Genomic DNA, 42,928 nt, shown 5'->3' with positions numbered 1-42,928 from the left:
ACAAGAGCATGAATTTTGGTTGTCAGCCCGCCGCGCGAGCGACCCATGCAACCGGATCGCTCGTCTTTTTTTGACCGTTGGCAGCATGTTGGTGAACGCGGATTGACGAGCTGTCGATCATCTGGATATCGCCATCGTAAGCTTCTGATATTGCGTCGAGAATACGCCCCCAATGCCCCGCATGACGCCACCGGTTAAAGCGGTTTACGCAGGTCGTATAGGGGCCATAGCGCGCTGGAATATCCGCCCACGGCGCACCAGTTCTCAGCCGCCAGAAAATCCCATTCAAGACGCGCCGGTCATCAACGCGGGCCTTACCCCGAACCTTGGTCGGCAGAAGAGGTTCGATCACAGACCATTCGAAATCCGTCAAATCAAAGCGCGCCATCACTGCCTCCAAGCCTCAGAGACAATGAATCACAAATTCTTCAAATCCAAAACTATTTTATGGGTATGTGACCTAGAGCAATTCCAGGAAAAGTGCATAGCAGTTTTCCGTCCGGAATTGCGCAAATACAAATGGATAGAGCGTTTTCGCGATTCGAAGAAAAGCGAGAAGGCTCTAGGCTCGCACGGCCATCGATCTGATTTTGAAGAAGCGGCGCGGAAAACGCGCCGCTTCTCCTGTTTTGCGGATAAGATCCCGGCAGTATTATTCCAACGCAGTGTGCAGGCAATGATCTGGTTCGACGCAGTTCTGGAACATCCGGCGGACGATGACCTGCTGAGAGGCCGCATCGCGGCGATGCTTGATCTGCGCACGCAGAGCGTGGACATCGTCCACGACATCGGCGAAATGCGCGATGCGCCCGTCACTTGCGTGGTCGGTGGCGCATCGGAAGACGCCTATTCGCAAATCGTGACCATCTATCTTTCGGGGGATCTTCAACAGCCCGATATCATTGAAAGTGGCGCACGCCTTGCACGACTGCTCGGCAGATCGTTGCTTCTTGCGGATGACGCCACCTCGGACCCCTACTCGTTCATTCTCGTGTCCGAGACCGGGGTTCGGTCGGTCGTATCGGTCGATCCCGGCGAGCTGGACATGCACGACCGTTACGTGATCCAGGCGCGACAGGAGCGTTAGGCGACTGGAGTCTATCGGCTCGGCGCCTCTACGTTTCGCGTCTGATTTTTCCGGCGGACCGACCTTTGCGGCGATCCTCTATTGCTGTTGTCGTCACGCCTGGCCGCCTTCTCCACCAGACGGTCGAGATGCTTCAAATCCTCCTCGTCCAGGTTCTCGATGCCGATGAAGCGATTCTCCGCGGCACTGGTCAGGATGAGTTCGTTGAGCTTGGCCTGGATGGCACGCGTATCGCGCGTCTGCGCGTTCTGCAACAAAAAGACCATCAGGAAGGTGATGATCGTCGTGCCTGTGTTTATGATGAGCTGCCAAGTCTCGGAAAAGCTGAAGATCGGCCCGGTCAAGCCCCAGACGACGACCGACAGCAGCGCCAGTATGAAAACAACCGGTTTTCCCGCCCCTTCTGAAACCACCGTGGCGAAACGAGCGAAGATATGTTTAAGCCTTGCCATGAACCTCATCCTCGGCTGAACCCACCTATCTCTCGAACTATTCCAGTTCGCGGGATAGACGCAGATCAACGCTGCAAGGTCACGCTGGTTCCCGCCTAGGAGACGGGAACCAATGACAAGCCGGCGCCTAGTGAGGCTCGGCTGGCACCACAAGCTTGCGATAGAGATGCCAGGTGGCATGCCCGAGTATGGGCATGATCACGGCCAGCCCCGCAAAGATCGGAATCGTGCCGATCACCAGCAGTGCCGCCACAATCAGGCCCCAGACCGCCACCGGTATCGGATTGATCAGCGTCGCCCGGATGCTGGCGTCGATCGCGGCCACGACGCCGACATCGCGGTCCAGCAGCAGCGGGAAGGTAACGACCGTGGTCGCCAGCACGACAAGCGCAAAGATGAAGCCGAGGAGATTGCCCCAGAACATCATCGCTATGCCTTCGGGCGTGGTCAGGATAGTCGACACGAAGGATGTGAGCTTCGGCGGCGCGCCATCACCGAAATAGAAGAAGTAGAGATTCTGCGCCACGAAGAGCCAGACGATGAAAAGGCCGAACAGCAAGAGGCCGGCAACGATGATCGACGGCAAGGCTGGTGAGAAACGGACCTCGAAAGCATGGCTCCATGACGTATCCAGCCCCTTCTCCCGCCGTCGGCTGATCTCGTAGAGGCCGATTGCCGCGATGGGACCCAGCAGGGCAAAGCCTGACATCAATGGAAACAGCAGTGGCAGCAGGTTCTGGTCCGTGCTCCAGATCGCAAGCGCAATGCCTGCAATCGGATACATCAGGCACAGGAACACATAGTGCGATGGCTTTTCGCTGAAGTCGTCCAGCCCCATTTTCAGGGCATCGACGAGGTCAGCAATGCCGATCTTGCGGATGGCCGGGCGGCTGAATGTATGGTCCGCTCCTGCCATGACGTGAAAGGCCGTCATGATGCTCTCCTCCTCAACCTCGATGTGCTCGGCTGGCGGCGCAAATGGCGGCAAAATTGGTTGCCGACATCCTCATTCGCTACCGGCAGCCGCGATATTAGCAAATTTTGCCGCAATTGTCGCCTTTCTCACTTGACAGTTGAGCTCCCCTTTTCCACATCGGCGCAATCATGAAAGCCTCCGACGCAAACATTCTCATCATTCCCGGTTATACGAATTCCGGCCCCGACCACTGGCAGACGCGCTGGGAGCAGAAGCTCTCGACCGCGCGGCGCGTGGACCAGGCGGAATGGTCGAAGCCGGTGCGCGATGACTGGGTCGCCCGCATTGCCGAGGAAGTGAACGCTTCGGATAAGCCCGTTGTCCTCGTCGCGCATTCGCTCGGCGTCCCCTCGGCGATCCATGCGATCCCGCATTTCCGCAACAAGATTGCCGGCGCCTTCTTCGTGGCACCGCCCGATGTCGCCAATCCGGATATCCGGCCGAAGCATCTGATGACCTTCGGTCCCTATCCGCGCGATCCGCTGCCGTTTCCCTCTGTTACCATTGCAAGCCGCAACGATCCTTTCGGCAGTTATGAGCATGCGGATGATGTTGCCAGCAGCTGGGGTTCGCTGCTGATCGATGCCGGTGAAGCCGGTCATATCAATACCGAATCCGGGCATGGTCCCTGGCCTGAAGGCACGATGGTCTTCGCCAAATTCCTCAGCCAGCTGAAGCCTTGATTGCGGTGGAACAACGGTGGGTAGAAGCACGCCTCGCCTCACTAGCCTGTGAAGTAGCAGGCACCTTCATTCCATCGTCAGATAAAAGCCTGTAAAACAGGCTAGCAAAGGATCCCGATTCCCAGCATTGGCACCCCGTCAAGGCCGGAATTCCGAGGAAGGAGGCGCAGGCGGATTGTGAATTCGCTTCTTATCCGTTATGGGGACGCCCACATATGATCCACTTGCGCTATACCGTAAGCGCCAAAGACAGAGAACAATACCAATGAACCGTCGCCGCCGTATTTACGAGGGCAAGGCCAAGATCCTTTATGAAGGGCCTGAGCCGGGCACGCTGATCCAGTTCTTCAAGGACGATGCCACCGCCTTCAACAAGAAGAAGCACGAAGTCATCGATGGCAAGGGTGTTCTGAACAATCGCATCTGCGAATATATTTTCAGCCATCTGAACAAGATCGGCATTCCCACGCACTTCATCCGCCGCCTCAACATGCGCGAGCAGCTGATCAAGGAAGTGGAGATGATTCCGCTCGAGATCGTCGTGCGCAATGTCGCCGCCGGCTCGCTCGCCAAGCGCCTCGGCATCGAGGAAGGCGTCGTGCTGCCGCGCTCGATCATCGAGTTCTACTACAAGTCCGACGCACTCGAAGATCCGATGGTCTCCGAGGAGCACATCACGGCTTTCGGCTGGGCCAATCCGGCCGAACTCGATGACATCATGGCACTCGCCATCCGCGTCAACGATTTCATGACCGGCCTTTTCCTCGGCGTCGGCATCCAGCTCGTCGATTTCAAGATCGAATGCGGCCGCCTCTTCGAAGGCGACATGATGCGCATCATTCTGGCAGACGAGATCTCACCGGACAGCTGCCGTCTCTGGGACATCGAAACCCGGGAGAAGATGGACAAGGATCGTTTCCGCCGCGACCTCGGCGGCCTGTTGGAAGCCTATTCCGAAGTGGCGCGCCGCCTCGGCATCATCAATGAAAACGAACCCGTGCGCGGCACGGGCCCGGTTCTCGTCAAGTAAGTTCAGAAAGGACAATCGTGATCAAGGCTCGTGTAACCGTCACGCTGAAGAACGGCGTTCTCGATCCGCAGGGCAAGGCAATCGAAGGTGCGCTCGGCGCACTCGGCTTTGACGGCGTCCATCAGGTCCGCCAGGGCAAGGTCTTCGACCTCGAGCTGGAAGGTGCCGACAAGGGCAAGGCCGAGGCGGACCTCAGGGCCATGTGCGAGAAGCTTCTCGCCAACACGGTGATCGAGAACTTCAGCATTTCGATCGACTGATTGTCCTCTTTCGCGAGCCGTGCTTCCTTTGCCTGAGGCAATGGGGTATGGCTCACGAAGACCATTCCAGCGATTACTCTTCGCCTATTGCGGGACCAGCATCATGAAATCAGCAGTCGTCCAACTCCCCGGCCTCAATCGCGATCGCGACATGATTGCGGCACTGACCAAGATTTCCGGTCATGCGCCGGTGACGGTCTGGCAGACCGAAACCGAAATCCCTGATGTCGACCTGATCGTCATTCCCGGCGGTTTCTCCTATGGCGATTATCTGCGCTGCGGAGCAATTGCCGCCCGCATGCCGATCATGCAGGCGATCAAGGACAAGGCCGACAAGGGCGTCAAGGTTTTGGGCGTCTGCAACGGTTTCCAGATCCTGCTTGAAGCCGGCATGCTGCCTGGCGCGCTGATGCGCAACGCCTCGCTGAAATTCGTCTGCCGCGAAGTGAAGCTGGAAGTCGTCAATGCCGAGACGGACTTCACCGCCGCCTACGCCAAGGGCCAGGTCATCCGCAGCCCGGTCGCGCATCACGACGGCAACTATTTCGCCGATGCCGAGACGCTGAAGGCGATCGAAGACAACGGCCAGGTGGTCTTCCGCTACGCCGAAGGCACGAACCCCAACGGCTCGGTCAACGACATCGCCGGCGTGATGAACGCCAAGGGCAACGTGCTTGGCATGATGCCGCATCCGGAAAACCTGATCGAGGCCGCCCATGGCGGCAGCGACGGCCGCGGATTGTTCGCCTCCGCGCTCGGTGTGGTCGCCGCCTGACACCAGGCCGATCCTATATCGAAACCACGAAATCGGCGCCTTCGCATAAAACGGCACGGCGCCGAACCATGATCCGGCAGACCTCGGCAGAACAGCCCTAACCGCCTCACTGGAAAGAGATTGATGCGCCCTCGCCTCCTGACAGGACTTTATTCCGCCGCCGCCATCGCGACGCTTGGGCTGCTGGTAACTTCGTGCGGCCCGCGGCCGCCGGCCATCACCGCGACGGATCACAGCGCCCTGTCGACGATGGAACGTATCATGCTCAATGCCAGCGCCTGCTGGTTCAAGTCGTCGGACCCGGCCTTCGCCGGTTATCAGCTCTCTCCGGAGCTCAACTCCTTTACCGGTCGCCCGCGCATTCTTGTGGTCGACAAGAAACACCCGACCGGCCGGCCGTCGCTCGTCGTGCAAGCGGAAGGCAATCCCGCACAATTGCAGGCCTTCGGTCCGATGATGTCGGGTGCCTCTGGCGGCCGCATCACCGGCGACGTCAATCGCTGGGCTGGTGGCTCCAAGGCTTGCAGCTAGGCCAAAGGCCCGAGGCTGTTTTCCGCCTGAGCCACAATTACACCGGCGCATGACGTCCCCTCACTCTCAGGGATCATGGTCATGGACAGGTTTGTCATTCTTTCCGGCTGCTCGGGAGGTGGAAAATCCACCCTATTGGAAGCGCTCAAGCGCCGCGGGCACCAGGCTATCGAAGAGCCGGGGCGACGCATCGTCGTCGAGGAGTTGGAAAGCGGCGGCTCCGCTTTGCCATGGGTCGATGCACCGGCATTCGCGCGCCGGGCAATCGCCATGTCGCTCGCAGATCGCGAGAAAGCAATAGCGTTTCCGGGGATTGTCTTCTTCGACAGAGGCTTGATCGACGCCGCATCGTCTCGAGCATTTGACGGGCGAGCCCGTGCTGGCTGCACTCGGTCAACTGCACCGCTACAACAGGCATGTCTTCCTGACCCCGCCATGGCCGGAAATCTATGTCGGCGATCGCGAAAGAAGGCACGATTTTACGGCGGCGGTTGCGGAATACGACCGATTGACCGCCGCCTATCCCGCGCTCGGCTATGAGGTGCATGTCCTGCCGAAGATCGGCATCGAGGAACGCGCTGACTTCATATATTCCGTTCTGGACCTCGAATAGGCGGCGGACAGGCAGGGCTGCCCAGGTTTATCCGCCCGTTCAATCCCAGAAGAACGACTTCTTGGCTTCCGTCGCCGCCTCGAGCCGCGTCAGGCCGATGTCGCGCAGCTGATCATCCGTCAGGTCTCGTAGGACCCAGCGGCTCTCGCGCTTTTCCAGCCAATGCAGATAAATATTCCAAAGCCGAAGCGCCGGATGCGGCCTTGGCTGCGCCGTCCGGACTTTTACGCCTACCGAGGACGCGTCTTGCGCCTTGGTCGCGCAGATTGCATCTATTGTACTCATCTTCATTCTCACATGATGGTGACAATTTTCGCGTATCGAGCCAAACGATACAAATTGACTCATACGCTTGACTCCATAACAGAGACAATCTAGGAAATTGTCATTATGACAAATTGGCTTCCTGACATTTCCAGCGGAACTGGCCCGGTCTATATCCGCGTCGCCGATGCCATCGAACACGCGATTACCCATGGCGTTTTGCCGCCCGGCACCAAGCTGCCGCCACAGCGCAATCTTGCCTATGACATCGGCGTCACCATCGGCACCATAAGCCGGGCCTATGCGCTCGTGCATGAACGCGGCCTCGTGGCCGGCGAAGTCGGCCGCGGCACTTATGTGCTGGAACGCTCGAACGGCAAGCAGATCGAGCTCGTCGATCCGATCACTCAGGCGCTTGCCGGCACGCGCGGCCTGAATACGCCGGAAGCGAAGATACGCTTCGACACGACCGCGGCGCCCGACATTGGCCAGGGCGAAATCATCGGCAGGCTCTTTGCCGACATCAGCAGCGAGCATCAGACGGAAATTTCCTCCTATTCCCGGAATTTCCCGGCAAGCTGGTTCCAGGCGGGACAAATCTGGCTCGCCCGCAACGGCTGGCAGCCGGCAATCGAGACGATCGTGCCGACGCTCGGCGCCCACGCCGCCGCCATCGCAGTCATTTCGGCCGTCACGTCGCCGGGCGACAAGATCGTCTTCGAGAACCTGACCTATACGCAGATCAGCCGCGCCGCGCGCCTGCTCGGGCGCCGCTCGATCCTGGTGGATTCAGACGAGCACGGCATGATCCCGGAGGATTTTGAGCGCCTTTGCCAGCAGCAGCATCCGCGCCTCGCCTTCGTGATGCCGACGGCACATAATCCCACGCTGGTGACAATGCCGGAATCCAGACGCCGGGCAATCGCCGCCATCGCACGCCGGCACAGCGTCTGGCTGATCGAGGACGACCTCTATGGCGGCATGACCGGCGACCCCAATCCGCTTATGGCCGCCATCGCGCCGGAACGGACTTTCGTGGTCAGCAGCCTGTCGAAGTCGGTCACGGCGGGGGTACGCGGCGGCTGGGTCGCCTGCCCGCCGCATTTTGCCCAGCGCATCAAGGTCACCCACAAGATGACGACCGGCGGCCTGCCCTTTATTCTGGCGGAGACCTGCGCCCGGCTCGTACTTGGCGGTCACGCGCTGGAACTGCGCCGCAAATCGGTCGAGGAGATCAGGGCGCGCGAATTGATCGCGCGCGAGGCGCTGGCCGGTTTCGAGTTCAACTCGCATCCGCATCTGCCGTTCCTATGGCTGAAGCTGCCCGAGCCCTGGCTTTCGGGCACATTCAAGAACGCCGCCCTCGCCGAGGGGGTGCTGATCGATGACGAAGACGAATTCAAGGCAGCACGAATCGAACGGGTTTTCCACAGGGTCCGCATCGCCTTCTCCTCACCACCGCAACGAGAAGATGTTGCAGACGGCTTCATAATATTGCGTAGGTTGTTGGAAAACGGTTCATCGACATACGATAGTCACATTTAAGCAAGTCTTATCAATTTATCGACGGACATCTTGCGGAAATACTATTGCATCATCTCGACTCTTAGGACGCTACCATTCTATCAATAAGTCAGGATTCGCCCGCCACACCAGGGGGAGTGCATGGCTATTGCAGGCTATTTAAGCAAGCGTTTAGTTACGAGTTTTCTGGTAATCAGTTCCGCATTCATAGCAGGTCAATCCATCGCAACCGCCGCAGACACGGTTGCGGTTGCCCCTCAAGCCAAGATCTTCGATGAATTGCGATTTGGCGCGAGCGGATCGGTTCAGAGCGGATATGATCACGAAAATGGCGTCTTTCCGGACGTCCAGGTGTTGTTCAATCCGTTTGGTTACAATCCGACCGCAGATTGGAAAGACCAGCTGACCCATCCGCGTATTCATCTGGGAACTTCGATCGGCACCGGAGGGTCGGCGACCCAGGTCTATGGTGGCCTTTCCTGGACACTCACGCATAGCAACGGCATCTTCACGGAAGTCGGCTTCGGCGGCACGGTGCACACCGGCAATCTCCACGATTGGCAGGATCATGGCCCGATGCTCGGCTGCCGCCTGCTGTTCCACGAATATGCCGGCCTCGGCTATAACTTCGACAGCCATTGGAACGTGATGGCGCAGATCGCGCATGCGTCGCATGCCAATCTCTGCGATGGTCCCAATGGCGGCATGACGCGCGCAGGCGTCATGGTTGGCTATAAATTCTGACGATCTCGCGCGACCTTCAATGGCCGCGCAACCGACTTCTCCAGCATCAATGCCGGCGTGTTGTGAACGCCGGTGATTTTCCTGTCGCACGACAGGGAGAGTTGCGCTAAAGAGACCCCGATCCCTGACCGGTCTTCAAATCCTTTACAGGCAAGGACACTCGAGCGCCCATGACCATTTCCAATTCGATCCAGATCACCCCCGAACTGATTGCCGCCCACGGCCTGAAGCCGGATGAATATCAGCGCATTCTGGATCTGATCGGCCGCGAGCCCTCCTTTACCGAGCTCGGCATCTTCTCCGCCATGTGGAACGAGCACTGCTCGTACAAATCCTCCAAGAAGTGGCTACGCACGCTGCCGACCAAGGGACCGCGCGTCATCCAGGGTCCGGGCGAGAATGCCGGCGTGGTCGACATCGATGACGGCGATTGCGTCGTCTTCAAGATGGAGAGCCACAACCACCCCTCCTACATCGAGCCGTATCAGGGCGCTGCGACCGGCGTCGGCGGCATTCTGCGCGACGTCTTCACCATGGGCGCTCGCCCGATCGCTGCCATGAACGCCCTGCGTTTCGGCGAGCCGGATCATCCGAAGACCCGCCATCTCGTCTCCGGCGTCGTCGCCGGTGTGGGCGGCTACGGCAATTCCTTCGGCGTTCCCACAGTCGGCGGCGAAGTCGAATTCGATGCGCGCTACAACGGCAATATTCTGGTCAACGCCTTTGCGGCCGGCCTTGCCAAGTCCAATGCGATCTTCCTGTCGGAAGCCAAGGGCGTTGGCCTCCCGGTCGTCTATCTCGGCGCCAAGACCGGCCGTGATGGCGTCGGCGGCGCCACCATGGCGTCCGCCGAATTCGACGAATCGATCGAGGAAAAGCGCCCGACCGTTCAGGTCGGCGACCCCTTCACCGAAAAATGCCTGCTGGAAGCCTGCCTGGAACTGATGCAGACGGGTGCCGTCATCGCCATTCAGGACATGGGTGCCGCCGGCCTCACCTGCTCCGCCGTCGAAATGGGCGCCAAGGGCGACCTCGGCATCGAGCTCGATCTCGACAAGGTGCCCGTGCGCGAAGAGCGGATGACGGCCTATGAAATGATGCTGTCGGAAAGCCAGGAGCGCATGCTCATGGTGCTGCAGCCGGAAAAGGAAACCGTCGCCAAGGCGATCTTCGTCAAGTGGGGTCTGGATTTCGCCATCGTCGGCAAGACGACGGATGATCTGCGCTTCCGCGTCATCCATCAGGGCGAAGAAGTCGCCAATCTGCCGATCAAGGATCTCGGAGATCAGGCACCGGAATATGACCGCCCGTGGCGCGAGTCAGACAAGCGCGCAGCCCTGCCGGCCGATCTCGTCGCAGCCCCGGAAGACTACGGTCAGGCTCTGCTGACGCTCGTTGGCTCCGCCAACCAGTCCAGCCGCCGCTGGGTCTATGAGCAATATGACACGCTTATCCAGGGCAATTCGCTGCAGCTTCCCGGCGGTGACGCCGGCGTCGTCCGCGTCGAAGGCCATGCGACTAAGGCTCTCGCCTTCTCCTCCGACGTGACGCCGCGCTATGTCGAAGCCGATCCGTTCGAAGGCGGCAAGCAGGCCGTGGCCGAATGCTGGCGCAACATCACGGCGACCGGCGCCGAGCCGCTGGCTGCGACCGACAATCTGAACTTCGGCAATCCGGAAAAACCCGAAATCATGGGCCAGTTCGTCGGCGCCGTTAAAGGCATCGGCGAAGCCTGCCGCGCGCTGGATTTCCCGATCGTTTCGGGCAATGTCTCGCTCTACAACGAGACCAATGGCGTCGCAATCCTCCCGACCCCAACCATCGCCGGCGTTGGCCTGCTGCCAGATTGGAAGGCCATGGCCCGCATCGGCTCCGCTTCGGAAGGTGACCACGTTTTGATGATCGGTGTCGACGGCAGCCATCTCGGCTCCTCGATCTATCTGCGCGATATCGTCGGCTCGACCGATGGCCCTGCTCCGGAAGTCGATCTCTTTGCCGAGCGCCGCAATGGCGATTTCGTCCGCTCCGCCATCCGCAACGGCCAGGTCACGGCTTGCCACGACATATCGTCCGGCGGACTGGCGTTGGCACTCGCAGAAGTGGCAATGGCATCCGGCAAGGGTCTGCGTGTCGACCTCGCGGAATGCAAAACTTTGCCGCATGCAGCGCTTTTCGGTGAGGATCAGGCCCGTTACGTCATCGCCGTTCCGGCCGATGTCGCCGATTTCGTCTGCATCAATGCGGAAAGCGCCGGAGTGCCCTTCCGCCGTCTTGGAACAGTCGGCGGCGATGCGCTTGCCATCAGTGGCCTGTTAACGCTTCCGGTTGAACAGTTGCGCGAGGCGCATGAATCGTGGTTTCCTGCCTTCATGGATGGCGGCTCGCTTGCCGCTGCTGAATAAATCAAGGTACCACTCATGCCCATGAACCCCGGCGATATCGAAGACATGATCAAGGCCGGCATTCCCGGCGCCAAGGTGACGATTCGCGACCTGGCCGGGGATGGCGATCACTATGCCGCCGAAGTTGTCGCGGAAGCCTTCCGCGGCAAGAGCCGCGTGCAGCAGCACCAGATGGTCTATGATGCCCTGAAGGGCAATATGGGCGGTGTGCTGCACGCCCTTGCGCTACAGACGTCAGCGCCCGACTGAGAGCACCTTTGCCTCTTCGCCGGAGTTGAAGCTCAGCTCCGGCAATCTCTTCGATGAGAACTCAGCGAAATCCGACACCGGCAGCGGACCGGCCGTCATCAGCGTGAAATCGAAGAAGGCTTTCACATCGGGGCCGAGGACATATTGCCGGTGAACCCGCAGGAAATCGCGCTTGATCTTCCTGTAATGCTTCTGCGACAGCATCTGCTTGAAACGCACGAAGAGGATCGAAGCCTGCGCCGCATCCGTATGCCCGCAAACGGCGGCGACCTTCGCCTTATAAAAGTGAATCGCGTCGGTCAGACAATGAACATCGAGCCAGAAGATCTCCTTGCAACGTGCGATCAGCCCGACACGCGAGCGCAGCTCGGATGCCGGCCGCATAAGGGCGCATTGCAGAATGGCGCTGCCGAGCGTCATGAATACCACGCGCTTGCCCTGCAATAGTTCCGGCTCCCGCTCGAGCAGCAGGCCGATCACATGAGTGGCAACGGACGAGCCCATGCTATGTGAGGAAATAACGAATTCGTCGATATCGGGCTCATCCAGGGCCTGACGCACGCTGATCGCGCTCGCCTCCAGCCATTGCTTGGCGCCGAGCCCGTTCACTCCCGCCATGGCCACCGCCATTTCCCAGTCGGAGAAAAGATGCAGCGTATGCAACTTCTCCGCCTGCGGCAGAAATACATAGACGAAGAATGCGACGGCCAGCGCGATGCTGCCGATATGGCTCCAGGCCGGCAGGCCGAATACGAACGGCGTGAAGGCGATGGAAAGGCTGATCGACAGCCCCGCAAGCATCAACAGAAAGGGAAAGACGAAAAACAGGCCGAAGCGCCAGGCGTGACGGAAATAACCGACCATCCCGCCCGAAACGGCAACCCTTGCGGCGGCAAGATATCCCTGCATGAGCCGCGTAAAGAACGGCCTGCCGTTCAAGGCCGAGACAAGATCGTTGTGATCGACGATATGAATGCGGCTCTGCGTCTGCCAATCCGCAGCCGCTGCGGTCACATCGAAACAGGGTGCCCGGCCGAAGTTTTTCAGCTCGTCGACGGAAACCGAAAAATCCCAGACTGCGGCGCTCTGCTGCGCCGAACGCCCGTAGCGAGCCCGATGCGCTGCCGCATCCAACGGCTCGAAACCAGGGAAGTGGAGAACCACCCTCTTCTTGATATTATTCATCTGGCAGTCTGTCCCTGGGCGCACGAGCGGCATCGAAAATACTGGAAATCGCCAAAACCACGGGCTACGGGCTTTTTCATGGCGGCGCCCACAATTCATCTCAACATAAAAAGATTGAAATCAAGTGTTTAAGGTCGTGGCCGTTGGCGGGAAAGAAGAACGCTTATAGAGGTCACCCGACTCGCTGCTGTACCGCACGGTGACAAGAAGGCGACCTCAGCATTCGCGGCCAGGATAGGGAGAACTGTCTGCACAGGGGTCCGCCGGCGGCGCGATCATGATTTTTTGGACGATCGGCGGCACCGCTGGTTGCGGTGTCGGAGCAGTCGAAGCGCGGTAGCCGAAGGCAATGCTCAAAACGAGCACGATGGCACAGACGGTCACGGCACTGTTCAGAATGGAAGCCCTTGGCGTGCGCACATGCTCATAATATTCCCGCTCGCCCTCGCTTCTTTCCTCCGAACTGTAAAATTCCCGCTCTTCACCAACCTGCCCGTCGGAATAGTGATGGTGGCTCATGGTGTCCGCTCCCTCAAAAATACGAATGCAATGTCAACAAGGGACCGATACGCGCCAAATCGCATCAATCGACAAACTCTAACAAACATACCGGCCGTTTGTAAATTAAGTAGCGGCCTAATATTAATCGTCCCTTGCTTGAAATTTTCATTTGTGTTGTTCAGGCTTGGAGTTGAAGAGGCGTTTTCAAAACGCACTGTTCAGAAAAGATTGCCAATGAGCCATTTCGGCCATCTTTCTTAACAGCTGATGCTGGAAATCCATTCATGCGATGAAAAAGGAAAAGCCTGCGTTTTGCCGCTGGAAATCGCGCCTGTCGCTTGCTATTTAAGGAACAGATTTAACGCTGCGGACCTTGACTCCGCATGTGAAAGGAACTGTCCAATGAGCGGTATTCACGAATTCATCGACAACGAAGTCAAGAACAACGACGTCGTTCTTTTCATGAAGGGCACGCCCCAGTTCCCGCAATGTGGCTTCTCAGGCCAAGTGGTCCAGATTCTCGATTATATCGGCGTCGACTATAAGGGCGTCAACGTCCTTGCCGATGCCGAGATTCGTCAGGGCATCAAGGACTATTCCAACTGGCCGACCATTCCGCAGCTCTATGTAAAGGGCGAGTTCATCGGCGGCTGTGACATCGTACGCGAAATGTTCCAGGCGGGCGAGTTGCAGCAACACCTCCAGGAACACGGCATCAGCGTTCGCGGCGCCGCCTGACCGGGCACCGGGCTCCCCGTCCGGTTTCCATAGTTCAATTGGATCGAAAAGGCGCTGCCATCGGGCGGCGCCTTGACATGTTTATGGGAATAAAACCGTGACGAACACATCCCAGGCTATGTCCCATGGGCAGCTGCCCATGGGCAAACGCGAGTTCATCGCGCTCGCGGCCTTCCTGATGGCGATCAATTCGCTCGCGATCGACATCATGCTCCCCGCCTTGCAGCAGATCGGCTCCAGCCTTGGCGTGATAAACGAGAATCATCGGCAATATGTGGTGACGGCCTATCTCATCGGCTTCGGCTTGGCGCAGCTCATCTACGGTCCCCTGTCGGATCGCTTCGGCCGCCGCCTGCCCCTGCTGATCGGCCTTACCGTTTACGTCATCTCCGCTTTCGGCATTGCCCTTATCCCGTCCTTTGCAGGCCTGCTCCTCCTGCGCTTCATCCAGGGTCTCGGATCGGCGGCGACACGTGTTATCACCATTTCGATCGTTCGTGACGTCTTCGGCGGCCGTCTGATGGCGGAGGTCATGTCGCTGATCATGATGGTCTTCATGATCGTGCCCGTCATCGCGCCCGGAAGCGGCCAGATCATCTTGCTGATCAGCACCTGGCACATGATCTTCGTCTTCATCGGCACGATGGCGACACTTGTCGGTCTCTGGATGTACTTCCGGCTTCCCGAAACGCTGAAACCGGAAAACGTCCGGCCTTTGACGGTCAAATCCGTTGCCGCGGGTTTCCGCATCGTGCTGACGAACAGGGTGGCCCTCTGTTACACCCTTGCCAGCACGTTCCTGTTTGGGGCGCTGTTCGGCTTCATCAACTCGGCTCAACAGATCTACAGCGGCATTTACGGACTCGGCGTCTACACGCCCGTCGCCTTCGGCGGCGTGGCGCTGTTCATGGCCTTGTCATCCTTCATCAATTCGCAACTCGTCGGCCGTTTCGGCATGCGGCGGCTGTCGCATGCGGCGCTGCTCGGTTTCTCCGTCGTCACCTTCATCTGGATGATCGTCCAGCTTTACGGCCCGGCGCCGATGCCCTTCCCGCTCTTCATGATCTTTTTCGCGCTGGCAATGTTCCAGTTCGGCTGGATCGGCTCCAATTTCAACTCGCTCGCCATGGAGCCGCTCGGCCATGTCGCCGGAACCGCTTCCTCGGTGCTCGGCTTCATGAGCACGGTCGGCGGTGCATCGATCGGCGCCGGCATCGGCCAGTATTTCAACGGTACGGCGACGCCGATGGTCATCGGCTACTTCACAGTCTCGCTGATCGGTTTGATGTTCGTGCTGATTGCCGAAAGGGGTCGCCTCTTCCGCCCGCATAATGCGCCCCCTCCGGCCGACCAGTCTCTCGCTTTGCATTGACAGGCATATTCAAATGACAACCGCGCCTCAGTCTCACCAGCCGGAACAGTCCGGCTCCAGCCGCATCGGCCTCGGCATCGTGGAATTCATCCTGCTGATCGCCCTGATGACGGCCAGCATCTCCATGGGCATCGACAGCATGCTGCCGGCACTGCCAAACATCGGCCAATCGCTTCATGTCGCCAACTCGAATGACACTCAGCTCGTCATCGGCGTCTACTTCCTCGGCTTCGGCATCTGTCAGCTGTTTTTCGGCAGCCTGTCGGACACTTACGGCCGTCGGCGCATCCTGCTCGGCGGCCTCGCCTTCTACATGGCGACGCTGTTTGCGGCGGCCTGGAGCGGCAATCTCTTCACGCTGCTCGTCCTGCGCTTCGCCCAGGGTGTCGGCGCCGCAGCCGTGCGCATCACGACGCTTGCCATCGTGCGCGACTGCTTCGGCGGACGCGAAATGGCCCGCGTCATGTCCTATGTCATGATCGTCTTCATGATCATGCCGATGGTTGCCCCTTTCGTCGGCCAGATGATCGTTGCCTATTCAAAGTGGCAATGGATCTTCATCCTGCTCGGCATCGTCAGCGCTGGCCTGTTCCTGGTCGCCTTCTTCCGCATGAAAGAAACGCTTCCAGCCGAGGAACGCCTGCCGCTTTCGGTCGCCTCTGTCCTGTCCGGCTTCAAGACAGTGTTGACCAATCGCATCACCTGCGGCTACACGATCGGCCTGACGCTCTATACCGGCATCATCTGTGCCTACATCGTATCCGTGCAGCAGGTTTTCGGTGAAGTCTACGGCCTTGGGGACACGTTTCCGATCGCCTTTGCGGCAACGGCAGCCGGCACCGCCGTGGCACAGTTCGCCAATGGCTATTTCGTCCGCAGCTTCGGCATGCGCCGTATTTCTCATGCCGCCATGATCATTTTCACCGTTTTAGGCGCCATCGGTTACATCGTCGGCATGTTCGGCCAGCCGAGCTTCACCTTCATCTATGTACTGATCTCGGTGATGCTGATGATGTTTGCAGTGATCACCACCAATTGCATGGCGATCAGCCTCGAGCCGATGGGGCATCTTGCGGGCACGGCAGCCGCCATCACCAGCTCGATCTCCACGACGGTCGGCGTTCTCATCGGCGGCATCGTCGGTCAGATGTTTGATGGCACCGCGCAACCGCTGCTCGCCGGCTTCACTGTATTCGGTGCGCTATCGATCGTCGCGACGCTTTGGGCGGAACGTGGCAAGCTCTTCACTCATCCCGGCGATACACCGGCGCTGGAGCCGGGCATGGGGCATGTTTGAACGACGTGCCTCCCTTCCTTAGAGCGGTTCAGTTTTTCACGGAATCTCTGAACCGCTCTATCTCTTTGTTTTCACGCAATTCCGGACGGAAAACCGCTGCGCACTTTTCCTGGAATTGCTCTAGGCGCCGCTGCGCGGCCGACTGACCCAGCGCACAGCCGCAGCGATCGCAAGCCCGAAGAGCGGCCACATCGCCCATGGTGTTCCGTGCCAGGTGAAAAGGTTGATGGTAACGATCCCGATACCTGTGATGACAAGGCTCGCGATCGCCATATCGATCTGCGGGTTGCTACGGACGTAACGATACGCGTTGACCCACAAAATCGCGAGTATGGGCCATTTCGCCCAAAATTCGCCATCCCAGGTCAACCCGTTAAGAACGGCTAGGCCGATGCACACGACTAGAGCAACACCGTAGCTCCGCCGCCAGTCCTGCGGCAAGGATTCCCGCATCGCCGCTTCGGGCGCCCGCACGGGAGCCGGCTCCTGGGCCGACCGATAATCGGATGTGGTGTCGACAACCTGCACGCCGCCGATCCGCACAGCATAGCTTGGCACGCCGCCTTCGATGTTCTTGACCTCGAGCTGCCCGAGAAAATCGAAACCGACCGCCACCTTATTGCGGACTTGATCGTAGACCGTGTTGGAAATGACGATGCCACCCGGAGCAGCGCGCGATTGCAGCCGGGCGGCAATATTGACGCCGTCGCCATAAAGGTCATCGCCATCGGCGATCACATCACCGAGATTGAGGCCGATGCGAAAGAGCATCTGCTTGTCGGGATCGGTCACTGCATTGTAGCCGGCAAGCTCGTTCTGCGTGTCGATCGCAGCGCGCACAGCTTCGACGACGCTCGGAAACTCGGCAAAGACGCCATCGCCCCAGGTGTTGATGACACGCCCGCCATGCGCTTCGATCAGCCGTTTCATCGCCTCGCGGTAACGACGAAGGGTCGAAAGTGTCCCCTCCTCGTCTTTGCCCATGAGGCGCGAATAATCCTGCACGTCGGCGCAGAAGATGGTGGTCAGCTTGCGGCTCGTCTCGGACATTTGTCTTCATCCTCGCGGCAAGCACCGACCAGGGCTCTTGCCTGTTACAGCAAAGATAGCCCTCCAGCCGGCACTTTCCAAGTAGGGCACCGTCGGCAATTCAACCGCGAAACCCGCTTTAGAGGGTGAAGACCTCACGCCGCAGCAATTCCCAGGTATCCTTGTCCGCCGCAATCAGCAGCCCGCCGTCGAGGTGGTGCGGCAAATAGGGAGAGCCGTCGAAACGTCGGACATAGGCGCCAGCCTCGGCAGAGATCAGCGCTCCCGCCAGATGATCCCAGGGCATCAGCTTGTTGTACATGAGATAATGCACATAGCCGCCGGCAAGCGTGCGGTATTCGTGGGCCGCGCACCGATAGCAGGTCGTGTAGCGTACTTTGGCGAGATTACCCATGATCTCGGCGCGCTTTTCCTTGGGCAAAAAGCCTGTAGCCGCCATGCCGACCAACTCTTCCAGCGCGACGGAGGGCGCAACGTTGAGACGCAGCGTCTCGCCGTCCGGCCGCCGCAGCCATGCGCCGCTGCCGCGCTCTGCCAGCACCCAGTCGTCGCCCATCGGGTCGAAGATGATGCCGGCGACCGTTTCTCCCTTGGAGACGACCGAGGCCATGACACCGAAAGCCGGAATGCCGGCAGCGAAATTGAACGTGCCGTCGACTGGATCGACGATGATGGCAAGATCGGCATCCGCCAGCTTGCCAAGCAACGACGGATCAGCGGCAACCGATTCCTCGCCGACGAACAGCGCCTCGGGCCAGAGCCGCGAAACCTCGGCCTTGATCATGCGCTCTGCACGTTCGTCGGCTTCCGTCACCAGATCCGTCGCCTCGCTCTTGGCGCGGATATCGTCGCTGCCAAGCCTGCGAAAACGCGGCAGGATCTCCGTCTGTGCCGCGCGGCGCAGCACATGAGCAAGCGTGGTAACGTCAACAAGCGATGTCATGCTTTGTCCTTTCCCGTCAGGCACCAATGATGTCGCGACGAATCATCTGCCAGCTTTCTTCATCCGGCGCAGAAATAATGCCGCCCACGGTTTCACCGGGCCTGTAGGGCGTACCATCGAATTTGGCGGTATAGCCGCCGGCTTCCTGATGCGCCAGCACGCCGGCAAGATGATCCCATGGCATAAGCTTGCAATGGCCGATGAAATGCCATTTGCCTGAAGCCACCATCCAATATTCATAAGCCGAGCAATTCAGCGAGAATGCCATGCGGGTCTTGGACAGGTTGGCGCTGATGCGGGACCGGTCAGGTTCGTCCATGTGCCCCCAGGATATGGCGCCCGTCATGGCGCTTAAGGGCGCGGGTCTGGCAACGGAAAGCCGCCTCACCTGTCCCGTTCTCCGGCGCAGGAAAGTGCCGCCGCCCTTCATGGCGGTAACGGTGTCGCCCAGTACGGAATCATGAATGATGCTGCCGATGGTCTCACCATTGGCGACAATTGCCAGTATCGTCCCGAAGACCGGCAGGCCGGCAGCGAAATTGAATGTGCCATCTACCGGGTCGATAGCGAAGGCAAGCTCCGCATGCGCCAGAGCAGGCACAACTGTTTTGTCCGCCTCATAGGCCTCTTCACCAACGATAAGGGCAGCCGGGAAGCGCGCCTTCAGCGCCGTGGTGATATGCTTTTCGGCCAGTAGATCGGCCTCGGTCACGAGGTCGATAGCCGAGGTCTTTTCCGATATGTCGCCGGCATCCAGATTGCGGAAGCGCGGCATGATCTCCTTTGACGCCGCTTCTGCAACGATCGTCATCACATAGTCGAAATCAGCATCGGAGAAGGTCATCGGAAGCCTCTGTTTTGAAAGGGCTTCCTCTTATGCCCGATTCGATGACATCGGTGTGGCAAAAGCCCTGAAATTAAGCGGAATCGCTCGAAGAGCCCTGCGTCATCAAACCCGCAAAATCGAACAGCTTCGGATCGAGCAGGTGCGACGGGTTCACATGCGCCAGGGCGCGCAGCATCGTATCCTTGCGGCCCGGCATGCGCCGCTCGATATCAGCGAGCATGTCCTTCATGGCATTGCGCTGCAGCCCATCCTGCGAGCCGCAGAGATCGCAGGGGATGATCGGAAACTGCATGGCCGCGGCAAACTTGGCAAGATCGTCCTCAGCGGCATAGGCGAGCGGACGAAGAAGCATCAAGTCGCCTTCGTCGTTGAGCAGCTTTGCGGGCATGGAAGCCAAGCGGCCGCCATGGAAGAAGTTCATGAAGAAGGTCTCGAGAATATCCTCGCGGTGATGGCCAAGCACCAGCGCATCGCAACCTTCCTCGCGGGCGATGCGATAGAGATTGCCGCGGCGCAGGCGCGAACAGAGCGAGCAATAGGTTGCCCCCTCCGGCACCTTCTCCTTCACGATGGAATAGGTGTCGCGATACTCGATGCGATGCGTGACACCGATCTTCGTGAGGTATTCGGGCAGGATATGCTTTGGGAAATTCGGCTGCCCCTGATCGAGATTGCAGGCGATCAGCTCCACCGGCAGCAAGCCTCGCCATTTCAGATCAAGGAGCAGTGCCAGCAAACCGTAGGAATCCTTGCCGCCGGAAAGGCCGACCAGCCAGCGCTTCTGGCCCTTCAGCATCTGGAAGTCTTCCATTGCCTGGCGCACTTGCCGCAACAGGCGCTTGCGAAGCTTGTTGAAGGAGACCGAACGCGGCGCATCGAAAAACATCGGATGAACGGCAGAACTGCCATCTTCAGCCTCGATATCGATGTCGTCTTTCACAGTGGTCGCGATATTCATTGCGTCATTCCTTGCATCTCGCCACGCTGATAGCAGAAAGCGGAACGAGAAGACACCGTATCAATCGCCGAACACCGACCAGCCGGTGCGCGCAGCCAGCATTTCCAACGCTACGGCGCCGAGTTGCGAATTGCCGACCTTGTTCAGCCCCGGCGACCACACGGCGATCGAGCCGATGCCCGGCGCCACCGCCAGAATGCCGCCACCGACGCCGCTCTTGCCCGGCAGGCCGACATGATAGGCGAAGTCCCCCGAGCCATCATAATGGCCGCAGGTCAGCATGAGCGCATTGATACGCCGCGCCCGCTTCGGCGAGACGACGGAGTGGCCGGTGATCGGATTGCTGCCGCGCGCAGCGAGATAGAGCCCAGCCTTGGCAAGCTGCTGGCAGCTCATGGACAGCGCGCATTGATGGAAATAGACACCGAGCACATGCTCGACCGGATGGTGGAGATTGCCGTAGGCGCGCATGAAATTGGCGAGCGCGAAATTTCTATAACCGGTTTGGGTCTCTGAACGCGCAACCTTGTCATCGATGGTGATCGTCTCGTCGTCAGCTACATAGCGCACGAAGCGCAGCAGCTCGCCGATCGCCTCGCGCGGCTCGTGCCCGGCCAGCACGACGTCGCTGATGGCGATCGCGCCCGCATTGATGAAGGGGTTGCGCGGTATCCCCTCTTCGCGCTCCAGCTGGACGATGGAGTTGAAGGCCGTGCCGGACGGCTCGCGCCCTACACGATTCCACAGGCTCTCGCCGACTTTGCCCAACGCCAGGGTCAGCATAAAGACCTTGGAAATACTCTGGATAGAGAAAGGAACGCCGGCGTCGCCGATGCTGTAGACATCGCCATCGACCGTCGCGATTGCCATCCCGAACTGCTTCGGGTCGACCTTTGCCAGCTCCGGAATGTAATCGGCGACCTTGCCCTCGCCGATGCGCGGCGAAAGCTCCGCATGAATGCCGTCGAGAATGGCCTGCAAATCCGTCATGAGGCGCTCCAAAGACAAAAAAGCCGCTCGAACCGAGCGGCTTTTCATTCATCAAGAAAGTTATACGCTTATTAACGCGAATAGAATTCGACGACCAGATGCGGTTCCATGACAACGGCGTACGGTACGTCGCCGAGAGCCGGAACGCGAGCGAAGGTCGCAACCATCTTGTTGTGATCGACTTCGATGTACTCCGGAACGTCGCGCTCAGCGAGCGAAACCGATTCGAGAACGGTTACGAGCTGCTTGGACTTTTCGCGAACTTCGATAACGTCGCCAGCCTTGCAGCGGTAGGAACCGATGTTGACGCGAACGCCGTTGACGGTGACGTGGCCATGGTTGACGAACTGACGGGCTGCGAAGACGGTCGGAACGAACTTGGCGCGGTAGACAATCGCGTCGAGGCGCGATTCGAGCAGGCCGATCAGGTTTTCCGAGGTATCGCCCTTGCGGCGGTTGGCTTCGTCGAAGATGGCGCGGAACTGCTTTTCACGCAGGTCGCCGTAGTAGCCCTTCAGCTTCTGCTTGGCGCGCAGCTGCACGCCGAAGTCCGAAAGCTTGCCCTTGCGGCGCTGGCCGTGCTGGCCCGGGCCGTATTCGCGACGGTTAACCGGGGACTTCGGACGGCCCCAGATGTTTTCGCCCATACGGCGGTCAATTTTGTACTTGGACGATTCGCGCTTGCTCATCGCATTTCCTTTCAAGTGTTATGGCGGCCCGTTGCCGAACCGCGAAGGAAACACGCCCTCCTCTGAACTCCGTTTTCGAGCTCTGACAGGCCTCTCACGTTAGCGAACGGACGAAGCCACGGGACATGTCAAATGAAACACCGGACATTTCTGCCCGGCGTTGGCGCGGTCTGTAAGGGGTCGTTATGAAAATGTCAACAGCCGCACGCGACGCTGTTGAGAATGAAGCAGCGAATGCTATATTTGATGCTTGATGCTTGATGACCGATCAAGGTGCAATGATGCGAACAACCCTTGCAATTGACGACGACGTACTTGCCGCGGCAAAGGCGATGGCAGAACAGCAGCACCGCAGTATCGGTGATGTCATTTCCGACCTGGCTCGCCGGTCGCTCAACCGTCCGCAGCCGGTAAAGGAGCGGAATGGTATTCCGTTGCTCACGCCTAAGACGGGCAATCCCCCTGTTACGCTCGATCTTGTCAACAAACTTCGTGACGAACTTCCGTGACATTTTTGTTGGACGTCAATGTTCTGATCGCTTTATTCGACCCTGGCCATGTATCGCATGATATGGCCCATGAGTGGTTTCACTCCCTAGCCGGCGATAGTTGGGCAACGTGTCCGTTAACGGAAAATGGGGTTGTGCGGATTCTTAGCCAGCCCAACTACCCTAATTCTCCTGGGCCGCCGTCAACAGCTGCGGTTCTTGTTGCCCAACTTCGCAGCTTGCCGGGTCACCAATTCTGGGCCGACGATATCAGTCTGCTGGATGATACTTTGGTGGATTCGACACGCATTCTGACTCCTGGACAAATCACCGACACCTACCTGTTGGCATTGGCGAAATTCCATGGGGGCCAACTGGCAACGTTCGACCGGCGCCTATCAACTTCGGCCGTCAAGGACGGCAAAGCCGCACTCCACATCATCGCCAGCAACGTGTAACCGGCAGCTATTCAGCCGCCGCCTGCTCACCGCCGTCGAGATCGGGCGCATTGGCATCGCCGGGCGCGGTCTGCGACCCCATATCCGGAAAGGCGACAATGCGTTTGCCCGAAAAATCCGTGTGGACGACGACGCTGCCCTGCTCTTCGAAATAGCTCAGCAGTCGCCGCGCGCGCCGGGCCGAATGAGTACCATAGGCGCGGGCGATGCGGGCGTCGGACGGGCATGGCTCGCCGCTGATAGCGGCCTTCGCCAGCATCAGGAAAACACCCTGCAGATCGTCGGTGACGCTGGCAGATAGCGAAAGCGCCGTTGCCCATTGATCCGTCGCCATGACTTCTTCGTCCGCACCGGAGCGGGCAATCGCCACGCGTCGACGGAACTCCGAAAGGCTCATGGGTGCGCCGGGAACGCGGCGCATGCGCAAGCGTACAAGAAACTCCTGATAAAGCACCGAATCCGTTCGGAAGCCCGAGGCCGGATCGTCGAGGATTTCGGAGAGCACGGCGCTCACTCTCGCCTCGCGATCCTCGCTCGATAGTTCCGGCTGGCTGACCTTCGGTTCCGAAGGTGCCGGGCTTGCCGCCGGTACGGAGCGGGAAAGCTCTGCCAGAATATCGGTCGTCGGACGCGGCGCCGGTGTGGTACGGCGGACAACGGGACGCGTGAACTCTTCCGGATCCGGCGTGAAGATCAGATCTTCGATATCCTGCGGTGCATCCGGCAGCGGCATCAGCTTCGGGCTGGAGGAACGCGCCGATGTTTCCACCGTGCCGATGGTGATCGGCAGCGGGCGACGCGAAAGTGCCGGCCCGAGGGCGACGAAATTGCCACGCTTGAGGTCGCGAAACATTTCCGCCTGCCTGCGATCCATGCCGAGCAAATCGGCCGCGCGGGCCATGTCGATATCGAGGAAGGTACGGCCCATCAGGAAGTTGGAGGCTTCTGCGGCAACGTTCTTGGCAAGCTTCGCCAGGCGCTGCGTCGCGATGACGCCGGCAAGGCCGCGCTTTCGGCCGCGGCACATCAGATTTGTCATGGCGCCTAGCGACATCTTGCGCGCATCTTCCGAAACGTCGCCGCCGACCGAGGGGGCAAACATCTGCGCTTCGTCGACCACGACCAGCACGGGATACCAGAATTCGCGGTCGGCATCGAACATGCCATTGAGGAAGGCGGCGGCAGCGCGCATCTGCTGCTCGATATCAAGCCCTTCGAGCGTCAGCACGCAGGAAACGCGATGCTGGCGAATACGGTTTGCGATGCCGGCAAGCTCTGCTTCCGTGCGCTCGCCATCCACGACCACATGCCCGAACTTGTCGGCCAGCGTGACGAAATCGCCTTCTGGATCGATGATGACCTGCTGCACCCATTGCGCCGACTGTTCGAGCAGGCGCCTCAAAAGATGCGATTTTCCGGAACCGGAATTGCCCTGTACCAGGAGACGCGTCGCCAGCAGCTCCTCGATATCGAGCTGGGCGCTGGTCCCGCCGGACGCCGTTCCCATGTCGATGCCGACCTGCAATGCACTTCCCCTATGAGCGAGAATCAAATGTCGATGCGTCCCATCTTTCTGAAAGGACGCGCCTCCGTCTAGCAAAGATTTCCAAGCTTCGCGCCCGTGGATTGAAAAAACCCACAGGCGATTGCGAGACCTACCTGAAGCGCAGGTTTGCGCGCGACAGCTGGCTGACCGATGTGCAGCCCATGAGCTTCATGTCGCGCTCCACTTCGGTACGCAGGTGCCGCAGTGCCCGTTCCACGCCCGCCTGACCGGCAGCGGCCAGCGGATAGAGATAGAAGCGGCCGAGGCCAACGGCCTTGGCACCGAGCGACAGAGCCTTCAGCACATGCGTGCCGCGCTGGACGCCGCCATCCATCATGACATCGATGCGATGGCCGACGGCGTCGACGATTTCCGCCAGCTGATCGAACGCGGAGCGAGAACCGTCGAGCTGCCGCCCGCCATGGTTCGAGAGCACGATGCCGGTGCATCCGATATCGACCGCACGCTTTGCGTCCTCGACCGACATGATGCCCTTCAGGCAAAACTGCCCGTTCCAGTGCTTCACCATCTCGGCAACGTCGTTCCAGTTCATCGACGGATCCAGCATCTCGGTGAAATACTTGCCGATCGACATCGCACCGCCGCTCATGTCGACATGCTCGTCGAGCTGCGGCAGGCGGAACTTCTCGTGGGTGACGTAGTTCAGCGCCCACGCAGGCTTGATGGCGAACTGGGTGATCCCGGCTAGATTGAGCTTGAACGGAATGGAAAACCCCGTGCGAAGATCGCGCTCGCGATTGCCGCCGGTAATGCTGTCCACCGTCAGCATCATCACGTTGACGCCGGCTTCCTTCGCCCGCTCCATCATTGCCCGATTCAGGCCACGATCCCTATGGAAATAGAACTGGTAGACCTGCGGTCCCGCATGCTTCTTGCGGATTTCCTCAAGGCTGACGGTACCGAGCGAGGAAACGCCGAACATGGTGCCGAGCGAAGAAGCTGCGGCAGCCACCGCGTTCTCACCCTGATGGTGGAAGAGACGCTGCAACGCCGTCGGCGAGCAATAAAAAGGTGTCGCGAGCTTTTGCCCCATGACGGTGACAGACATATCAATCTCGCTGACCCCGCGCAGGACGTTGGGAACGAGATCGCAACTTTCGAAGCTGGCTGTGTTCCGCCGGAGCGTCACTTCGTCGTCGGCTGCGCCGTCGATATAGTTGAAGATCGGGCCGGGAAGACGCTTTTTCGCAAGAAGGCGAAAATCATGGAAGTTGTGGCACTCACGCAGACGCATGGCTTGCCCCGACAACACTGCAATCAATCTCAAAAGACATCAAATATCGCCCTCCCAATATTCCGCCACTCAGCCCAATGCTGCATTACAACCGATGCAAGCGTGCCTCCCACTTGTAAAGCACATCCGGCTCCTTTTCCTCATTGCCTGCCCCATCCGACTCGTCAACCACGAAGAAGCCATGCTTCTCGTAAAAGCGGCGCGCAGGCTCGTTTCTCTGGAACGTCCAGAGCGACAGCGCCGGATAGGTCGACTTGGCGATATCGACAAGGCGGCTGCCGATGCCGCGCCCCTGCGCCTCAGGCAGAACATAAAGCTGGTCGATCCAATCCTCGAGAAAGGCGATGACGCCAACAAGACGACCGCCCTCTTCCGCACCCCAAATCTGGCAATCTTTGAAAACGACAGCGCTCCAGAAGCCAACATCTTCTTCGGGCGTATGAAGTCCGGCAAGCGCCGGCAGCCGCTCGTTGAAGGAAGCGCGATGGACAGCGGCAGCCGCCGGCATATCCGCGAGATCGAGTTTTCGCAGCGAAACCTTGTCTTTCATCATCAAGCCTTGAGTCCAAAACCCTGCATCAGCCGGCGCGTGGGGAAATCGGGTGCCCCGGAGGTAAACACCGCAAAGTCGAAATTGTCGGGATGCACAGCATCGGCCATCTGCGGCACCAGGCTGCGGGCGCGCCTTGCGATGGCTTCAGCCGGATCGAGCCAATCGACCGGCCAAGGCGCAAGGCGACGGAAAATATTCGCCATGAAAGGGTAATGCGTGCAGGCAAGCACCACGATATCGGTCTTGCGGCCATCCATCTCGACGAAGCACTGATCGATCTCGGTCATGACGGCCTCGTCTGTAATTGCATCGCCGCGAATATAGCTCTCCGCCAGGCGCGCCAGATTTTCCGATCCGACAAGCCGCACATGGCATTGTGTGGCAAAGGACTGGATCAGATCGCGCGTATAGGCGCGCTTGACGGTGCCCGGTGTCGCCAACACGGAGACCAACCCGGAGCGCGTGCGCTCCGCAGCTGGCTTGATCGCCGGCACGGTACCCACGAACGTCATCTGCGGAAAGGCGGCACGAAGAGCGGCGCCGGCCAGCGTGAACGCCGTGTTGCAGGCGATGATGCAGACTTCCGGATCATATTGCGCGAGCAGCTTTGCGAAGAGACCGACAATGCGCTCTTTCAAGGCTGCTTCTTCCCAACTGCCATAGGGAAATGCGGCATCGTCGGCGATATAGATGAAACCCCGCTCCGGCATCAGCACGCGTGCTTCGCGCAGCACGGTCAAACCGCCGATCCCTGAATCGAAAACAAGGACCGGTTTCAGCTCATTCGCCGCTGCTGTCATCGTTCGTGGTTTCCTTGGGTGCTTTCGAGGATCGGGGATGCGAGCCACTGCCGCGCGGGGACTTCCGCGAGAAGCGGTCGAGAGACGAGATCACCCCGCGCAAGACGCTGATTTCCTGTTCGGTGAAGGCCCGGCGCGAGAGGACGGCCCGGAGATTGTCGACCATTTTCGGCTTTTTCCCGGCGGGATGGAAATAATTGCGCGCATCCAGCGCTTCCTCGAGCTGGTCGAAAAGGCCGAAAAGCTGCTCCTTCGTCGAAGGCCGCTGCTCGATCGCCTGGAAAGGCACATCGCCGAGATCCTCCATGCCCGACTTCATCCACTCATAGGACATCAGCAGCACGGCCTGCGCGATGTTCAAAGAAGCAAAGGCGGGATTGACGGGAAATGTCACGATCTCGTCGGCCAGCGCCACTTCCTCGTTCGTCAGGCCCCAGCGCTCCCTACCGAAGAGGATGCCGGTACCCTCACCTGCTTGGAACTTGGCACGAAGGGTTTGCGCGGCAATAACAGGCGAACGCACCGGCTTGTAACCATCCCGCTCCCGCGCGGTTGTCGCATAGATGAAATTGAGATCAGCGATCGCCTGCTCCAGTGTCTCGTAGACCTTGGTCGCTTCGATGATGTGATCCGCCTTGGAAGCCGTCGCCTGTGCCCTCTCGTTCGGCCAGCCATCGCGAGGATTGACGAGCCGCAACTCGGCAAGGCCGAAATTCGCCATGGCGCGCGCCACCATGCCGATATTTTCGCCCATCTGCGGCTCGACCAGAATGATGGCCGGCCCTTCGGCCAGAAGTTGACGCTCGCTGTTCGTGCCTGCCATGATGCCTAAATCTCCGCGCGCGAAACCAATCGCGCTAATTCGAGCATGATGCCGAGAAGTGTTAGCGGTTTTCGGACGACATCATGCTCAATGTCCTGATTCCGGTGTCGCAATAGCGAGACGCCAGCCGATCGGCAAGGTTTTTGCGCTTGAACGGCAGAACGAATCCGGCCCGATTATTGTGGATTGGCGGGCTTCTGATCCGACGGTTGCTGCGTCTGGTCTGTCGGCTGTTGCTGCTGTTGTTTGACGAGATCCACCATCACGCTCTTGAGCGAGCTCGGATTGCCGTTGTCATCGTTGGTGACGATATCGTCCACCAGGGGCCTGCCGCCCTCTTCGATGACCTCGAAACGAACCGTGGTCACCTTCTGATAATCGGCATCTGATCCCATGCAGGTGGATTTCTTGAAGGTCGCCAGCACCTCGGTCACATTGTTCTTCGGCGTCTGGGCGGCAATCTTCACGTCCTCCAGCGGACACGCATCCTGCGCATTGACGATGACATCGTAGTCGAAGGGCGAGATACCATCCTCGTCGGCGGCGGGAAATTGCGCCGCCGCCTGATATTTCGCCGCGAAATCCTTGCTGTAGATATCCTTGAGCTTGCTCTCGTCGAAGATATCCTGCCAATCGCTGTCGCCGCCCGCCCAGTTCGAGACGGTCGCATCCATGATGGCCTTGACCGGCGTCGTCGCATCGGCGGCCAGTGCCATATGCGCGCCTAGGGAGAACTGAAAGAGCGTGAAGGCAAGCGCGGATGCGGCAAATTTCTGCATGACGTGATTCCGTAATAACAGGCAAAACATGCGCGACCTTAGCCCCATCGACCGCTTTGGCAATGGCCGGATCGCAAAAAGCGGATGATGTCACGAATGATCAAAAACACTATGCCCAAGGCTCTATCGGCTTTGCGTTCCGCACTTGCGGTGCTATAGCCCTCGGGACTTCATATTACTCACAGGACCATCGGGTCCCATCAGCTTAAACGAGGGAGAAGCATGAAGAAGATCAAGGTCGCAAATCCCGTTGCCGATCTCGATGGCGACGAAATGACTCGCATCATCTGGCAGCTCATCAAAGAAAAACTGATCTTCCCCTACCTCGACATCGATATCGATTATTACGACCTCTCGGTCGAAAACCGCGACGCCACCAATGACCAGGTCACCGTCGACGCCGCTAACGCCATCAAAAAATACGGCGTCGGCATCAAGTGCGCGACGATCACGCCGGACGAAGCCCGCGTCAAGGAATTCAACCTCAAGGAAATGTGGAAGAGCCCGAACGGCACGATCCGCAACATTCTCGGCGGCGTCATCTTCCGCGAGCCGATCATCTGCAAGAACGTTCCGCGCCTCGTTCCGGGCTGGACGCAGCCGATCGTCGTCGGCCGTCACGCTTTCGGCGACCAGTACCGCGCCACCGACTTCAAGTTCCCCGGCAAGGGCAAGCTCACCATCAAGTTTGTCGGCGAAGACGGCACGGTCATCGAGAAGGAAGTCTTCAACGCTCCTGGCGCCGGCGTTGCCATGGCCATGTACAACCTCGACGAGTCGATCCGCGAATTCGCCCGCGCCTCGATGATGTACGGCCTGATGCGCAAGTGGCCGGTCTACCTCTCGACCAAGAACACCATCCTCAAGGCCTATGACGGCCGCTTCAAGGACATCTTCGAAGAAGTCTACCAGAACGAGTTCAAGGCTCAGTTCGACGAAGCCGGCATCACCTACGAGCATCGCCTGATCGACGACATGGTTGCCTCGGCTCTCAAGTGGTCCGGCGGCTACGTCTGGGCCTGCAAGAACTACGACGGCGACGTCCAGTCCGATACCGTTGCCCAGGGCTTCGGCTCGCTCGGCCTAATGACCTCGGTTCTGCTCACGCCGGATGGCAAGACGGTCGAAGCCGAAGCCGCACACGGCACGGTGACCCGCCACTATCGTCAGCACCAGAAGGGTCAGGAAACCTCGACGAACTCGATCGCTTCGATCTTCGCCTGGACCCGCGGCCTCGCTCATCGCGCCAAGCTCGACGACAATGCCGAACTCGCGAAGTTCGCTTCCACGCTCGAAAAGGTTTGCGTCGACACGGTTGAAGCCGGCTACATGACCAAGGACCTGGCGCTGCTGATCGGCCCCGATCAGCCGTGGCTCTCGACCACCGCCTTCCTCGACAAGATCGACGAAAACCTCAAGAAGGCCATGGCTGCCTAAGCCTCGTCACCATCTGGACATAAGAAAACCCGGCCTCAGCGCCGGGTTTTCTTTTGCGCGGAATCTTGCCGCCGGGGCGAACCGGTGGCAAAAATGCGCGCAACAAAAGGGAGAGGCAGATGGCTGAGGAACTCGTTTTCTATACCAATCCGATGTCGCGCGGACGCATAGCCCGCTGGATGCTGGAGGAAATCGGCCAGCCCTACCGCACCGAATATCTCGACTACGGCACGACGATGAAGTCGCCGGAATATCTTGCAGTCAACCCAATGGGCAAGGTGCCGGCCATCAAGCACGGCGACACCGTCGTCACCGAAGGTGCCGCCATCTGTGCCTATCTGGCCGAAACCTTCTCGCAGGCAGGCCTTGCCCCGACAGCGGCCGAGCGCGGCCGCTATTTCCGCTGGATGTTTTTTGCGGCCGGCCCGTTCGAGATGGCGATCACCAATCGCACCCTCGGCTTCGAAGTGCCGCCGGAACGCCTGCGCATGGCCGGCTGCGGCAGCTTCGCGAATGTGCTTGATGCGATGGAGTACGCCGTCACGACCTCGCCGTTTATCGCCGGCGACCGCTTCACGGCCGCCGACGTCTATGTCGGTTCGCATATCGGCTGGGGTCTCAATTTCGGGACGATCGAAAAGCGGCCAGCTTTCATCGACTACTGGAGCCGGGTCAGCGACCGCGACGCCTACCGCCGTGGCAACGAGATTGATAATGCCGCGATGCCGAAACCGGCTAATGCCTGACAATACAAGGTATTGAAAGGAAACCCTCTATCGGGATCTTATGCCGCTACTGAAGCGGCATATAGATATCCGTCAGCAATTCCGTCGGCGGTACATCACGCGGATTGTTGATATATTCCTCGAACATGAGGGTATCGCGCAGCTGCCGTCCGGAAGCCGGAAGCCATTGCGCATAGAGCCACTGATAAGCCCTATGCATGTTCGCATAAGGCCCCTTGTGACGCAGCACGGCATATTCACCGCCCTCCAGCGAGCGCCGTTCCAGTGGGGCGGCAGTCGCAACGGCCTCGCTGGCAGTAACACAGGCATAGGAGCGCAGATTGTCCGCTTCCACGACATCGGGATCGTCGAGATAGACGCCGATCATGCGCATGTCCGGCCCTGCCAGACCGCGGGCGAAGATGGTGCCGAAGAGTGTTTCGAAAGCCTGGCCTATCTGCATGTAGGAGCCGCGATGGGCGACACCGATCAGTGACATCGGGGAAATGGTGCGAAGCGTAACGTCGAACATGATCGTGATCCTTCCTTGAGTATTGGGTTCGAAGATCCTGTGGCTTCCCTCATTCCGATATCGCGCCGGCGGCATGCCGTAGACGGATCTGAAGATGCGGTTGAACGATTGGAGGTTGGGATAGCCCGACCGCTTTGCAATGTCGCTGACGGATAGACGGGTGTTGACGAGATCGCCGGCGGCACGGTGCAGCCGCAGCCGCTTGACGGTCGCCGCCGCCGTCTCACCATAGATCGCCCGATAGATCCTGTGCCAGTGGTAGCTGGACATGCAGGCGATCTCGGCGAGCTTTTCCATATCGAGTTCTTCATCCAGATGCTCATGGATATAGGCCGAAACCCGCCGCAACCGGGTCTCGTAAAGCGTCCACGCCGTTCCACCACTCATGTCTAACCCCCTTGTAAATCGATCGGCCGACAAGAGCATAACCGGATTTGACAAATCCTGCGGAGTTGCCTGCATAAACAAAAATGGCGGACACCGAAGCATCCGCCATCCTGGATTATCTATCGGAAATCAGCGACTTAGCCAGCAAGTGCTGCAGCAATTGCCTCGATCGCTTCATCAGCCTTGGCGCCATCCGGGCCCCCGGCTTGGGCCATGTCGGGACGGCCGCCGCCGCCCTTGCCGCCGAGCGCAGCCGAAGCAACGCGCACGAGATCGACGGCGCTGAAGCGGCTCGTCAGGTCCTCCGTGACGGCGACGACGGCGCTGGCCTTGCCATCATCCGAGACGCCGATCAGCGTCACGACGCCGGAGCCGAGGCTTGCCTTAGCCTCATCCGCCAGACCCTTGAGATCCTTGGGATCGACGCCGGAAACCGGCTTGCCGAGGAATTTGACGCCATTGACTTCGCGGACAGCATCGGCCGAACCGCCCTGACCGCCGCCCATGGCAAGCTTGCGCTTGGCATCCGCCAGTTCGCGTTCCAGCTTGCGGCGCTCGTCCATGAGCGCTTCAACGCGCGTGACGACATCGGCCGGCTGTACCTTCAGCGCCGAGGCGAGGCTCTTCACGCGATCGTCCTGCTCGGCGAGATAGTCGCGCGCGGATTCGCCGGTCACGGCTTCGATGCGGCGCACGCCGGCACCGACGGCACTTTCGCCGAGAATGCGGACGAGGCCGATCTGGCCAGTGGCGGAGACATGCGTACCGCCGCAAAGCTCGACGGAATAGGGCTTGCCGGCCTTGGCACCCCGCACGCCCTGCCCCATCGATACGACGCGGACTTCGTCGCCATATTTCTCGCCGAACAGTGCCATCGCACCTTCCGCGATGGCATCGTCGACGCTCATCAGGCGGGTCGTCACCGGCGAGTTCTGCAGGATGATCTCGTTGGCCATCTCTTCGACGACCTTGAGCTCCTCGGCCGACATTGGCTTCGGATGCGAAACGTCGAAACGCAGCCGCTCGGGGGCAACCAGCGAGCCCTTCTGCGCCACATGCGTGCCGAGTACTTCGCGAAGTGCCTCGTGCAGCAGATGGGTGGCGGAATGGTTGGCGCGCAGGCGCGAACGCCTGTTGTGATCGACGGTCAGGACGACGGCGTCGCCGACCTTGATCTTGCCTTCCGAAACTTCGGAGCTGTGAACGAAGAGGCCCTCGCCCTTCTTCTGCGTATCGCTGACAGCGAGCTTGCCGTGATCGCTGGAGATCACGCCCGTGTCGCCCATCTGGCCACCGGATTCACCGTAGAACGGCGTCTGGTTGACGACGATCTGCACCTTGTCGCCGGCAGAGGCGCTGTCGACCGCGACACCGTCCTTGACGATTGCCTGGATGACGCCTTCGGCGGTTTCCGTGTCATAGCCCAGGAATTCGGTCGCACCGTTCTTTTCCTTGAGCTCGAACCAGATGGTTTCGGTTGCCTTGTCGCCGGAGCCGGTCCAATGCGAGCGCGCCTCGGCCTTCTGGCGCTCCATGGCATCGGTAAAGCTGGAAATATCGACACCGATGCCGCGGGCGCGCAGCGCATCCTGCGTCAGGTCGAGCGGGAAGCCGTAGGTGTCATAGAGCTTGAAGGCGGTCTCGCCGTCCAGACTGTCGCCCTTATGCAGATCCGAAGTGGCATCGTTGAGCAGCGAAAGGCCGCGTTCCAGCGTTTTGCGGAAACGGGTTTCTTCGAGCTTCAGCGTCTCGGAGGTCAGCGCCTCGGCGCGCACCAGCTCCGGATAGGCGCGGCCCATCTGCTGGATCAGCGCCGGCAGCAGCTTCCACATCAGCGGCTCTTTGGCGCCGAGTAGCTGCGCGTGGCGCATGGCGCGGCGCATGATGCGGCGAAGCACGTAGCCGCGGCCTTCATTTGACGGCAGCACGCCATCGGCGATCAGGAAGGCAGACGAACGCAGATGGTCAGCAATGACGCGATGGCTGGCACGATGCTCGCCCTCGGCCTTCACGCCGGTCGCCTCTTCCGAAGCTTCGATCAGCGCGCGGAAGAGATCGATATCGTAGTTGTCATGCTTGCCCTGCAGCACGGCGGCAACGCGCTCGAGGCCCATGCCGGTGTCGATCGACGGACGCGGCAGGTCGACGCGCTGCTCCTTGGTGATCTGCTCAAACTGCATGAAGACGAGATTCCAGATCTCGATGAAGCGGTCGCCATCTTCTTCCGGAGAGCCGGGAGGGCCGCCCCAGATATGATCGCCGTGATCGTAGAAGATTTCGGAGCAGGGGCCACACGGACCGGTATCACCCATCGCCCAGAAATTGTCGCTGGTGGCGATGCGGATGATCTTGTCATCGGAAAGACCGGCAATCTTCTTCCAGAGATTATAGGCGTCGTCATCGGTGTGATAGACCGTGACCAGCAGGCGCTTGGCATCGAGACCGAATTCCTTGGTGATCAGGTTCCAGGCAAGCTCGATGGCGCGCTCCTTGAAATAGTCGCCAAAGGAGAAGTTGCCGAGCATCTCGAAGAAGGTGTGATGGCGCGCGGTGTAGCCGACATTGTCGAGGTCGTTGTGCTTGCCGCCGGCGCGCACGCATTTCTGCGCCGTCGACGCCGTCGTATAGGGACGCTGCTCTAGGCCGGTGAACACGTTCTTGAACTGCACCATGCCGGCATTGGTGAACATCAATGTCGGATCGTTGCGCGGCACCAGCGGGCTCGACGGCACGATCTCGTGGCCGTTTTTCTTAAAATAGTCGAGGAAGGTCGACCGGATTTCATTCACACCGCTCATATGGGGCCCTTCAGTCCTGCGCTCAGCAACTTGCATCAAAGTCAGTGGCTTTTATCGTCCGCTCCCGGCGCTGTCCAGCCGCACGAACAAAACCGGCCGCACATCCCTTGGACAATACGGCCGGTTTCGAATTTTAGTCTCGGTCTTGGATGGGAAATTGCTCCCGAAAATCCTTATTCGGCGGAGGCGTCGCCATCATCGGCATCGGGACCGCCATTCTGCAGGAAGCGATCGGCGATCAGGCCGGCATTCTGGCGTAGCGACAATTCAATCTCACGGGCGAGATCCGGATTGTCACGCAGGAAGAGCTTCGCGTTTTCGCGGCCTTGGCCGAGACGCTGGCTGTTATAGGAGAACCAGGCACCGGACTTTTCGACGATACCGGCCTTGACGCCGAGATCGACCAGTTCGCCAGTCTTGGAGACGCCTTCGCCATACATGATGTCGAACTCGACCTGCTTGAAGGGCGGCGCCATCTTGTTCTTGACGACCTTGACGCGGGTCTGGTTGCCGATCACTTCTTCGCGCTCCTTGACGGCGCCGATGCGGCGGATGTCGAGGCGAACCGAGGCGTAGAACTTCAGCGCGTTACCGCCCGTCGTCGTTTCCGGCGAGCCGAACATGACGCCGATCTTCATACGGATCTGGTTGATGAAGATCACCATGCAGTTGGACTTGGAGATCGAAGCCGTGAGCTTGCGCAGCGCCTGGCTCATCAGACGGGCCTGCAGACCCGGCAGGCTGTCGCCCATCTCGCCTTCGATTTCGGCACGCGGCGTCAATGCCGCAACGGAGTCGACGACGAGAACGTCGATCGCGCCGGAGCGCACCAGCGTATCGGTGATTTCGAGCGCCTGTTCGCCGGTATCGGGCTGCGAAATCAGCAGGTTTTGCAAGTCGACGCCGAGCTTGCGGGCATAGACCGGATCGAGCGCATGTTCCGCGTCCACAAAGGCGCAGATGCCGCCCTTCTTCTGGGCCTCTGCAATGGTCTGCAGCGCCAGCGTCGTCTTACCCGAGCTTTCCGGCCCGTAGATTTCGATGATGCGCCCCTTCGGCAAGCCGCCAATGCCGAGAGCGATATCGAGGCTCAGAGAGCCAGTGGAAACCGTTTCGATTTCGACCACGTTCTCGTTAGAGCCGAGCTTCATGATCGAGCCCTTGCCGAACGACCGCTCAATTTGAGAGAGTGCCGCTTCAAGTGCCTTGCTTTTATCCACCGATTTGTCCTCTACAAGCCGCAAAGAATTCTGAGACATCCGATCCACCTTTAGGTTATTGAAGCCGCTCTAGCAATGTCGCCGCCGATGAGAATTGTGTACTCGATTTGTTCTCATGTCGCAAGGCCACAACAAGCAATTGAAAGAAAAAGGTAAAATGAATTCCGTTCTATTTTTGTTTTCTTCTTTCTTCCCAGGCACTTGCATGACCGAGGCGGTGAATTGCCAGATGTTACCGACCCGTCCGATTCGTCCTTTCGACCGCTGAGGAAAACCATATGGCGAAGAAGATTCTCGTTCTCGGCGGCGCCCATATCGACCGGCGCGGCCGTATCTTCGGCGAGACCGCACCCGGCGCCAGCAACCCCGGCGCCTGGTTCGAGGAACCCGGCGGCGGCGGTTTCAATGCGGCCCGGAATCTCGCCCGCCTGGGCTTCGACGTAAAGCTGATCTCGCCGCGCGGCGGCGACCCTTCGGGCGAAATGGTGGCGGAAGCGGCAAGCCATGCCGGCATCGACGACAAGCCCTTCGTCTTCCTCGATCGCAAGACGCCGAGCTATACGGCGATCCTCGAACGCGACGGCAATCTGGTCATCGCGCTTGCCGACATGGAACTCTACAAGCTGTTCGTCCCGAGGCGTCTGGCTATTCGCGCCGTGCGCGACGCTTTCGAAGAAACCGACCTCGTTCTCTGCGACGCCAATCTGCCGGCAGAGACCCTGGCCGCGATCGCAGCAAGAGCCGCCGCCTGCGGCAAGTCCGTCGCGGCAATCGCGATCTCTCCGGCGAAAGTCGTGCGGCTGAAGCAGAGCCTTGCCGGCATCGACCATCTCTTCCTTAATGAAGCCGAGGCCGCCGCGCTGACCGAAAGCCGGCCTGAAGATCCACTCGAATGGGTGAGCGGATTGCGCGCCCTTGGCTTGCGCAATGGCGTCATCACCCGCGGCAGGCGGCCGCTGATCGCATTTTCCCGGGATGCCGTCGTCAGCCTGCAGCCACCCGTCGTCGACGATGTCGCCGATGTCACCGGGGCGGGAGATTCGCTCGCTTCCGGCGTGCTGTCGGCCCTGCTTGACGGACATGATCTCGCAGAGGCTGTCCGCCACGGTGCTGCAGCCGCAGCGATCACCGTGCAATCGCCCTTCGCCACCGCCGAAAATCTGTCTCCCGAGCTTTTGGAGACGATGTTGGCCCTTGTTCCCAAGGCCGAAATTCTGTCATGAAGCCTGCTCAGAACGCGTATATTGTTTCAGTGAATTGGAAACGACAATGACCCAGCCTATCTCGCCACTGCTTCCGATCTCCTATTCGAAGGAAGTCGCCGCCGCCAAGCTGCGCGGCGCCCCGCTCGTGGCACTGGAATCGACCATCATCACCCACGGCATGCCTTATCCCGGCAATATCGAGATGGCTCGCAGCGTCGAGGCGATCATCCGGCAGGAAGGCGCAGTGCCAGCGACTATCGCCGTCATCCATGGCGCGCTGCACATCGGTCTTGAGCCGGAAGAGCTGGAAGCATTGGCGAAGACGGAAGGGGCGATGAAGGTTTCACGCGCCGACATCGCCTTTGCGATCGCCGAGCGGCGAACCGGCGCGACCACCGTCGCCGCCACGATGATTGCCGCCGCCCGCGCCGGCATCAAGGTTTTCGCCACCGGCGGCATCGGCGGCGTCCATCGTGGTGCCGAAGAGAGCTTCGACATCTCTGCCGATCTTGAAGAGCTTGCGCGCACGGGCGTCATTGTCGTCTGCGCCGGCGCCAAGGCGATCCTCGATATTCCGAAGACGTTGGAAGTGCTGGAAACCCGCGGCGTTCCGGTCGTAACCTACGACAGCGCCGAATTTCCGGCCTTCTGGTCGCGTTCTTCCGGCCTGGCAAGCCCGCTGACGCTGAACAGCCCGGCTGCCATCGCCAATTTCCAATCCACGCGCGAGCAGCTCGGCATCGATGGCGGCATGCTGATCGCCAATCCGGTGCCGGAAGCCGACGAAATCCCGCGCGAGGAAATGGAAATCTATATCGAGCGCGCCCTCGACAGTGCCGAGCGCGACGAGATCACCGGCAAGGCCGTAACGCCCTATCTGCTCGGCACCATCTTCGACATCACCGAAGGCCGCAGCCTCAAGACGAACATCGCGCTTGTCGAAAACAATGCGCGCCTGGCCGCCGAAATCGCGGTCGCTCTGGCAGAATAATTAGATAAGCAGTTACGAAAACGGCCGGGCGCTTCAAAAGATCGTCCGGCCTTTTTCGTTTCAGATCAGGGAGAACAGACCCAAGGCGTCGCGTAATTCCGCAAGCGTTGCCTCCGTCCGTTCCCTCGCCTTTCTCGTCCCCTCACGCACGACTTCCATCACATAGTCCGGCTCGGCAGCATAGTGTGCTCGGCGCGCGCGGATCGGAGCGAGCAGCGCCTGCAGGATATCATCAAGACGTCTCTTTAAGGTGATATCACCAAGTCCACCTCGGCGATAATGCGCCTTCATGTCATCAACCAACTGCCGGTCCTCGCAGAAGGCATCCAGATAGGTGAAGACGACGTTTCCCTCGACCCTGCCGGGATCGCCGACGCGCAGATGATCGGGATCGGTATACATCCGCCGTACCGCATCGCTTATTTCATCCGGCGAGGAGGAAAGCGGGATGGCGTTGCCCTGGGATTTGCTCATCTTCGCCTTGCCGTCGACGCCTGGCAGGCGCCCCACGCTCGGCACCATCGCCGTTGCTTCCACAAGAACATCGCGCCCAATCTGCCGATTGAGACGGCGAACGATCTCGTTCGTCTGCTCGATCAATGGTGCCTGATCCTCGCCGACGGGAACGATCGTCGCCTTGAAGGCGGTGATATCGGCAGCCTGTGAAACCGGGTAGCAGAGAAAGCCGGCAGGCACGTCACGTTCGAATCCGCGCAGCTGGATCTCCGTCTTGATCGTCGGATTACGCTCCAGGCGACTGACCGTGACGAAATTCAGATAAAGCAGCGTCAGCTCCGCCAGCGCCGGCAAAGCGGATTGGACGCAGATCGTCGTCAGCGCCGGATCGACGCCGACTGCAAGATAATCGATAGCGACCTCAAGAACGTTGCGACGGACCTTCTCGGGATCATGGGCATTGTCGGTCAGCGCCTGGATATCCGCCAGCAGCAGGAATTGCCGATGGCTATGCTGAAGCGCAACGCGGCTCTTCAGCGACCCGACATAATGGCCGAGATGAAGCGGACCGGTGGTCCGGTCGCCCGTCAGGATGACGGGGCGAGTGTCGGTAGGAGAATGCATTTGGTTGCTCCGCAAAAGGAGCCGCCGCAATCGGGAAGGGAAAACGGAAAATGGACCATGCCTGCCGGATCACGGCGGCAGGGTCGATTTCAAGACATGACGACTGCCGCTCCTAGAAGGAGCGCCACCACAAACGGCAAATGGGTTCGGGGAGGTCGATCATGAGGCTGTCGATAGCATCCTTTCGCCGCCATCGGCAACAGCTGCTTCTCGCTTAGTTCTTGTCCAGCGTCTCGCGCACGACGACGGCAAGCTGCTTCAGCGAGAACGGCTTCGGCAGGAAACCGAACTGCGCATCCGCTGGCAGATTGCGGGCAAAGGCATCCTCGGCGTAGCCCGAAACGAAGATGAATTTCAGGTCCGGATATTTCTTGCGCAGTTCCCGCAGCAGCGACGGGCCGTCCATCTCAGGCATGACGACGTCGGACACGACGACATCGACCTGGCCGTCGAGCTCGTCCATGATGTCAAGCGCCTCGACGCCGGAGCCGGCCTCGTAAACGGTATAGCCCCGCGTCTCAAGCATGCGCTTGCCGCCGCGCCGCACCGCCTCCTCATCCTCGACCAGCAGCACGACTGCGGATTTGCCGGTAAGATCGGCCGGCTCTTCCGGCGGAGCGACTATGCCGACACTCTGATCCATGGCCGCGACATCCCGGCTCTCCGGCGCCTTGACATCGGTTACGGCCGGCATTTCGACGACATGGCGCGGCAGGAAGATGCGGAAAGTCGTCCCCTTGCCCACTTCCGATTCCGGCTGGATATAGCCGCCGGACTGCTTGATGATGCCATAGACCATCGCGAGGCCCAGACCCGTGCCCTTGCCGACTTCCTTGGTCGTGAAGAAGGGCTCGAAGATCTTATCCATGATTTCGGGCGCAATGCCGGTGCCGGTATCGCTGACCTCGACAAGCACCATGTCTTCATGCGGCAGGAAGGGATAGTTGAAGGCGCTGACATCAGCCGCAAGCAGATTGCGGGTGCGCAGCGTCAGCTGACCGCCGCCGGGCATGGCATCGCGGGCGTTGACACAGAGATTGATCAGCACCTGCTCGAACTGCGAGAGATCGGTTTTGACAGGCCAGAGATCGCGGCCGTAATCGACGTCCAGCTTGACATGCGTGCCGGACAGAAGCCGGTCCACCAGCATGCGCAAGTCGCCGATCACGTCAGTGAGATTCAGGACTGTCGGCCGCATGGTCTGCTTGCGCGAGAAGGCGAGCAACTGCCGCACCAGCACGGCCGCACGATTGGCATTGCGCTTGATTTCCATCAGATCCGCGAAGCTGGCGTCGGAAGGCCGCGCCTGTAGCAGCAGATGGTCGGAAGACAGGAGGATCGCGGTCAGCACATTGTTGAAGTCGTGCGCGATGCCGCCTGCAAGCGTACCGACGGCATTGAGCTTCTGCGTCTGCGCCATCTGCGTCTCGAGCGCCTTCTGCTCGGTCACCTCGACGGCATAGACGATGGCGGCTTCTTCCGGCGCCTCGTCGGTCTGGTCGATCACCGCATTGATGTAGAAGCGGAAATGCCGTGCCTCATCCTTCGGATTGCGGGAGTCGATCGGCGGAATGTCGCCCTGCCGGTCCTTTGCGGCCGCCAGCGCCTGCTGCAGCCGCGGCCGGTCGCTTTCATTGACGACGCTCTCCAAGGCCGCGCCACGCTCGATATCGTCGCGCGAGACGAGATCCGAGAAAAGCTTCAGGAACGGCGCATTCGTCCGCAGGATGCGGCCGTTGCCATCGACGGAAGCGATCGCCATCGGCGTATTGTTGAAGAAGCGGCTGAAGCGCATCGCCGCCGCTGAAGCAGATTGCTCGGTATCCGCGCCGTTCTGCCGGGTGAGGACGATAGTGCGGCTCTCGCCGGGAGCGCCGTCGCGCATCGAGGTGACGCTGTGGACGATCTGCACCGGCAGGCTCTGGCCGTTGGCGCGACGCAGATCGAGATCGAGCGTCACCGTTTTCTTCAAGCCCGGTTCCGCCTGAACGGACTGGATCAGCGCCAATCCCTCGCCGGCCACCAGATCGCCGATTGTCATCGAGCCTGGCACGAACTTCGTCAGATCTAGGCCCAGCCACTCGGCCAGCGTCGCGTTGAGATAGAAGATTTCGCCCTTGCGGCCGGCGGAGAAGAAGCCGGCGGGCGCATGATCGAGATAGTCGATCGCGTTCTGTAACTCCTTGAAGAAGCGCTCCTGGTCGTCGCGTTCGGAGGTGATGTCGGTGATCTGCCAGATATGCAGCACCTTGCTGCTGCCCTGCTCCGGCGGCAGCACACGGGCCTTCAGCCGATACCAGTGCGCCCCGTTGCCGCTTCCATCCGCAGGGCCGAGCGGCTTCAGCAGGCGAAACTCTTCCGATCCCTCCTTGCCGTCGCGCAGACCATTGGCGAGACGGTACAAGGCCTCGTTGGATTCGCGGTTTCGCGACAGCAGCATTTCCAGCGACTGCACTTCCGTCGCCTTGGTAGCGCCGGTCAGCCAGCCATAGGCGGCGTTGGCATAGACGATGCGCCCCTTCTCGTCGGTGATCAGCGTCCCGTCCGGATGGCTGTTGAGAAATGAACGCGCCAGGCTATCGGATTGCGGCTGCGGCATAACCTCGACGAAGCCGATGATCGAGGAAACGAGGAAGAAGATGCCGACCATGGCAAGAATGCCGAGGCCCCCGAGAACCGCTTCATTGTCGAGCTGGCTTTTGAAGACGACGAAGGCGGCGGCGGCGGCCACGAGAACGAGCGCCAGCAGAATGATGCGCAGCACCGTTCCCGAACGAACTCCCCGATCCACCAGCGGCACGCTATACTCGTCGGATGGACGCTGCTTCGTCATAAACCCCTCGTCTCCGCCGTTCTCCTCGCGACATGTCATACACGTTAAGGATCGCCGGAGTCGGACCTTTCGAATCTTCTTTACCAATTTGCGTCATCGGCAAAAAGCTTTGCCGAGCCAGAAAGGCTTGAATTCACAGGCAATAGAGCACAAGACGTATCAATCGCATCTTGTCTCAGCCGCGATCCTGCTCATATGATCGCCGCATAGGAAGGCCAAGTTCAAGGCATCTACCCGCCGGAGCTGCATAATAGGCCGCGACGTCGGGGACAAATACGGGAGCATCTCGACATGTTGGACGACATCGCCGGAGCCTATGGCAGCCGTTTCCTCCTCGCAGCCGGTGGGGTTGGCATCGCCCTGATCGTGTTGATCGCCATTCTGTGGGTCCTGCGCAATCGAGCGCCTTCTCCCTTCGTGCGCGGCGGCAAGAACCGCCAGCCGCGTCTGCAGGTGCTGGATGCCGCCGCCGTCGATGCCCGCCGCCGTCTCGTGCTCGTCAGGCGCGACGGCATCGAACACTTGATCATGATCGGCGGCCCGACTGATATCGTCATCGAGTCCGGCATCTCCGATCCCGCGCGCGCGGCCGTCGCAGCGACGCCCGTCGATCCTCCCGTAGCCGCGACGCCTGTCGATGTTCCCCTGGCCTATGAAAGCAGGCAGCAACAGCCGGAAAAAGCTTCCGAACCCGATGCCACTCCCGCGCCACTTCCACAGGGTCGGCAATCCACCGAAGACAGGATCGAAGCCTATCTGCGCTCCGAAACGCCTACTGCTGCCCCTCGGGCTCCGGAGCCAGCACCGCGCGCGGCTGCCGAACGTCCGCAACCAGCTGCCGTCAGTCCGCCGCAGCCA

42 protein-coding genes and 2 pseudogenes (1 of these 44 running past the window's edge) are annotated in these 42,928 nt (G+C 59.9%); 21 read left to right on the top strand and 23 right to left on the bottom strand.

The features are described from left to right. Positions 1-388, bottom strand: a pseudogene (locus PH552_RS30130) (IS5 family transposase); the annotation flags it as partial. A gap of 24 nt (positions 389-412) precedes the next feature. Here PH552_RS30130 and PH552_RS30125 point away from each other — a divergent pair. Further along, entirely contained in the window at positions 413-1,087 is a 675-nt protein-coding gene (locus PH552_RS30125) for a hypothetical protein (RefSeq protein ID WP_285166503.1), read from the top strand. Between the two features lie 11 nt (positions 1,088-1,098). Here the strand turns inward: PH552_RS30125 and PH552_RS30120 are convergent, their stop codons facing one another. Next, positions 1,099-1,539: a low affinity iron permease family protein gene (locus tag PH552_RS30120; RefSeq protein ID WP_112340017.1), complete on the bottom strand. Its 441-nt coding sequence runs from the start codon at positions 1,537-1,539 to the stop codon at positions 1,099-1,101. 127 nt (positions 1,540-1,666) lie between these two features. Next, complete coding sequence (locus tag PH552_RS30115) at positions 1,667-2,473, bottom strand: DUF2189 domain-containing protein (RefSeq protein WP_112340018.1); 807 nt, start codon at positions 2,471-2,473, stop codon at positions 1,667-1,669. Between the two features lie 170 nt (positions 2,474-2,643). Between PH552_RS30115 and PH552_RS30110 the strand changes: the two genes are divergently transcribed. The 6 genes and pseudogenes from PH552_RS30110 to PH552_RS30085 all read left to right on the top strand — a co-directional run bounded on the left by PH552_RS30110 (position 2,644) and on the right by PH552_RS30085 (position 6,407). Then, positions 2,644-3,198: an RBBP9/YdeN family alpha/beta hydrolase gene (locus PH552_RS30110; RefSeq protein WP_112339944.1), complete on the top strand. Its 555-nt coding sequence runs from the start codon at positions 2,644-2,646 to the stop codon at positions 3,196-3,198. A 265-nt stretch (positions 3,199-3,463) separates the two neighbouring features. After that, complete coding sequence (gene purC / locus PH552_RS30105; RefSeq protein ID WP_112339945.1) at positions 3,464-4,228, top strand: phosphoribosylaminoimidazolesuccinocarboxamide synthase; 765 nt, start codon at positions 3,464-3,466, stop codon at positions 4,226-4,228. A 17-nt stretch (positions 4,229-4,245) separates the two neighbouring features. After that, entirely contained in the window at positions 4,246-4,488 is a 243-nt protein-coding gene (gene purS / locus PH552_RS30100) for a phosphoribosylformylglycinamidine synthase subunit PurS (protein WP_112339946.1), read from the top strand. A gap of 103 nt (positions 4,489-4,591) precedes the next feature. Then, positions 4,592-5,263: a phosphoribosylformylglycinamidine synthase subunit PurQ gene (purQ, locus tag PH552_RS30095; protein WP_095435003.1), complete on the top strand. Its 672-nt coding sequence runs from the start codon at positions 4,592-4,594 to the stop codon at positions 5,261-5,263. A 123-nt stretch (positions 5,264-5,386) separates the two neighbouring features. Beyond that, the gene (locus tag PH552_RS30090) at positions 5,387-5,794 is read left to right on the top strand and encodes a hypothetical protein (RefSeq protein ID WP_112339947.1); all 408 of its coding nucleotides are present in this window, start codon (positions 5,387-5,389) and stop codon (positions 5,792-5,794) included. A gap of 81 nt (positions 5,795-5,875) precedes the next feature. After that, a pseudogene (locus tag PH552_RS30085) lies at positions 5,876-6,407 on the top strand (AAA family ATPase). Between the two features lie 39 nt (positions 6,408-6,446). Here the strand turns inward: PH552_RS30085 and PH552_RS30080 are convergent. Next, positions 6,447-6,692 (bottom strand): DUF1127 domain-containing protein, encoded by a 246-nt coding sequence (locus PH552_RS30080; RefSeq protein ID WP_112340019.1) that lies wholly within the window; start codon positions 6,690-6,692, stop codon positions 6,447-6,449. A 105-nt stretch (positions 6,693-6,797) separates the two neighbouring features. Here PH552_RS30080 and PH552_RS30075 point away from each other — a divergent pair, with 105 nt between their 5' ends. From PH552_RS30075 to PH552_RS30060, 4 genes are all read left to right on the top strand, one after another. Then, positions 6,798-8,216: an aminotransferase-like domain-containing protein gene (locus tag PH552_RS30075; RefSeq protein WP_112339948.1), complete on the top strand. Its 1,419-nt coding sequence runs from the start codon at positions 6,798-6,800 to the stop codon at positions 8,214-8,216. Between the two features lie 120 nt (positions 8,217-8,336). Then, on the top strand, positions 8,337-8,939 hold the full coding sequence (locus PH552_RS30070; protein WP_112339949.1) for an acyloxyacyl hydrolase: 603 nt from the start codon (positions 8,337-8,339) through the stop codon (positions 8,937-8,939). Between the two features lie 170 nt (positions 8,940-9,109). After that, positions 9,110-11,341, top strand: a complete 2,232-nt coding sequence (purL, locus tag PH552_RS30065) for a phosphoribosylformylglycinamidine synthase subunit PurL (RefSeq protein ID WP_112339950.1) — start codon at positions 9,110-9,112, stop codon at positions 11,339-11,341. A gap of 15 nt (positions 11,342-11,356) precedes the next feature. Beyond that, complete coding sequence (locus tag PH552_RS30060; RefSeq protein WP_004108912.1) at positions 11,357-11,590, top strand: BolA family protein; 234 nt, start codon at positions 11,357-11,359, stop codon at positions 11,588-11,590. On the opposite strand, the gene PH552_RS30055 is transcribed toward PH552_RS30060, so the two are convergent. Both PH552_RS30055 and PH552_RS30050 read right to left on the bottom strand, forming a co-directional pair. Beyond that, entirely contained in the window at positions 11,576-12,775 is a 1,200-nt protein-coding gene (locus PH552_RS30055; RefSeq protein WP_112339951.1) for a hypothetical protein, read from the bottom strand. The genes PH552_RS30060 and PH552_RS30055 overlap by 15 nt on opposite strands. A gap of 216 nt (positions 12,776-12,991) precedes the next feature. Beyond that, a complete protein-coding gene (locus PH552_RS30050; RefSeq protein WP_112339952.1) occupies positions 12,992-13,294 on the bottom strand; it encodes a hypothetical protein in 303 nt (100 codons plus the stop codon). 384 nt (positions 13,295-13,678) lie between these two features. Between PH552_RS30050 and grxD the strand changes: the two genes are divergently transcribed. The 3 genes from grxD to PH552_RS30035 all read left to right on the top strand — a co-directional run bounded on the left by grxD (position 13,679) and on the right by PH552_RS30035 (position 16,683). Beyond that, on the top strand, positions 13,679-14,014 hold the full coding sequence (gene grxD / locus PH552_RS30045) for a Grx4 family monothiol glutaredoxin (RefSeq protein WP_112334744.1): 336 nt from the start codon (positions 13,679-13,681) through the stop codon (positions 14,012-14,014). A gap of 139 nt (positions 14,015-14,153) precedes the next feature. Then, the gene (locus PH552_RS30040) at positions 14,154-15,386 is read left to right on the top strand and encodes a multidrug effflux MFS transporter (protein ID WP_112339953.1); all 1,233 of its coding nucleotides are present in this window, start codon (positions 14,154-14,156) and stop codon (positions 15,384-15,386) included. Between the two features lie 13 nt (positions 15,387-15,399). Then, on the top strand, positions 15,400-16,683 hold the full coding sequence (locus PH552_RS30035; protein WP_285166502.1) for a multidrug effflux MFS transporter: 1,284 nt from the start codon (positions 15,400-15,402) through the stop codon (positions 16,681-16,683). Positions 16,684-16,803: 120 nt separating this feature from the next. On the opposite strand, the gene PH552_RS30030 is transcribed toward PH552_RS30035, so the two are convergent. The 6 genes from PH552_RS30030 to rpsD form a co-directional block, all read right to left on the bottom strand. Beyond that, positions 16,804-17,733 (bottom strand): adenylate/guanylate cyclase domain-containing protein, encoded by a 930-nt coding sequence (locus PH552_RS30030; protein WP_112339955.1) that lies wholly within the window; start codon positions 17,731-17,733, stop codon positions 16,804-16,806. Between the two features lie 118 nt (positions 17,734-17,851). Continuing rightward, positions 17,852-18,676, bottom strand: a complete 825-nt coding sequence (locus tag PH552_RS30025) for an inositol monophosphatase family protein (protein WP_112339956.1) — start codon at positions 18,674-18,676, stop codon at positions 17,852-17,854. 16 nt (positions 18,677-18,692) lie between these two features. Next, the gene (locus PH552_RS30020; protein ID WP_112339957.1) at positions 18,693-19,520 is read right to left on the bottom strand and encodes an inositol monophosphatase family protein; all 828 of its coding nucleotides are present in this window, start codon (positions 19,518-19,520) and stop codon (positions 18,693-18,695) included. Between the two features lie 73 nt (positions 19,521-19,593). Then, entirely contained in the window at positions 19,594-20,481 is an 888-nt protein-coding gene (gene ttcA, locus PH552_RS30015; RefSeq protein WP_112339958.1) for a tRNA 2-thiocytidine(32) synthetase TtcA, read from the bottom strand. Between the two features lie 60 nt (positions 20,482-20,541). Continuing rightward, positions 20,542-21,471, bottom strand: coding sequence for a glutaminase (locus tag PH552_RS30010; protein WP_112339959.1), 930 nt, complete (start codon positions 21,469-21,471; stop codon positions 20,542-20,544). Positions 21,472-21,542: 71 nt separating this feature from the next. Continuing rightward, complete coding sequence (rpsD, locus tag PH552_RS30005; protein ID WP_112339960.1) at positions 21,543-22,160, bottom strand: 30S ribosomal protein S4; 618 nt, start codon at positions 22,158-22,160, stop codon at positions 21,543-21,545. 281 nt (positions 22,161-22,441) lie between these two features. Here rpsD and PH552_RS30000 point away from each other — a divergent pair, with 281 nt between their 5' ends. Then, the gene (locus PH552_RS30000; RefSeq protein ID WP_112340020.1) at positions 22,442-22,669 is read left to right on the top strand and encodes a ribbon-helix-helix domain-containing protein; all 228 of its coding nucleotides are present in this window, start codon (positions 22,442-22,444) and stop codon (positions 22,667-22,669) included. Beyond that, positions 22,666-23,106: a TA system VapC family ribonuclease toxin gene (locus PH552_RS29995; protein ID WP_112339961.1), complete on the top strand. Its 441-nt coding sequence runs from the start codon at positions 22,666-22,668 to the stop codon at positions 23,104-23,106. The genes PH552_RS30000 and PH552_RS29995 overlap by 4 nt, the downstream gene beginning before the upstream one ends. Positions 23,107-23,113: 7 nt before the next feature. On the opposite strand, the gene PH552_RS29990 is transcribed toward PH552_RS29995, so the two are convergent. From PH552_RS29990 to PH552_RS29965, 6 genes are all read right to left on the bottom strand, one after another. Then, positions 23,114-24,631 (bottom strand): helicase HerA domain-containing protein, encoded by a 1,518-nt coding sequence (locus PH552_RS29990; RefSeq protein WP_112339962.1) that lies wholly within the window; start codon positions 24,629-24,631, stop codon positions 23,114-23,116. 130 nt (positions 24,632-24,761) lie between these two features. Beyond that, positions 24,762-25,907, bottom strand: a complete 1,146-nt coding sequence (locus PH552_RS29985; protein WP_112339963.1) for an alpha-hydroxy acid oxidase — start codon at positions 25,905-25,907, stop codon at positions 24,762-24,764. Between the two features lie 85 nt (positions 25,908-25,992). Then, positions 25,993-26,457, bottom strand: a complete 465-nt coding sequence (locus PH552_RS29980; protein ID WP_112340021.1) for a GNAT family N-acetyltransferase — start codon at positions 26,455-26,457, stop codon at positions 25,993-25,995. Positions 26,458-26,459: 2 nt separating this feature from the next. Continuing rightward, complete coding sequence (gene murI / locus PH552_RS29975; RefSeq protein ID WP_112339964.1) at positions 26,460-27,260, bottom strand: glutamate racemase; 801 nt, start codon at positions 27,258-27,260, stop codon at positions 26,460-26,462. Continuing rightward, positions 27,241-28,083, bottom strand: a complete 843-nt coding sequence (locus tag PH552_RS29970; protein WP_112339965.1) for an RNA methyltransferase — start codon at positions 28,081-28,083, stop codon at positions 27,241-27,243. Before PH552_RS29970 ends, murI begins: the two co-directional genes overlap by 20 nt. Positions 28,084-28,259: 176 nt before the next feature. Next, the gene (locus PH552_RS29965) at positions 28,260-28,862 is read right to left on the bottom strand and encodes a hypothetical protein (RefSeq protein WP_181592264.1); all 603 of its coding nucleotides are present in this window, start codon (positions 28,860-28,862) and stop codon (positions 28,260-28,262) included. A 222-nt stretch (positions 28,863-29,084) separates the two neighbouring features. Here PH552_RS29965 and PH552_RS29960 point away from each other — a divergent pair, with 222 nt between their 5' ends. After that, positions 29,085-30,299 (top strand): NADP-dependent isocitrate dehydrogenase, encoded by a 1,215-nt coding sequence (locus tag PH552_RS29960; protein ID WP_004108975.1) that lies wholly within the window; start codon positions 29,085-29,087, stop codon positions 30,297-30,299. Positions 30,300-30,418: 119 nt separating this feature from the next. Beyond that, entirely contained in the window at positions 30,419-31,045 is a 627-nt protein-coding gene (locus PH552_RS29955; protein ID WP_112339966.1) for a glutathione S-transferase family protein, read from the top strand. 46 nt (positions 31,046-31,091) lie between these two features. Here PH552_RS29955 and PH552_RS29950 read toward each other — a convergent pair whose 3' ends face one another. From PH552_RS29950 to recA, 3 genes are all read right to left on the bottom strand, one after another. Further along, positions 31,092-31,943 (bottom strand): AraC family transcriptional regulator, encoded by an 852-nt coding sequence (locus tag PH552_RS29950; RefSeq protein ID WP_112339967.1) that lies wholly within the window; start codon positions 31,941-31,943, stop codon positions 31,092-31,094. 137 nt (positions 31,944-32,080) lie between these two features. Then, positions 32,081-34,741 (bottom strand): alanine--tRNA ligase, encoded by a 2,661-nt coding sequence (gene alaS / locus PH552_RS29945; protein WP_112339968.1) that lies wholly within the window; start codon positions 34,739-34,741, stop codon positions 32,081-32,083. Positions 34,742-34,914: 173 nt separating this feature from the next. Continuing rightward, the gene (recA, locus tag PH552_RS29940; protein WP_112339969.1) at positions 34,915-36,000 is read right to left on the bottom strand and encodes a recombinase RecA; all 1,086 of its coding nucleotides are present in this window, start codon (positions 35,998-36,000) and stop codon (positions 34,915-34,917) included. A 239-nt stretch (positions 36,001-36,239) separates the two neighbouring features. Between recA and PH552_RS29935 the strand changes: the two genes are divergently transcribed. Beyond that, a complete protein-coding gene (locus tag PH552_RS29935) occupies positions 36,240-37,184 on the top strand; it encodes a carbohydrate kinase family protein (protein WP_112339970.1) in 945 nt (314 codons plus the stop codon). Positions 37,185-37,230: 46 nt separating this feature from the next. Then, complete coding sequence (locus PH552_RS29930; protein ID WP_285166500.1) at positions 37,231-38,157, top strand: pseudouridine-5'-phosphate glycosidase; 927 nt, start codon at positions 37,231-37,233, stop codon at positions 38,155-38,157. Between the two features lie 60 nt (positions 38,158-38,217). Here the strand turns inward: PH552_RS29930 and trpS are convergent, their stop codons facing one another. Together trpS and cckA are read right to left on the bottom strand one after the other, a co-directional pair. Continuing rightward, complete coding sequence (gene trpS, locus PH552_RS29925; protein ID WP_112339972.1) at positions 38,218-39,237, bottom strand: tryptophan--tRNA ligase; 1,020 nt, start codon at positions 39,235-39,237, stop codon at positions 38,218-38,220. Positions 39,238-39,451: 214 nt separating this feature from the next. Continuing rightward, positions 39,452-42,070, bottom strand: a complete 2,619-nt coding sequence (gene cckA, locus PH552_RS29920) for a cell cycle histidine kinase CckA (RefSeq protein ID WP_112339973.1) — start codon at positions 42,068-42,070, stop codon at positions 39,452-39,454. Between the two features lie 291 nt (positions 42,071-42,361). Here cckA and PH552_RS29915 point away from each other — a divergent pair, with 291 nt between their 5' ends. After that, on the top strand, positions 42,362-42,928 hold the 5' portion of the coding sequence (locus PH552_RS29915; RefSeq protein ID WP_112339974.1) for a flagellar biosynthetic protein FliO. Its footprint extends 387 nt past the window's final position; only the first 567 of its 954 coding nucleotides appear in the window; its start codon is at positions 42,362-42,364; its stop codon lies beyond the right edge, outside the window.

Origin of the sequence: Rhizobium aureum, from assembly GCF_030182495.1 — a bacterium.
GTDB classification, from domain to species: Bacteria; Pseudomonadota; Alphaproteobacteria; order Rhizobiales; family Rhizobiaceae; genus Rhizobium; species Rhizobium tropici_C.
This window is presented reverse-complemented; position numbering and strand designations above follow the sequence as displayed.

What these genes read in the sequence shown, in the direction of transcription:
- PH552_RS30125 (WP_285166503.1), top strand. Translation starts at nt 413, where the DNA reads ATGAATCACAAATTCTTCAAATCCAAAACTATTTTATGGGTATGTGAC.
- PH552_RS30120 (WP_112340017.1), bottom strand. Translation starts at nt 1,539, where the DNA reads ATGGCAAGGCTTAAACATATCTTCGCTCGTTTCGCCACGGTGGTTTCA.
- PH552_RS30115 (WP_112340018.1), bottom strand. Translation starts at nt 2,473, where the DNA reads ATGACGGCCTTTCACGTCATGGCAGGAGCGGACCATACATTCAGCCGC.
- PH552_RS30110 (WP_112339944.1), top strand. Translation starts at nt 2,644, where the DNA reads ATGAAAGCCTCCGACGCAAACATTCTCATCATTCCCGGTTATACGAAT.
- purC (WP_112339945.1), top strand. Translation starts at nt 3,464, where the DNA reads ATGAACCGTCGCCGCCGTATTTACGAGGGCAAGGCCAAGATCCTTTAT.
- purQ (WP_095435003.1), top strand. Translation starts at nt 4,592, where the DNA reads ATGAAATCAGCAGTCGTCCAACTCCCCGGCCTCAATCGCGATCGCGAC.
- PH552_RS30090 (WP_112339947.1), top strand. Translation starts at nt 5,387, where the DNA reads ATGCGCCCTCGCCTCCTGACAGGACTTTATTCCGCCGCCGCCATCGCG.
- PH552_RS30080 (WP_112340019.1), bottom strand. Translation starts at nt 6,692, where the DNA reads ATGAGTACAATAGATGCAATCTGCGCGACCAAGGCGCAAGACGCGTCC.
- PH552_RS30075 (WP_112339948.1), top strand. Translation starts at nt 6,798, where the DNA reads ATGACAAATTGGCTTCCTGACATTTCCAGCGGAACTGGCCCGGTCTAT.
- PH552_RS30070 (WP_112339949.1), top strand. Translation starts at nt 8,337, where the DNA reads ATGGCTATTGCAGGCTATTTAAGCAAGCGTTTAGTTACGAGTTTTCTG.
- purL (WP_112339950.1), top strand. Translation starts at nt 9,110, where the DNA reads ATGACCATTTCCAATTCGATCCAGATCACCCCCGAACTGATTGCCGCC.
- PH552_RS30060 (WP_004108912.1), top strand. Translation starts at nt 11,357, where the DNA reads ATGCCCATGAACCCCGGCGATATCGAAGACATGATCAAGGCCGGCATT.
- PH552_RS30055 (WP_112339951.1), bottom strand. Translation starts at nt 12,775, where the DNA reads ATGAATAATATCAAGAAGAGGGTGGTTCTCCACTTCCCTGGTTTCGAG.
- PH552_RS30050 (WP_112339952.1), bottom strand. Translation starts at nt 13,294, where the DNA reads ATGAGCCACCATCACTATTCCGACGGGCAGGTTGGTGAAGAGCGGGAA.
- grxD (WP_112334744.1), top strand. Translation starts at nt 13,679, where the DNA reads ATGAGCGGTATTCACGAATTCATCGACAACGAAGTCAAGAACAACGAC.
- PH552_RS30040 (WP_112339953.1), top strand. Translation starts at nt 14,154, where the DNA reads ATGGGCAAACGCGAGTTCATCGCGCTCGCGGCCTTCCTGATGGCGATC.
- PH552_RS30035 (WP_285166502.1), top strand. Translation starts at nt 15,400, where the DNA reads ATGACAACCGCGCCTCAGTCTCACCAGCCGGAACAGTCCGGCTCCAGC.
- PH552_RS30030 (WP_112339955.1), bottom strand. Translation starts at nt 17,733, where the DNA reads ATGTCCGAGACGAGCCGCAAGCTGACCACCATCTTCTGCGCCGACGTG.
- PH552_RS30025 (WP_112339956.1), bottom strand. Translation starts at nt 18,676, where the DNA reads ATGACATCGCTTGTTGACGTTACCACGCTTGCTCATGTGCTGCGCCGC.
- PH552_RS30020 (WP_112339957.1), bottom strand. Translation starts at nt 19,520, where the DNA reads ATGACCTTCTCCGATGCTGATTTCGACTATGTGATGACGATCGTTGCA.
- ttcA (WP_112339958.1), bottom strand. Translation starts at nt 20,481, where the DNA reads ATGAATATCGCGACCACTGTGAAAGACGACATCGATATCGAGGCTGAA.
- PH552_RS30010 (WP_112339959.1), bottom strand. Translation starts at nt 21,471, where the DNA reads ATGACGGATTTGCAGGCCATTCTCGACGGCATTCATGCGGAGCTTTCG.
- rpsD (WP_112339960.1), bottom strand. Translation starts at nt 22,160, where the DNA reads ATGAGCAAGCGCGAATCGTCCAAGTACAAAATTGACCGCCGTATGGGC.
- PH552_RS30000 (WP_112340020.1), top strand. Translation starts at nt 22,442, where the DNA reads ATGCGAACAACCCTTGCAATTGACGACGACGTACTTGCCGCGGCAAAG.
- PH552_RS29985 (WP_112339963.1), bottom strand. Translation starts at nt 25,907, where the DNA reads ATGCGTCTGCGTGAGTGCCACAACTTCCATGATTTTCGCCTTCTTGCG.
- PH552_RS29980 (WP_112340021.1), bottom strand. Translation starts at nt 26,457, where the DNA reads ATGAAAGACAAGGTTTCGCTGCGAAAACTCGATCTCGCGGATATGCCG.
- murI (WP_112339964.1), bottom strand. Translation starts at nt 27,260, where the DNA reads ATGACAGCAGCGGCGAATGAGCTGAAACCGGTCCTTGTTTTCGATTCA.
- PH552_RS29970 (WP_112339965.1), bottom strand. Translation starts at nt 28,083, where the DNA reads ATGGCAGGCACGAACAGCGAGCGTCAACTTCTGGCCGAAGGGCCGGCC.
- PH552_RS29965 (WP_181592264.1), bottom strand. Translation starts at nt 28,862, where the DNA reads ATGCAGAAATTTGCCGCATCCGCGCTTGCCTTCACGCTCTTTCAGTTC.
- PH552_RS29960 (WP_004108975.1), top strand. Translation starts at nt 29,085, where the DNA reads ATGAAGAAGATCAAGGTCGCAAATCCCGTTGCCGATCTCGATGGCGAC.
- PH552_RS29955 (WP_112339966.1), top strand. Translation starts at nt 30,419, where the DNA reads ATGGCTGAGGAACTCGTTTTCTATACCAATCCGATGTCGCGCGGACGC.
- PH552_RS29950 (WP_112339967.1), bottom strand. Translation starts at nt 31,943, where the DNA reads ATGAGTGGTGGAACGGCGTGGACGCTTTACGAGACCCGGTTGCGGCGG.
- alaS (WP_112339968.1), bottom strand. Translation starts at nt 34,741, where the DNA reads ATGAGCGGTGTGAATGAAATCCGGTCGACCTTCCTCGACTATTTTAAG.
- recA (WP_112339969.1), bottom strand. Translation starts at nt 36,000, where the DNA reads ATGTCTCAGAATTCTTTGCGGCTTGTAGAGGACAAATCGGTGGATAAA.
- PH552_RS29935 (WP_112339970.1), top strand. Translation starts at nt 36,240, where the DNA reads ATGGCGAAGAAGATTCTCGTTCTCGGCGGCGCCCATATCGACCGGCGC.
- PH552_RS29930 (WP_285166500.1), top strand. Translation starts at nt 37,231, where the DNA reads ATGACCCAGCCTATCTCGCCACTGCTTCCGATCTCCTATTCGAAGGAA.
- trpS (WP_112339972.1), bottom strand. Translation starts at nt 39,237, where the DNA reads ATGCATTCTCCTACCGACACTCGCCCCGTCATCCTGACGGGCGACCGG.
- cckA (WP_112339973.1), bottom strand. Translation starts at nt 42,070, where the DNA reads ATGACGAAGCAGCGTCCATCCGACGAGTATAGCGTGCCGCTGGTGGAT.